Annotated in this window: 57 protein-coding genes and 2 tRNA genes (1 of these 59 running past the window's edge); 32 read left to right on the top strand and 27 right to left on the bottom strand. The window is 72.6% G+C overall.

The annotated features are described in order from the left end of the window. A protein-coding gene (locus ABZT87_RS23665) for an ABC transporter substrate-binding protein (RefSeq protein ID WP_354861527.1) crosses the window boundary here: on the bottom strand, positions 1-833 show its 5' portion. It extends 232 nt beyond the left edge of the window; only the first 833 of its 1065 coding nucleotides appear in the window; its start codon is at positions 831-833; its stop codon lies beyond the left edge, outside the window. A gap of 308 nt (positions 834-1141) precedes the next feature. Here ABZT87_RS23665 and ABZT87_RS23660 point away from each other — a divergent pair, with 308 nt between their 5' ends. Genes ABZT87_RS23660 through nudC form a run of 3 tightly spaced genes read left to right on the top strand, consistent with a single transcriptional unit; the run spans position 1142 to position 4804 of the window. Beyond that, positions 1142-2452, top strand: a complete 1311-nt coding sequence (locus ABZT87_RS23660; protein ID WP_354861529.1) for a pitrilysin family protein — start codon at positions 1142-1144, stop codon at positions 2450-2452. Continuing rightward, positions 2449-3792: a pitrilysin family protein gene (locus tag ABZT87_RS23655; RefSeq protein WP_355138119.1), complete on the top strand. Its 1344-nt coding sequence runs from the start codon at positions 2449-2451 to the stop codon at positions 3790-3792. Before ABZT87_RS23660 ends, ABZT87_RS23655 begins: the two co-directional genes overlap by 4 nt. Positions 3793-3844: 52 nt before the next feature. Continuing rightward, on the top strand, positions 3845-4804 hold the full coding sequence (gene nudC, locus ABZT87_RS23650) for an NAD(+) diphosphatase (RefSeq protein ID WP_355063705.1): 960 nt from the start codon (positions 3845-3847) through the stop codon (positions 4802-4804). Between the two features lie 124 nt (positions 4805-4928). Here nudC and ABZT87_RS23645 read toward each other — a convergent pair whose 3' ends face one another. The 3 genes from ABZT87_RS23645 to ABZT87_RS23635 all read right to left on the bottom strand — a co-directional run bounded on the left by ABZT87_RS23645 (position 4929) and on the right by ABZT87_RS23635 (position 6713). After that, complete coding sequence (locus ABZT87_RS23645; protein WP_354861533.1) at positions 4929-5204, bottom strand: hypothetical protein; 276 nt, start codon at positions 5202-5204, stop codon at positions 4929-4931. Positions 5205-5418: 214 nt separating this feature from the next. After that, positions 5419-5658 (bottom strand): DUF397 domain-containing protein, encoded by a 240-nt coding sequence (locus tag ABZT87_RS23640; protein WP_354861535.1) that lies wholly within the window; start codon positions 5656-5658, stop codon positions 5419-5421. Between the two features lie 74 nt (positions 5659-5732). Beyond that, positions 5733-6713 (bottom strand): helix-turn-helix transcriptional regulator, encoded by a 981-nt coding sequence (locus tag ABZT87_RS23635; RefSeq protein WP_354861536.1) that lies wholly within the window; start codon positions 6711-6713, stop codon positions 5733-5735. 215 nt (positions 6714-6928) lie between these two features. On the opposite strand from ABZT87_RS23635, the gene ABZT87_RS23630 reads away from it, so the two are divergent. Beyond that, positions 6929-8227, top strand: a complete 1299-nt coding sequence (locus ABZT87_RS23630) for an MFS transporter (RefSeq protein ID WP_355138117.1) — start codon at positions 6929-6931, stop codon at positions 8225-8227. 94 nt (positions 8228-8321) lie between these two features. On the opposite strand, the gene ABZT87_RS23625 is transcribed toward ABZT87_RS23630, so the two are convergent. After that, on the bottom strand, positions 8322-8564 hold the full coding sequence (locus tag ABZT87_RS23625) for a mycoredoxin (RefSeq protein WP_355063701.1): 243 nt from the start codon (positions 8562-8564) through the stop codon (positions 8322-8324). A 93-nt stretch (positions 8565-8657) separates the two neighbouring features. Between ABZT87_RS23625 and ABZT87_RS23620 the strand changes: the two genes are divergently transcribed. The 3 genes from ABZT87_RS23620 (at position 8658) to ABZT87_RS23610 (ending at position 11692) form a co-directional block, all read left to right on the top strand. Beyond that, positions 8658-10823, top strand: coding sequence for an ATP-dependent DNA helicase UvrD2 (locus tag ABZT87_RS23620; RefSeq protein WP_355138115.1), 2166 nt, complete (start codon positions 8658-8660; stop codon positions 10821-10823). Between the two features lie 122 nt (positions 10824-10945). Then, the gene (locus ABZT87_RS23615) at positions 10946-11197 is read left to right on the top strand and encodes a hypothetical protein (RefSeq protein WP_355138113.1); all 252 of its coding nucleotides are present in this window, start codon (positions 10946-10948) and stop codon (positions 11195-11197) included. Positions 11198-11326: 129 nt separating this feature from the next. Then, positions 11327-11692 carry a WhiB family transcriptional regulator gene (locus ABZT87_RS23610; protein WP_354861543.1) on the top strand — a complete coding sequence of 122 codons (366 nt, stop codon included), beginning with the start codon at positions 11327-11329 and terminating at the stop codon, positions 11690-11692. A 293-nt stretch (positions 11693-11985) separates the two neighbouring features. On the opposite strand, the gene ABZT87_RS23605 is transcribed toward ABZT87_RS23610, so the two are convergent. The 3 genes from ABZT87_RS23605 to ABZT87_RS23595 form a co-directional block, all read right to left on the bottom strand. Then, a complete protein-coding gene (locus tag ABZT87_RS23605) occupies positions 11986-13332 on the bottom strand; it encodes an AarF/ABC1/UbiB kinase family protein (RefSeq protein WP_355138111.1) in 1347 nt (448 codons plus the stop codon). Beyond that, entirely contained in the window at positions 13329-14441 is a 1113-nt protein-coding gene (locus tag ABZT87_RS23600) for a hypothetical protein (RefSeq protein WP_355138109.1), read from the bottom strand. Before ABZT87_RS23600 ends, ABZT87_RS23605 begins: the two co-directional genes overlap by 4 nt. Before the next feature lie 227 nt (positions 14442-14668). Then, positions 14669-14836, bottom strand: a complete 168-nt coding sequence (locus ABZT87_RS23595; RefSeq protein WP_007464795.1) for a DUF5679 domain-containing protein — start codon at positions 14834-14836, stop codon at positions 14669-14671. A 526-nt stretch (positions 14837-15362) separates the two neighbouring features. On the opposite strand from ABZT87_RS23595, the gene ABZT87_RS23590 reads away from it, so the two are divergent. Together ABZT87_RS23590 and ABZT87_RS23585 are read left to right on the top strand one after the other, a co-directional pair. After that, positions 15363-15893: a M48 family metallopeptidase gene (locus ABZT87_RS23590; protein WP_354862708.1), complete on the top strand. Its 531-nt coding sequence runs from the start codon at positions 15363-15365 to the stop codon at positions 15891-15893. Positions 15894-16049: 156 nt separating this feature from the next. Continuing rightward, the gene (locus ABZT87_RS23585; protein ID WP_355138107.1) at positions 16050-16658 is read left to right on the top strand and encodes a hypothetical protein; all 609 of its coding nucleotides are present in this window, start codon (positions 16050-16052) and stop codon (positions 16656-16658) included. A gap of 93 nt (positions 16659-16751) precedes the next feature. Here the strand turns inward: ABZT87_RS23585 and ABZT87_RS23580 are convergent, their stop codons facing one another. Continuing rightward, positions 16752-18053 carry a zinc-dependent metalloprotease gene (locus ABZT87_RS23580; protein WP_354862710.1) on the bottom strand — a complete coding sequence of 434 codons (1302 nt, stop codon included), beginning with the start codon at positions 18051-18053 and terminating at the stop codon, positions 16752-16754. Between the two features lie 115 nt (positions 18054-18168). Here ABZT87_RS23580 and ABZT87_RS23575 point away from each other — a divergent pair, with 115 nt between their 5' ends. From ABZT87_RS23575 to ABZT87_RS23545, 7 genes are all read left to right on the top strand, one after another. Then, positions 18169-19182, top strand: a complete 1014-nt coding sequence (locus tag ABZT87_RS23575) for a PDZ domain-containing protein (RefSeq protein WP_355138105.1) — start codon at positions 18169-18171, stop codon at positions 19180-19182. 96 nt (positions 19183-19278) lie between these two features. Then, the gene (locus ABZT87_RS23570) at positions 19279-22278 is read left to right on the top strand and encodes a UPF0182 family protein (protein ID WP_355138237.1); all 3000 of its coding nucleotides are present in this window, start codon (positions 19279-19281) and stop codon (positions 22276-22278) included. A 187-nt stretch (positions 22279-22465) separates the two neighbouring features. After that, positions 22466-22975 (top strand): SigE family RNA polymerase sigma factor, encoded by a 510-nt coding sequence (locus ABZT87_RS23565; protein WP_355138103.1) that lies wholly within the window; start codon positions 22466-22468, stop codon positions 22973-22975. 666 nt (positions 22976-23641) lie between these two features. Beyond that, complete coding sequence (locus ABZT87_RS23560; protein ID WP_355138101.1) at positions 23642-23911, top strand: hypothetical protein; 270 nt, start codon at positions 23642-23644, stop codon at positions 23909-23911. Between the two features lie 60 nt (positions 23912-23971). After that, positions 23972-24045: transfer RNA gene (locus tag ABZT87_RS23555), tRNA-Met, on the top strand. Positions 24046-24169: 124 nt separating this feature from the next. After that, positions 24170-24246 (top strand) — tRNA-Met (locus ABZT87_RS23550). A gap of 208 nt (positions 24247-24454) precedes the next feature. Next, positions 24455-24706, top strand: coding sequence for a hypothetical protein (locus tag ABZT87_RS23545; RefSeq protein ID WP_354862718.1), 252 nt, complete (start codon positions 24455-24457; stop codon positions 24704-24706). Between the two features lie 97 nt (positions 24707-24803). Here ABZT87_RS23545 and ABZT87_RS23540 read toward each other — a convergent pair whose 3' ends face one another. Beyond that, complete coding sequence (locus ABZT87_RS23540) at positions 24804-26135, bottom strand: extracellular solute-binding protein (protein WP_355138099.1); 1332 nt, start codon at positions 26133-26135, stop codon at positions 24804-24806. A 145-nt stretch (positions 26136-26280) separates the two neighbouring features. Between ABZT87_RS23540 and ABZT87_RS23535 the strand changes: the two genes are divergently transcribed. Next, positions 26281-27114, top strand: a complete 834-nt coding sequence (locus tag ABZT87_RS23535; protein ID WP_355138097.1) for a phosphoribosylaminoimidazolesuccinocarboxamide synthase — start codon at positions 26281-26283, stop codon at positions 27112-27114. A 36-nt stretch (positions 27115-27150) separates the two neighbouring features. On the opposite strand, the gene ABZT87_RS23530 is transcribed toward ABZT87_RS23535, so the two are convergent. Both ABZT87_RS23530 and ABZT87_RS23525 read right to left on the bottom strand, forming a co-directional pair. Beyond that, positions 27151-28047: a hypothetical protein gene (locus tag ABZT87_RS23530; RefSeq protein ID WP_355138095.1), complete on the bottom strand. Its 897-nt coding sequence runs from the start codon at positions 28045-28047 to the stop codon at positions 27151-27153. Between the two features lie 17 nt (positions 28048-28064). Next, positions 28065-28358, bottom strand: coding sequence for a hypothetical protein (locus tag ABZT87_RS23525; RefSeq protein ID WP_354861363.1), 294 nt, complete (start codon positions 28356-28358; stop codon positions 28065-28067). Between the two features lie 104 nt (positions 28359-28462). Between ABZT87_RS23525 and ABZT87_RS23520 the strand changes: the two genes are divergently transcribed. After that, entirely contained in the window at positions 28463-28912 is a 450-nt protein-coding gene (locus ABZT87_RS23520) for a hypothetical protein (protein WP_355138093.1), read from the top strand. A gap of 21 nt (positions 28913-28933) precedes the next feature. On the opposite strand, the gene ABZT87_RS23515 is transcribed toward ABZT87_RS23520, so the two are convergent. From ABZT87_RS23515 to ABZT87_RS23505, 3 genes are all read right to left on the bottom strand, one after another. Continuing rightward, a complete protein-coding gene (locus ABZT87_RS23515) occupies positions 28934-29383 on the bottom strand; it encodes a YbaB/EbfC family nucleoid-associated protein (RefSeq protein WP_355138091.1) in 450 nt (149 codons plus the stop codon). Between the two features lie 72 nt (positions 29384-29455). Continuing rightward, positions 29456-29878 carry a DUF3592 domain-containing protein gene (locus ABZT87_RS23510; protein ID WP_355138089.1) on the bottom strand — a complete coding sequence of 141 codons (423 nt, stop codon included), beginning with the start codon at positions 29876-29878 and terminating at the stop codon, positions 29456-29458. Then, entirely contained in the window at positions 29860-29991 is a 132-nt protein-coding gene (locus ABZT87_RS23505) for a hypothetical protein (RefSeq protein ID WP_355063682.1), read from the bottom strand. Before ABZT87_RS23505 ends, ABZT87_RS23510 begins: the two co-directional genes overlap by 19 nt. Positions 29992-30068: 77 nt before the next feature. Here ABZT87_RS23505 and ABZT87_RS23500 point away from each other — a divergent pair, with 77 nt between their 5' ends. Then, entirely contained in the window at positions 30069-31007 is a 939-nt protein-coding gene (locus ABZT87_RS23500; protein WP_355138087.1) for a ribose-phosphate pyrophosphokinase, read from the top strand. A 24-nt stretch (positions 31008-31031) separates the two neighbouring features. Here the strand turns inward: ABZT87_RS23500 and ABZT87_RS23495 are convergent, their stop codons facing one another. Then, entirely contained in the window at positions 31032-31487 is a 456-nt protein-coding gene (locus ABZT87_RS23495; RefSeq protein ID WP_355138085.1) for an ATP-binding protein, read from the bottom strand. Positions 31488-31605: 118 nt separating this feature from the next. Between ABZT87_RS23495 and ABZT87_RS23490 the strand changes: the two genes are divergently transcribed. Both ABZT87_RS23490 and ABZT87_RS23485 read left to right on the top strand, forming a co-directional pair. After that, entirely contained in the window at positions 31606-32727 is a 1122-nt protein-coding gene (locus tag ABZT87_RS23490; protein ID WP_355138083.1) for a DUF5931 domain-containing protein, read from the top strand. A gap of 14 nt (positions 32728-32741) precedes the next feature. Continuing rightward, positions 32742-33389 (top strand): response regulator transcription factor, encoded by a 648-nt coding sequence (locus ABZT87_RS23485; protein WP_355138235.1) that lies wholly within the window; start codon positions 32742-32744, stop codon positions 33387-33389. A gap of 4 nt (positions 33390-33393) precedes the next feature. On the opposite strand, the gene ABZT87_RS23480 is transcribed toward ABZT87_RS23485, so the two are convergent. The 3 genes from ABZT87_RS23480 to ABZT87_RS23470 all read right to left on the bottom strand — a co-directional run bounded on the left by ABZT87_RS23480 (position 33394) and on the right by ABZT87_RS23470 (position 35856). Then, positions 33394-33966, bottom strand: a complete 573-nt coding sequence (locus ABZT87_RS23480) for a DUF5709 domain-containing protein (protein WP_354861350.1) — start codon at positions 33964-33966, stop codon at positions 33394-33396. 88 nt (positions 33967-34054) lie between these two features. After that, positions 34055-34861, bottom strand: coding sequence for an ATP-binding protein (locus ABZT87_RS23475; RefSeq protein ID WP_355138081.1), 807 nt, complete (start codon positions 34859-34861; stop codon positions 34055-34057). After that, positions 34861-35856 (bottom strand): SDR family oxidoreductase, encoded by a 996-nt coding sequence (locus ABZT87_RS23470; protein ID WP_355138079.1) that lies wholly within the window; start codon positions 35854-35856, stop codon positions 34861-34863. The genes ABZT87_RS23475 and ABZT87_RS23470 overlap by 1 nt, the downstream gene beginning before the upstream one ends. 229 nt (positions 35857-36085) lie before the next feature. Here ABZT87_RS23470 and ABZT87_RS23465 point away from each other — a divergent pair, with 229 nt between their 5' ends. Continuing rightward, a complete protein-coding gene (locus tag ABZT87_RS23465; RefSeq protein WP_354861345.1) occupies positions 36086-37285 on the top strand; it encodes a glycosyltransferase in 1200 nt (399 codons plus the stop codon). 46 nt (positions 37286-37331) lie between these two features. Here the strand turns inward: ABZT87_RS23465 and ABZT87_RS23460 are convergent, their stop codons facing one another. The 4 genes from ABZT87_RS23460 to aroA form a co-directional block, all read right to left on the bottom strand. Further along, the gene (locus tag ABZT87_RS23460) at positions 37332-38219 is read right to left on the bottom strand and encodes a hypothetical protein (RefSeq protein WP_355138077.1); all 888 of its coding nucleotides are present in this window, start codon (positions 38217-38219) and stop codon (positions 37332-37334) included. 26 nt (positions 38220-38245) lie between these two features. Further along, positions 38246-39064, bottom strand: a complete 819-nt coding sequence (hisN, locus tag ABZT87_RS23455; protein ID WP_355138075.1) for a histidinol-phosphatase — start codon at positions 39062-39064, stop codon at positions 38246-38248. Positions 39065-39092: 28 nt separating this feature from the next. Next, positions 39093-40103: a ribosome small subunit-dependent GTPase A gene (rsgA, locus tag ABZT87_RS23450; protein ID WP_355138073.1), complete on the bottom strand. Its 1011-nt coding sequence runs from the start codon at positions 40101-40103 to the stop codon at positions 39093-39095. Between the two features lie 121 nt (positions 40104-40224). Further along, the gene (gene aroA / locus ABZT87_RS23445) at positions 40225-41526 is read right to left on the bottom strand and encodes a 3-phosphoshikimate 1-carboxyvinyltransferase (protein ID WP_355063673.1); all 1302 of its coding nucleotides are present in this window, start codon (positions 41524-41526) and stop codon (positions 40225-40227) included. Positions 41527-41628: 102 nt separating this feature from the next. Here aroA and ABZT87_RS23440 point away from each other — a divergent pair, with 102 nt between their 5' ends. The 5 genes from ABZT87_RS23440 to rsrA all read left to right on the top strand — a co-directional run bounded on the left by ABZT87_RS23440 (position 41629) and on the right by rsrA (position 44932). After that, positions 41629-42339, top strand: coding sequence for an SOS response-associated peptidase (locus tag ABZT87_RS23440; protein WP_355138071.1), 711 nt, complete (start codon positions 41629-41631; stop codon positions 42337-42339). Between the two features lie 197 nt (positions 42340-42536). Continuing rightward, positions 42537-42929: a WhiB family transcriptional regulator gene (locus tag ABZT87_RS23435; protein ID WP_007464737.1), complete on the top strand. Its 393-nt coding sequence runs from the start codon at positions 42537-42539 to the stop codon at positions 42927-42929. A gap of 52 nt (positions 42930-42981) precedes the next feature. Then, positions 42982-43599: an alpha/beta family hydrolase gene (locus ABZT87_RS23430; protein ID WP_354861334.1), complete on the top strand. Its 618-nt coding sequence runs from the start codon at positions 42982-42984 to the stop codon at positions 43597-43599. A 216-nt stretch (positions 43600-43815) separates the two neighbouring features. Continuing rightward, positions 43816-44643 carry a sigma-70 family RNA polymerase sigma factor gene (locus ABZT87_RS23425; protein ID WP_354861333.1) on the top strand — a complete coding sequence of 276 codons (828 nt, stop codon included), beginning with the start codon at positions 43816-43818 and terminating at the stop codon, positions 44641-44643. A 1-nt stretch (position 44644) separates the two neighbouring features. Beyond that, on the top strand, positions 44645-44932 hold the full coding sequence (gene rsrA, locus ABZT87_RS23420; protein WP_007464731.1) for a mycothiol system anti-sigma-R factor: 288 nt from the start codon (positions 44645-44647) through the stop codon (positions 44930-44932). A 124-nt stretch (positions 44933-45056) separates the two neighbouring features. Here the strand turns inward: rsrA and ABZT87_RS23415 are convergent, their stop codons facing one another. Next, a complete protein-coding gene (locus ABZT87_RS23415; protein WP_255787660.1) occupies positions 45057-45188 on the bottom strand; it encodes a hypothetical protein in 132 nt (43 codons plus the stop codon). Positions 45189-45354: 166 nt separating this feature from the next. Between ABZT87_RS23415 and ABZT87_RS23410 the strand changes: the two genes are divergently transcribed. Next, positions 45355-45576 (top strand): biotin/lipoyl-binding carrier protein, encoded by a 222-nt coding sequence (locus ABZT87_RS23410; protein ID WP_007464729.1) that lies wholly within the window; start codon positions 45355-45357, stop codon positions 45574-45576. Then, complete coding sequence (locus ABZT87_RS23405) at positions 45573-46082, top strand: GNAT family N-acetyltransferase (RefSeq protein WP_355138069.1); 510 nt, start codon at positions 45573-45575, stop codon at positions 46080-46082. Before ABZT87_RS23410 ends, ABZT87_RS23405 begins: the two co-directional genes overlap by 4 nt. 10 nt (positions 46083-46092) lie before the next feature. On the opposite strand, the gene ABZT87_RS23400 is transcribed toward ABZT87_RS23405, so the two are convergent. Beyond that, positions 46093-46695, bottom strand: a complete 603-nt coding sequence (locus tag ABZT87_RS23400) for a helix-turn-helix domain-containing protein (protein WP_355138067.1) — start codon at positions 46693-46695, stop codon at positions 46093-46095. 112 nt (positions 46696-46807) lie between these two features. On the opposite strand from ABZT87_RS23400, the gene ABZT87_RS23395 reads away from it, so the two are divergent. Beyond that, positions 46808-48388, top strand: a complete 1581-nt coding sequence (locus tag ABZT87_RS23395) for an MDR family MFS transporter (protein ID WP_355138065.1) — start codon at positions 46808-46810, stop codon at positions 48386-48388. A gap of 58 nt (positions 48389-48446) precedes the next feature. On the opposite strand, the gene ABZT87_RS23390 is transcribed toward ABZT87_RS23395, so the two are convergent. Continuing rightward, a complete protein-coding gene (locus ABZT87_RS23390; RefSeq protein ID WP_355138063.1) occupies positions 48447-50276 on the bottom strand; it encodes a tetratricopeptide repeat protein in 1830 nt (609 codons plus the stop codon). A 183-nt stretch (positions 50277-50459) separates the two neighbouring features. Here ABZT87_RS23390 and ABZT87_RS23385 point away from each other — a divergent pair, with 183 nt between their 5' ends. Further along, entirely contained in the window at positions 50460-51491 is a 1032-nt protein-coding gene (locus ABZT87_RS23385; RefSeq protein WP_354858527.1) for an SIS domain-containing protein, read from the top strand. 30 nt (positions 51492-51521) lie between these two features. Further along, a complete protein-coding gene (locus ABZT87_RS23380) occupies positions 51522-53114 on the top strand; it encodes a histidine kinase N-terminal domain-containing protein (protein ID WP_355063659.1) in 1593 nt (530 codons plus the stop codon). Positions 53115-53400: 286 nt separating this feature from the next. Here ABZT87_RS23380 and ABZT87_RS23375 read toward each other — a convergent pair whose 3' ends face one another. After that, positions 53401-55032, bottom strand: a complete 1632-nt coding sequence (locus ABZT87_RS23375) for a glycosyltransferase family 39 protein (protein ID WP_355138061.1) — start codon at positions 55030-55032, stop codon at positions 53401-53403. Positions 55033-55232: the final 200 nt, after the last annotated feature.

Here is a 55232-nt window from a genome sequence, read left to right as displayed (position 1 = left end):
GAGATGGCCTGCTGGGCCTCGTCCGGCTTGGTGTTGACGAACTCGTTCGCGGCCACCTGGCCGTCGACCAGCTTCTGCACCACGTCCGGGTGTGCCTTGAGGAACTTCGTGCTGACCAGCAGGTTGGTGATGACGAACTTCTTGTCCGGCCACAGGTCGCGCTCGTCGACGAGCACCTTGCCGCCAGCGTTGACCAGCCGGGAGACGAACGGCTCGGGCACCCAGGCGGCGTCGATCGCGCCGCTGTTGAAGGTCTCCACCGTCTGGGCGTTCTCCTGCGGCACGATCTTGACGTCGCCGCCACCCTCCTTGGTGGTGGTCAGCCCCTGCTGCTTGAGCCAGTAGCGGACCGCGACGTCCTGGGTGTTGCCGAGCTGCGGGGTGGCGACCTTCTTGCCCTTGAGGTCCTGCGGGCCGTTGATGCCCGGCTTGACCACCAGCGCCACGCCTCCGGAGGCGGCGCCGGAGACGACCCGGACGGCCTCGCCCTTGGACTTGGAGAACGCGTTCACGGTGGGGTTCGGGCCGATGTAGGTCGCGTCCAGCGCGCCGGAGAAGACGGCCTCGATGGCGGCCGGGCCGGCGTTGAAGGTCTTCGGTTCGAGCTTGACGTCGGCACCGAGCTTCTCGGCGAAGATGCCCTTCTCCACGCCGACGACGGCCGGCGCGTGGGTGATGTTGGGGAAGTAGCCGAGCCGCAGGGTCACCGGGCCGGAACTGTCTCCCGTGCCCTCGCTGTCGTCGCCGCACGCGGCGGTGCTGCCCAGGGTCGCCGCGCCGAGGGCGGCGAGGGTGGTCAGGGTGACCAACCGGCGCAGGGGGAGCCGTCTCATCGTCCATCCAATCCGCAGTATTCCTACTTAGTTGGTAGGAAGAGTGGGTCAGGCCGGGGTCAGCGTCAAGACCCATCCACATGCCGGGAAGGGGCGTCTCAGTTATGTCGGCATTTCCTACCGTCTTGCTAGGCCAATCGCGCGACACGGATTGTCGTACGTCGACGAGTTCGTCCGCTCCGGCTGGTCGCGCCGCGGGGAGGCCGAGCGGGTCGGCGCCGAGGTCCCGCCCCGGCTGGCCAACCCGGTGGCGGTGGCTCCGTGGAGGTCGCCGGTGGCGGGGATGCCGACGCGCTAGGGTCGATCCCGTGGCGGCGCGGAGATCCAGAATTCCAGCGACGAAGTATCCGGTCGAGCGGTTCACCCTCGACAACGGCCTGCGGGTGGTCCTGACCCCCGATCGCAGTGCCCCGGTGATCGGGGTGGCGGTCGTCTACGACGTCGGCATCCGCTCCGAGCCGGAGGGGCGTACGGGCTTCGCCCACCTCTTCGAGCACCTGATGTTCCAGGGCTCGGAGAACCTGGAGAAACTGGCCCACTTCCGGCACGTGCAGGGTGCCGGCGGCACGTTCAACGGCTCCACCCACCTGGACTACACCGACTACTTCGAGACGCTGCCGAGCAACGCGCTGGAGCGCGCGCTGTTCCTGGAGGCGGACCGGATGCGCGGGCCCCGGCTGACCGAGGAGAACCTGCGCAACCAGGTCGACGTGGTCAAGGAGGAGATCCGGGTCAACGTGCTCAGCCGGCCGTACGGCGGCTTTCCCTGGCTGACCCTGCCCCCGGTCATGTTCGACACGTTCCCGAACGCGCACGACGGCTACGGCTCGTTCGACGACCTGGAGTCGGCCACCGTCGCCGACGCCGCCGACTTCTTCCGCCGCTACTACGCCAGCGGCAACGCGGTGCTCGCCGTCAGCGGCGACATCGACGTGGCCGAGGCGACCGAGCTGGTCACCCGGCACTTCGGCGACGTCCCGGCCCGTCCCGCGCCGCGGCGGCCCGACTTCACCGAGCCCGACCTGACCGCCGAGCGGCGCAGCTCGTACACCGACGCCCTGGCGCCGTTGCCGGCGGTGGCCGGCGCGTGGCGGGTGCCCGACCCGGTCGGCGACTTCGCCAACTACCTGCCGTACGTGGTGCTGGCCGAGGTGCTCACCGACGGCGACGCGTCCCGGCTGGTCGAACGACTGGTCCAGCGTGACCGCACGGTGACCAGCCTCGGCGGCTACCTCGGCTTCATGGGCGACCCGTTCGACGTCCGCGACCCCACCGCGCTGCTGCTCCAGGCGCACCTGCCACCGGGCGGCGACGTGGACAAGGTGCTGCGCACCGTCGACGAGGAACTGGACCGGCTGGCCACCGACGGGCTGACCGACGGTGAGCTGGCCCGCACCCAGGCCCGGATGGCCACCCACCTGCTGCGCGACACCGACGCGGTGCTCGGCCGGGCGCTGCGGATGGCGGTCCTGGAACAGCAACGCGGCGAGCCGGGCCTGCTCAACGACCTGCCCCGACTGGTCGGCGACGTCACCGAGGAGCAGGTCCGGGCCGCCGCGGCCACCCTGCGCCCGGAGCGCCGCGCCGCGGTCGAGGTCATCCCCGGAGGTGCCCGATGACCACCACCGCCACCGCCGGGCCGCGTACGCTGCCCCCGCTCGGCCCCACCCGCAAGCTCAAGGTGCCCAAGCAGGCCGAGCGCACGCTGCGCAACGGGCTCACCGTGATCGCCGTACGCCGGCCGGCGGTGCCCCTGGTCGAGCTGCGGCTCTGGGTACCGTTCGGCCGCGCCCACCTCGCGCGCGGCGCGATGCTCTCGCAGACCATGCTCTCCGGCACCGAGTCGATGACCAGCGTGCAGTTGGCCGCCGAGCTGCAGAAGGTGGGCGGCGGGCTGTCCGCGGGCGTCGACCCGGACCGGCTGATGCTCTCCGGCGCCGGCCTGGTCAACGGCCTGGACCGGATGCTGGAGCTGCTGGCCGAGGTGCTGACCGGCGCCAGCTACCCCAGCGACGAGGTGGCCGCCGAGCGGGACCGGCTGATCGACCGGATCCAGGTTGCCCAGAGCCAGCCGGCGCACCTGGCCCGGGAGGCGCTGCTGAAGCGGATCTACGGGCGACACCCGTACGCCACGCAGACCCCGGAGCCGGGCCAGATCCGTGCCGTCCGACCGGCGGCCCTGCGCAGCCTGCACGCCGAGCGGGTGCACCCTGCCGGGGCGCAGCTGGTGGTGGTCGGCGACGTGCAGCCGGAGAAGGCCCTGGACGCGGCCGAGCGGGCGCTCGGTGGGTGGGCCGGCGCCGGGCGTACGGCCACCCTGCCGGCCACCCCGCCGCTGGAGCCGGGGCCGCTGCTGCTTGTCGACCGACCCGGCTCGGTGCAATCCTCGCTGCGGGTCGCGCTGCCCGCCGTGCCGCGCACCGACCCCGACCACGCGCCGCTGCAACTGGCCAACCTGATCTTCGGGGGCTACTTCTCGTCCCGCTGGGTGGAGAACATCCGCGAGGACAAGGGCTACACGTACGGCCCGCACTCGGTGATCGAGCACTCGGTGGCCGGGTCGGTTCTGGTCGCCGGCGCCGAGGTGGCCACCGAGGTCACCGGCCCGGCGCTGCTGGAGACCACGTACGAGCTGGGCCGGCTGGCGTCGCTGCCGCCGAAGCCGGAGGAGCTGGAGCAGGCCCGCCAGTACGCCCTGGGCACCCTCCAGCTCGGCATGTCCACCCAGGCCGGTCTGGCCGCGCTGACCAGCGCGTACGCCGGGAACGGGCTGCGGCTGGAGTTCCTCGCGGAGTACGCGGCCCGCCTGGCGCAGGCGACCGTCGACGACGTGGCGCGGGCTGCCGCCCACTACCTCGCGCCCGCCCGGGCGGCGGTGGTCGTGCTCGGCGACGCCGAGCGGATCACCCCCGGCCTGGCCGCGCTGACGCCGGTCCGCACCGAGCCGGTGCAGCCGTGAGGCACCGCCACGGCCCGTCGGTCCGGGTGTCCGCCAGCGGCGGAGCGCTGACGTGAGCGGGGAGACGGCGCCGCCGCTGGCGCGGTCCACGCTGGATCGCGCCGCGCATCGGCGGGGCGACGCGCAGTGGCTGACCGAGGCGTGGCTGCGCGGCCGGATCCTGCTGCTCGACTCGACCAACGACGGGCGGACGCTCGCCCGTACCGACGTGTCGCCTCCCGCGCTGGTGCTGTTCGGCGCGGCCGACGTGCCGGCCGGCGCCGAGTCGACGGCGATGTTCCTCGGTGTCGAGCCGGACGGGGTGCCGGTCTTCGCGCTCGACACGCCGCTGCCGACGGTGCCGGGCACCCGGGCGGTCAACCTGCGGGAGGTGGGCCACCTGCTCGGCGATCGGGAGGCCGGCATCTTCACCACGGCGCTCGCGCTGCTCAACTGGCACACCCGGCACGGCTACTCGACGGCGACCGGCGCGCCGACGGTGATGGACGAGGCCGGCTGGTCCCGGGTGGATCGCAACGGTGCGCGGATCTGGCCGCGTACCGACCCGGCGATGATCGTGCTGGTGCACGACGGCGTCGACGGTCCCGAGGGGCGCTGCCTGCTCGGCAACAACGCCGGCTGGCCGGGCACGCCGGGTGGTCGGCGCTACTCCTGCCTGGCCGGATACGTCGAGCCGGGGGAGTCCGCGGAGGCCGCCGTGCTGCGCGAGGTCCGCGAGGAGGTGGGCATCTCCGTCGAGCGGATCAGGTACGTCGGCAGCCAGGCCTGGCCGTTCCCGGGCTCGCTGATGCTGGGCTTCCTGGCCACCGCCGACCCGGCGGATCCGGTGCAGGTCGACCCGTCCGAGATCGCGTACGCCAGGTGGTTCAGCCGCGAGGAGATCGGGGCCGCGTGTGCGGGAAGGGCCGTGGACGTGGGGGACGGGGCTCGGCTGATCCTGCCGCCGCCGTCGTCGATCGCGTTGTTCCTCATCCATCGCTGGCTGGACGGCTGGGTGGACGCCGACCACTGAGCACGGTCCCGGCCCGTGGCCGCCGTTGCCGCGGCGGTCACGGGCCGGGAACACGGGCCGTCGTGGTCGGTGGGAGCGATGGACGCGGCGGGGGAGCCGAGCCGACCACGACGGACGTCTCGGGTCAGGTGCCGGTGCGGCCGGGTCTGCGCCGGAAGACGGGCAGCGGCTCGCCGAGTGGCAGGACCTTGACCCGTTGCTTGCCGGCTCGCACCGCGCCGACCGTCGACAGGGCCCGGGCCAGCAGCAGCGCGGCGTCCCGGTCCTCGGCGTGCACGGTCTGCCGGCGCGGTTCCGGCGTGGTCGTCTCGTCGCGGAGGCCATGGCCGTCCGCCCAGGCGGCGGCGATGTCCCCGTCGGCGACGGTGCGGATGTCGGTGCGAACGATCAGGAACCGCATAAGGGTCTCCGGATGAACCGCGACGAATGAGCCAGTGTGGAAGTTCCACGTTCTCGTGGGTCATGTTACGCCCCGTGTTCATCCCAGCAAGTGAAACGCGCCTATTGTTTCCGAGCCTCGTCCGATCGGCGGATGCCTGGTCAGCGGGGTTGCCGCCGAACAAGGCGACGGGGCCGCCGGCACCATGCCAACGGCCCCGCCCCGGTCAGGAGGATCAGTTCAGGTCGAACTGGCCCGTCTTCGCCCCGGCGATGAAGCCGAGCCACCCGGCCCGGTTGAACAGCAGCACCGGGCCGCCCCGGTCCTTGCTGTCGCGCAGCGCGACAGCCGACGGGCCGGTGCCCAGGGGGGCGACCTCCACGCAGTTGGAGGTCTGGCTGCGGGTGCTGGTACGCCACGGGGCGTCCGCCAACGAGCTGGCGGAGACGGACGGCGTGTTGTGGATGTCGTTCATGGCTCTGCTCCTGATGTGAACCGATCCGATGGGACGAGTGGTGCCGCACGCCCCGACGGAGGGTCCCCCGTGGATCACCGATCCGTCAGTCGCCCCGAGGCCCGGCGGCGTTGGGTCGGCGCCGTTGCCGGCCCGAACGCCACTGTGGATGGGGGCGTCGCCCCGGTCAGCCGTCCCGTCGCCTCGATCAGCCAGGAGAGGGTGTCCGAGGCGTCTAGTGCCGCCGTGCATAGCCACTCGAACACCACTTTATAGCGATTTAGCGTGATTGCCTCGGTCGACATGACGTCGGTGAACCCCCCTTCGATGGCCAATGTCTCCGGATCGAGCGGATCGGCGAACCGATAGAGGGAGAAGGCGGTCGGCGGAAGGTACCAATCGCCGATCTGGGTGTCCCGCAGAAGCAGGTGCAAAGTCACGTTGGGCAGCAGGGCAAGCTCGCACAGCTGGTGCAGCTGCTCGTGCAGCACCTCGGGCGGGCCGGCCCGGCGGCCGAGGGCCGCCTCCTCCAGCACTGCGGTGTAGCTCGGCGCGTGCGGCTCGCGGGTCAGCAGCAACTGGCGGGCCAACCGGGCCTGCACCTCGGTCTCCGGCTCGTCGGTCGGCTCCGGTTCGCCGGCGCCCTCGCTCACCTGGCGGGCCGAGACTATCCGGACCTTCGCGTACCCGGCGGTCTGCAGCAGACCCGGCACCAGAACCGGGTTGTACTCGGAGATCTCCGCGCAGCCCGCCTCCAGCTCGGCCCAACTGCGCTGCTGCTGCGTCATCACCGGAAAGTTCTTCAACCAGCCGCGCATGTCGCCGGCCTCACCGGCGATCGCGAGCAACTCCTCGCGCGACGCGGTGTCGGCCCCGTAGAGGTCGAGCAGAACGCCGACATCCTGCGGGTCCGGTCGGCTGCGGCCGTTCTCCATGCGGGACAGTTTGGACGCGGACGCCCAACCGATCCGTTCGATAACCTGGTCACCGGTGAGGCCCGCGGCTTCGCGCAGGCTGCGCAGTTCGATGCCCAACCGTCGGCGACGCATGATCGGGCTGGGTGCGGCAGGAGGCACAGTGTCCTCTTTCCCGTCGACCGCCGCAGACGCGACGGTAACTGTATGAAATTCGCCCCCCACGGTCAGTATGGACGGCGCGACCGGCGTCGGAGGTTCCGGCGGGGGCGTGTCTTGTCGAAAAATGGACCACGGATACGCCGGACGACGACGGACCCCGGGTCCCAGCCCCGTCGACCGCCCAGCCGGGCACGCCATCCCGCCGGAGGGACCCCATGCGCACCGTCCTGCGCCGACCCGACTTCCGCCTGCTGTTCGGCGGCCTGCTGGCCAGCATGACCGCCGAGTCGATCCTGCTGCTCGCGCTCGCCATCTGGGTCAAGGACCTGACCGGCTCCAACGGGCTCGCCGGCGGCATCATCTTCGCCGTCATCGCCCCGATGACGTTGGCGCCGCTGGTCGGTTGGTTCGTCGACCGGTACCCGCGCCGGCCCTTCTTCGTGACCGCGAACGTGGTCACCGCGCTGCTGCTCGCTCCGTTGTTCACCGTCCGCGACGCGGGCGACGTCTGGCTCGTCTACCTGGTGGCGGCCCTCTACGGCCTGTCGTCCATCACGCTCGGCGCGGCGCTCAGCGGGTTGATCCGGCAGTTGGTGCCGGTGGAGCTGCTCGCCGAGGCGAACGGCGTGCTGCAGACCGTACGCCAGGGGCTGCGGCTGGTCGGCCCGCTGGCCGGCGCGGCGCTCTACGCGGCGCTCGGCGGGTGGGCGCTGGCCGGGATCGGCATGGTCGGCTTCGTGACCGCGGCCGCGGTGGTGACCGCGGTGCCGAGCCCGGCGCTCACGCCGCCGACCGTGCGGCTGCGGTGGCCCGCCGAGCTGGGCGCCGGCCTGCGGCATCTGACCGGTGAGCCGGCGCTGCGCCGGGCCCTGCTCGGCTACGGGCTCGGATCGCTGGTGATGGGTTTCAGCGAATCGCTGATCTTCGCCTACGTCGACCAGGGGTTGGATCGGGACGCCGCCTTCGTGGGCGTGCTGGTCATGGTGCAGGGCGTCGGCGGGCTGTTCGGCGGGCTCTGCTCACCGGCGCTGGTCCGCCGACTCGGTGAGATCGGCACGCTGGCCGCCGGGGTGACCTTCTTCTCCCCGGCCGCGCTCGCGCTCGCCTACCCCGATCTGCGGCTCGGGATCGTGGCGGTGCTGCTGGCCGGCGTCTCGCTGCCGTTGACGATGGTGGGCCTGCACACGCTGATCCAGCGACGTACGCCGCCCGGGCTGGTCGGACGGGTCGCGGCGGCCACCCAGGCGCTGGTCAGCGGCCCGCAGGCGCTCTCCATCGGCGCCGGTGCCCTGCTGGTCGGCGTCCTGGACTACCGGGCCCTGTTCCTGCTGGTCGGGGTGGCCACGCTGGCCGCCGGCGTCTACCTGTGGCGGGGCCGGCACCTGAGCGCGCCGGCCGGCGGCCGTGGGCCCACACCGCCGACCCGCCCGACCCTCCCCTCCCCGCGCCGCCCGGTCGACGCCGACATCGACGCGCCGGTGGCCACCGGACCCCGGCGACCGCCCCGACGGTGACGGATGTCGGACACGACGAACGGTGACGGATGTCGGACACGACGAACGGCCGCCCGGATCCGGGCGGCCGTTCGTCGAGAGGTGACCCGGCCGGTCAGGCGCTGAGGGTCGCCAGGTGCTGCTTGACCTGCGTGATCGAGGGGTTGGTCAGGGCGCTGCCGTCGGCGAAGCGCAGCGTCGGCACCGTCTGGTTGCCGCCGTTGACGCTCATCACGAACTCCGCGGCCTCCGGATCCCGCTCGATGTCGACCACCTCGTACCCGATGCCCTCCCGGTCGAGCTGCGACTTCAGCCGGTGGCAGTAGCCGCACCAGGGGGTGGAATACATCGTCAGCATGGTCGGATCCTCCAACTCCTCTGACCGCCGGCTTGCGGATCAAGCCGAGGCTGTCCGCTACAACGTCCGGAGGAGCTGAGATGATTCCTGGTTGTGGTGGTTCACTCAGCGTCGGAAGGCGTACTTGCCGGGCTGGACCCGGAGCAGCGCTCCGCGGTGACCGCACCCGCCGGCCCGGTCTGCATCCTCGCCGGCGCCGGCACCGGCAAGACCCGCGCGATCACCTCCCGGATCGCCCACCGGGCGCTCTCCGGGGAGATCTCCCCCCGGCACGTGCTCGCCGTCACCTTCACCGCCCGGGCCGCCGCCGAGATGCGACACCGTCTCACTCTGCTCGGGGCGCACGGTGTCCAGGCGCGGACATTCCACTCCGCCGCGCTGCGGCAGGTGCGCTACTTCGCTCCCCGCCTGCTGGCCGGCCGGGCCATGCCCGAGCTGCTGGACAGCAAGGTGCGGCTGGTCACCCTCGCCGCCGCCCGGGTCGGCCTGCGTACCGACCGGGCCGCCGCGCGGGACCTGGCCGGCGAGATCGAGTGGGCCAAGTCGTCGCTGGTGGAGCCGGGGGACTACGTGGTGTCGGCGGCCCGGGCACTGCGGGACACACCGCACGAACCGGCGAAGGTGGCCGAGGTGTTCACCGCGTACGAGCAGCTCAAGCGCTCCAACGGGGTGATCGACTTCGAGGACATGCTGCGCGCCGCGGTGTGGGGCATCGAGGAGCACCGGGACGTCGCCGAGCAGGTCCGCAGCCAGTACCGGCACTTCGTGGTCGACGAGTACCAGGACGTCAACCCGCTCCAGCAGCGGTTGCTGGACGCCTGGCTGGGCGGCCGGGACGACCTGACCGTGGTCGGCGACGCCAGCCAGACGATCTACTCGTTCACCGGGGCGACCTCGTCGTACCTGGTCGACTTTCCGCGCCGGCACCGCAACGCCACAGTGGTCCGGCTGGTTCGCGACTACCGTTCCACCCCGCAGGTCGTCGGGCTGGCCAACGCGGTGATCTCCCAGGCCCGCGGCGCCGAGGCGCGGCTGCGGCTGGAGTTGAGCGGGCAGCGCCCCCCGGGACCGGAACCCGACCTGCGGATCTTCACCGACGAGCCGGCCGAGGCGAACGCGGTGGCCGCGCGCTGCCGGTCACTGATCGACGCGGGCACCCCGGCGAAGGAGATAGCCGTGCTGTTCCGCGTCAACGCGCAGTCCGAGGCGTACGAGAAGGCGCTCACCGAGGCCGCCGTGCCGTACGTGGTGCAGGGCGCGGAGCGGTTCTTCGAGCGGACCGAGGTGCGCCAGGCGATGGTCGCCCTGCGGTCGGCCACCCGCTCGATCCCCGGGGAGACCCCGTTGCCGACCGCCGTGGTCGAGGCGCTCACCGCGGTCGGCTGGGCCCCGGACGCGCCCCCGGCCGGTGGCGCCGCCCGCGAGCGCTGGGAGGCCCTGTCCGCGCTGGTCCAGCTCGCCGAGGAGTACGCGGCCACCCCCGAGGTGGTGCCGATCGGCGAGGCGGCGTCGGTGGAGCGCCCGGTCACCCTCACCGACTTCACCGAGGAACTGGCCCGCCGGGCCGCCCAGCAGCACGTGCCGACGGTGGACGGGGTCACGCTGGCGTCGCTGCACTCGGCCAAGGGGCTGGAGTGGGACGCGGTCTTCCTGGTCGGCCTCGCCGAGGGCACCCTGCCCACCACGTACGCCAAGACCGTCGAGCAGGTCGAGGAGGAGCGCCGGCTGCTCTACGTCGGCATCACCCGCGCGCGGCAGTGGCTCTGGCTGTCGTACGCCGCCGCGCGCTCGTCGGGCGGCCGTGCCCGGCGGCCGTCGCGGTTCCTGCCCCAGCTGGACCGCTCCGGCGGCACCGAGCGGGCGGGCGTCTCCACCGGTCCGGCGCGCCGCCCCGAACGGCGCCGGACGCAGATCGTGTCCTGTCGGATTTGCGGCGCGACCCTGCTCGCCGGCCCCGACCGCAAACTGGGTCGGTGCCCCACCTGTCCCTCCGACATCGACGATGAGCTGCACGAACGCCTGCGCGAGTGGCGCCAGCGGGTGGCCGGCGCGCAGAAGGTCCCGGCGTACGTGGTGTTCACCGACGCCACGTTGACCGCGCTGGCCGAGCGGCGGCCCGGCCGGCCGGAAGAGTTGATCGCCATCGCCGGCATCGGCCCCCGCAAACTGGGCCTCTACGGGGAGTCGGTGCTGGCGCTCGTGCAGGGCGCGGGGGTGGACGACGTCTGCCCGGAGAAAACTTTCGAAATCTCGTCGTAAATTCGTTTGCCCTCGCCCCCGGGCGAGGAATAGCCTCAGAACACACCACGCGAGCGGCGCCATTCCGGCTGCTCACGGGGGTTGGTCCAGTCGATTCGAGGAACGTGAGGGAGGTGGCCACCGTGGAGATCTTCACCTATGAGCGTCTGACGGCGATGCCGTCTGTCCCCGCTCCGCTGTCGGCTGTCCGGGTGGCCCTTGCGGCCGCACGACCGTCGGTTCCGCAGGTGCACCAGGTTCAGGCCGAGCTGAACTTGACCGTTGCGCCGATCGCCGGAGTCGAGGGGACCAGTGGCTTCACGGGCATGGGCATCGATGGCGCCAAGAAGCGCACGGATGTCCGCGGCGTTCCACCTCGAGGTAGACCGGTCTGATCCTCAGACACCGGCTCACCTCGAGGCCGCGGAACCCGCTACCGGGATCCGCGGCCTCAGTTTTTTGCCCCGCCGAAGTACGTCGGAATGCGATCCACGAGATCGAAGTGAGAGAGAGGTGACCGGGAGATGAGTCTGGCGTTGGCCCCCCTCGATGTGAGCGTCGAGCTGGAGGCGAACCTGCCCTGCCGGAAGTTCGACCCCGACCTGTGGTTCTCCGACTCGCCTGCCGAGCTCGAGCTGGCCAAGTCGCTCTGCGGGGACTGCCCGCTGCGCGTCGAGTGCCTGGCCGGGGCGGTGGAGCGAGCGGAGCCGTGGGGCGTCTGGGGCGGCGAGATCTTCGAGCGTGGCGCGGTCGTCCCGCGCAAGCGGCCCCGTGGCCGTCCGCGCAAGGAGGACGTCGCTCGTGACGCGGAGCTCCGGGTCGAGGCCGAGGCGCGCCTGGCAGCCACTGGGCTGTCCGAGGTGCGTGGCGCGGTCCGGCTGGCAGCCTGACATGTTCCCGACCCGTACCAACTACGCCGGTGGCACACCGGCAGTGAGTGAGAAAACGATGTTGAACGTTCCGAGTGGAGCCTTCGAGATGCAACTACTCCACGAAGCGTTGACCAGGGCTCGAATGCCCCGGCCTCAGGCCGGTCGTACCACCACGAGCACTGAGGCAACCCGATCCGCCCGTACCGTCGCCATGAACGGCCGCAACCAGTCGGCGCGCGACCTGGGCGTTCTCTAGTACCACCCCACGCAGAAGGGCGGGTGCCGACCGGCACCCGCCCTTCCTCACATCCTCAGGCGACCGGCGCGAAGCCCGGCAGCCAGCGCTCCAGGATGCTGCGGTACGGCGCCTTCGCCTCCAACTGGCAGAGCACCCCGATCGAGCCGAGCGTCACCCGGTGGATGAGCAGGTACGACGGGGGCAGGTTGAGCTTCCTGCTCAGCTGGTAGGTGGGGGAGCGAGGGCTGGCCAGCCGGGCCGCCTCGGCCCGTAGCCAGGCCCGGGTGAAGCGGAACCCGTCGGCCGCGATGGGCTCCAGCATCGGGCGGAGGAAGTCGAGGACACCCTCGGCGTCGATCTCGTCGGTGGAACCGATGAACCCCTCGTTCCGCAGTCCCGCCACCACCCCGTCCGCGTCGCCGCGCAGGGCCCGCCCGGCGATGCGGCCGATCGGCTCCGGCGTGCCCTCGGGCATCCGGGCCACCGCACCGAAGTCGATCACCCCGAGCCGGCCGTCAGCCAGCAGCCGGAAGTTTCCCGGGTGCGGGTCGGCGTGCAGAAGACCGGCCCGCTGGGGCGCGGAGAGGTGCAACGTGGCCATGAGCCGGCCGGCCTCGTCCCGCTGCTCCTCGGTGCCGTCGAAGATGATGTCTGCCAGCGGGGTGCCGGTCACCCATTCGGTGACCAGCACCCGGGGCGACGCGGAGACCACCTCCGGGATGAAGATCTCCGGATCGTCGGCGTACGCGGCGGCGAAGGTGCGCTGCGACTCGGCCTCGAGCTCGTAGTCCAGCTCCTCGGTGATCCGCTCACGCAGCTCGACGAGGAGCGGCTTGACGTCGAGGCCGGGCTGGATCGCCCGGAACATCCCGCCCAGCCGGGAGAGCTGCTTGAGGTCGGTGAGGAGCGCGTCACCGGCCCCCGGGTACTGGATCTTGACCGCCACGTCGCGGCTGTTCGGCTCGCCGGACGGGCCGTAACCCGGCTCGCGCCAGCGTGCCCGGTGCACCTGCCCGATGCTGGCCGCCGCCGCCGGGGTGTCGTTGAACTCGACGAACCGGTCGCGCCAGTCGGGGCCGAGCTGCTCGGCGAGCACCTTGTGCACGCTCGCGGCCGGCAGCGGCGGCGCGGCCTCCTGAAGTTTGGTCAGGGCCTGCCGATACGGCGCGGCGATCTCCTCCGGCAGGGCCGCCTCGAAGACCGACAACGCCTGGCCGAACTTCATCGCCCCGCCCTTGAGCTGGCCCAACACGCTGAACAACTGCTCGGCGGTGCGCTGCTGGATCTCCGCGGAGATCACGTCGGAGGCGAGCCCGGTGACACGCTTACCCATGCCGAGGACGGTCCGGCCGGCGAAGCCGAGCGGCAGAGCGGCGAGCTTGGCGGTCCGGGACACGGCCCGGCGCGGGATGTCGGTCACTTCGCCATTGTTACCGACCGGAGGGCTCCGCTGCTGCTGTGCGGCCGGGCTGGTGCGTACACCCGGCTCGGCGAACACCCGCACGCCGGGTGCGGCGGCCAACCTCGGCGGCGGAACCGGCCCGCTCCGGTGATCTCCATGGCGCCGCCCAGTGTCTCGGGGTGGCCGCCGTCGAGGTGCGCCAGGGCCTCCGCCACCGCGTACCCGATGGCCGCGAGCAGGGTGCCGGTCGCGCCGGCGGCCACCGGCTCGGCCGTGGCGAGCTGGGCGGCGAGCCCCGGCCAGGCCGGGTCGCGGTCGGCGCGATGCAGCTCGACGCAGCGCAGACAGGGCCCGGCGGGTGGACGGACCAACGGCCCGATGACCGGTACGCCTTCGCGCAGGGTCACCAGCAGGTGCGGCTGACGGCGCTGGGCGAGACCGGCGGCGAGCAGCGCGGGCGGACGGTCCGTGCCGAGCTGGATCAGCAGATCCACCCGGACGGCCCGGACCGGGTGGGTGCCGGTGCCCGGCGCGACACGGTCGACCGCCGCCCGGATCGCCGGGGCCAGCGGCCGGCCCAGCTCGGTGGCGGGGATGCCCGTCCCGACCAGGTCGATCGGCCGCACCGGGCCGGTGACGTGCGGAATCACCTGTCCGACGCCGGCCTGGGCCAGCGCCACCGCCAGCGGCCCGCCGAGCGCACCGGCACCGGTGAGCAGCACCCGGGCCGCCCGCCGGCGACGCAGAACCTGGGCGGGAGTGCCGGGCAGCCGAGCCGCGACCAGGGCCAACGCTCCGGCCTCGGCGGCGAGCCGGGCCCGGACCGGCCCGGCCAGGTCGCGGGGGAGCAGGCTGTGCGCCGGCACCAGCAGACCCGCCGCGCGCAGGGCGTCCAGCAGCGTACGCGCGTCGTCGGTGGAGACCTGGGCCGCGAGCGCCTGGGTCAGCACGTCCCGTTCGCTGCGGGTGCCGTCCAGCAGATCGAGCAGGGCAGCGGTACGCGGGTTGGCCAGCTCCACCAGCACGGCGGGCCCCGGGCCGACACCGATCTGGAGGGTGTGCCGATCCCGCCAGAGCCGGCTGAGGCCGGGAAGGAGCGTGGGGCGGGGCAGCGCGGTACGACTCATGGTGACGAATCGTGACCGCTTCCCTGCGCTCGGTCGATCGTTGTCCACAGGTGGCCGGGGCTGTATCCAGCCTTGTCCACAGGATCTGGCGGGTTATCCACAGGCCACTGGGCGTTGTTGTCGGTCACCCGACAGCCTGGCCGACGTCCGCGGCGGCCCTTCTTAAGGACCGCGACGGGGGGCGGGACGGCCACTACGGCCGTCCCGCCCCCCGTCGATCCGTACGGTCAGACCTTGGCCTTGCCGAGAATCCGGTTCACTGTTGTGCCGCAAACCGGACACTTGCCCTTGGCCATGTTCATTCCGGTCTTCGAGACCTCGACGTGCCCCTCGAAGTCCCGCTTCTCCTTGCACTTCACGCAGTAACCGTTGTAGGTCTGGGCCTGGTCGGCCACGGTAGCCCTCCTCGTCTCGTCCGCCGGTCAATACGGTCCCGGCGGGGTGCCCGGCGGCGGGCCACACGGGGCGCCGGCGCTGGGTCTCACTCCACGGCCACCCTCGTGACCGCTGGTCCGCGGACCCTACCCAGGTCTGGGCAGTTCCATGTCAGCTGTGCATCGGCCTGTGAGCAAGTCGACGTCGAGAGTGTGCATGGCGAATTAGGTCGGATAAGTCAGTTTGGCGGGGACACGCCGACCAAACCCTCACAGCCACCCGTGCGAGTGCCCCCGCGGCAGCGCCGAGCACGGTGATCACCTACGGTGGAGGGAGCCCGCGCGCTGCCGCGCCGTCGACGTACACGGTGGGTGACGAGACGTCCCGGCGACGTCCCGGCGACGACCGGCCCAAGAAATTTTCGGGACGTGGGGCGACCAAACACCATTTTTTGGGCGCGTGTCGTGCGGTTGACTCTTGCGGACTCCTGGTCAGTACGCATTAGCTTTCCTTCGTGACACGTAGCCGAGGCTGCGCGGGCCAGTGATGGCGGGGACGCGTAAGCCGGTCGTCGAGGTGCGGCGCAGCCAGCGTCGGCGACGCACGGTGTCTGCGTACCGTGACGGTGAGCGGGTGGTCGTCCTCATCCCGGACCAGTTCTCCCGGGCCGAGGAGAGCGAGTGGGTCGACCGTATGTTGGCGCGACTCGCCGCCCGCGAGGGCCGGCTCGCCCGCTCGGACGACGAACTGGTCGCCCGGGCCAACCGGCTGATCGACCAATACCTCGGCGGGTACGGCGCGAAGGCGGTGCCCGCCAGTGTCCGCTGGGTCACCAACCAGAACGGCCGCTGGGGCTCCTGCACGCCCGCCGACCGCAGCATCCGCATCTCGCACCGCGTCCAGGACATGCCCGACTGGGTGATCGACTACGTGCTGCTGCACGAGCTGACGCACCTCATCGTGCCCAGCCACAACGCCCGCTTCTGGGCGCTGGTCGGCCGCTACCCCAAGTCGGAGCGCGCCCGCGGCTACCTTGAGGGCGTCGCCGCCGCGTCCTGTGCCCCCGTCCCCACCTGATCGCACCCTGCCCGTGCCCTTGATCGGCACCAGGTCGGCGAGGTGGGGGCATCTCCACGACAGGACAGCGCAACATCGCCGACCTGGTGCCGATCATCAGCCGTGCGGGCTGGCCGCGCCGGGCGAGGGGGCGGGCCGGGGCGTTAGGGTCGGGTCATGGCGCGGCGGGTGGTGGTGGTGATGCTCGGGCCGGTGCGCTGGTCGCCGCCCGGGATCGACCGGGCGCAGTGGCGGGCGGCGCTCGCCGAGGACGTCGTCGACCTGGTCGCCACCCTCAACGAGGTGGACGTCGCCGTCGCGGTGACCCCGGCCGACCGTCCACTGGCGGACGCGCTGGTCTGGCCCGGTACCGCCGTCCACGAGGTGGCCGAGCCGACGCCGAACGCAGTGTTCGCCGCGTTGGACGGCTACGACCAGGCGGCCGTGCTCTGCGCTGACGTGCCCGACCTGCCCGCGCTGACCGTCGGCAAGCTGCTGCGCCCGCTCACCACCCGGTCGGTCGCCGTGGCGCCGGTGGAGGGGGGTGGGCCGGGTCTGCTCGGAGTGGCCGTACGACTGCCCGTGCCGGAGTGGTTGCCCCCGCTCGACCTGGACACGGCGACGCCGGCGGACGCCCGAGCCGGTGCTCCCGCGCCCGGGGACGTCGCCGTCACGGCCGGCTGGCGCCGCCAGCGCGGACCGGCCGACCTCGCCACCCTGGACCCGGCCTTCGAGGGTTGGGAGGCCACCCGCGCGCTGCTGTCGGGCTCGGGTCGCCCCGCCTGACCAGGCAATCCTGCGTCCCGCCGCAACGGTGACGCGGCGCGGACGCGTGCCGGGTGCCCGCCGCCGAGTGGCGCGGGCACCCGGGCTCGCGCGTCAGGCCTTGGTGTCGCCGTCGGTGTTGGTGTCGCCCTCGGTGTCGTCGGACTGGCCCGGGGCCTTCTCCTCCACCCCACCAGGCGCGGTGAAGTCGAAGCTGTCCAGCTCGCTCAGGTCCGTGTCGTTCATCGCGAAGGCCACCGGGTCGGCGAAGTCGTCGTCCGACGGGAGCAGGTCCGGGTGGCCCCAGACGGCGTCCCGGCCTTCGATGCCGCGGTGCTGGGTGAGTGCCGCCCACAGGGCCGCCGCCTCGCGCAGCCGGCGCGGGCGCAGCTCCAGGCCGACGAGCGCGGCGAAGGTCTGCTCGGCGGGGCCGCCGGCGGCCCGGCGGCGGCGGAACGCCTCGCCCAACCGGACGACGTTGGGCAGGCGGTCACTGGCCGCGCTGTCCACGACGTGGCACACCCAGCCCTCGACCAGGGCCAGCGCGGTCTCCAACCGGGCCAGCGAGGCCTTCTGCGCCGGGCTGTCCTCCGGGGTGAAGATGCCTTCCAGGGCGATCGCCTGCATCGACTCCGGGTCGGTCGGGTCGACCCGGCCCATCGCCTCCTCGATCGCCTCGCGGTTGACCCGGATGCCCGAGGCGTACATCTCCACGGCGCTGAGCACGTGCCCGCGCAACCACGGGACGTGCTGGAACAGCCGCTGGTGGGCGGCCTCGCGCAGCGCCACGTAGAGGCGGACCTCGTCCTCGGGCAGCTCCAGGCCCTCGCCGTACGCGCGGATGTTGGCCGGGATCAGCGCGGCCGTGCCAGCCGGGCCGAGCGGCAGCCCGATGTCACCGGCGGAGAGCACCTCCGCGGCGAGCGAGCCGAGGGCCTGCCCCAGCTGACCGCCGAAGAGCGCGCCACCGAGGGTGGCCACCATCGACTGCATCGGGCCGAGCTGGGCGCGCGCCTCCGGCGGCACCAGGTCGCCCATCGCGCCGACCATGCGGCTGGCCACCGGGTCGCAGAGCTTGCGCCACACGTCGAGCGTCTTGAAGATCCACTCATTGCGGTTCCAGGCGACCGGGGACTGGATGCCCGACGGCCAGGACGAGGCCGGCTCCAACCACAGGTCGGCCAGGCGCAACGCCTCCTCTACCGCGTTGCGCTCGTACGGCGACACCGCCGGGTCGCCGGCGGCGGCGAGCTGGCTGGCCGCCACCTGCCGGGCCAGGTCCCAGTTGACCGGCCCGCTGCCCGGCGCGGAGAGCAGGTGCTGCAACTGCGACATGAACTGCTGCATCTGCGCGGGATCGTTGGGGTCTGGTGGTTGCCCACCCGGGAGCGCGAAACCGAACGGAATATCAGGCACGATGTCTACGGTACGCGGGCCGCGCCCCAGGTAGCCGCCGCTGGCGTTGCGCTGAGGGCGAAGTCGCGCGGCGCATCCGTCGGGTGGGCCCGGAGCAATCGGTACGCTCTGGCGCATGAGACGTCGTGGCCTGACGGTCCTGCTCGGTGCCCTGTTCACCGCCCTGCTGAGCATCGGGGTGCTCCGGGTGCCGATCCCGTACGTGGTGCTCGGCCCGGGCCCGACGGTCAACACCCTCGGCACGGCCGACGGTAAGGAGGTCATCCAGGTCACCGGCCGGGAGACCTCCACCTCCGCCGGCCAGCTCCGGCTGACGACCGTGGGGGTGCAGCCCACGGTGCGGCTCCGCTCGGCGATCGCCGGCTGGTTCTCCCACGACGAGGCCGTGGTGCCGCGCGAGCTGGTCTACCCGCCGGGGGAGTCGACGGAGCAGGTCGAGCAGCGCAATGCCGAGGACTTCAAGGTGTCGCAGACCAGCGCCGAGACCGCCGCGCTGCGTGAGCTGGGCTTCCCCGTGCAGGTGGTGATCAAGACGGTGGCCGCGGACGGCCCGTCCGCCGGCGCGCTCCGGGTCGGCGACGTTGTCACCTCGGTCGACGGTCAGCCGGTGCCGGTGGCCGCCAAGGTCACCGAGCTGATCCGGGCCAAGCCGCCGGGCACGGCCCTCACCATCGGCTACACCCGCGACGGCACGCCGGCCACCGCGACGGTGACCAGCCGGGAGCAGGACGGCCGCCCCCGGATCGGCGTCGAGATCGACCAGCAGCAGCCGCATCCGTTCACGCTCGGCATCGACCTGGGGGACATCGGTGGCCCGAGCGCCGGCCTGATGTTCGCGCTGGGCATCGTGGACAAGCTGACGCCGGCCGACCTCACCGGCGGAAAGGTCATCGCGGGCACCGGCACCATCGACGACGAGGGCACGGTCGGCCCGATCGGCGGGATCGCCCAGAAGCTGGTGGGCGCGAAGCGTGCGGGGGCCAAGGTCTTCCTGGTGCCGGCGGACAACTGCGCCGAGGCGGTCCGCAATCCGCAGCCCGACCTGCCGTTGCTGAAGGTGGGCTCGCTGGACGAGGCGCTTACCGCTCTGGAGACGTTGCGCGCGGGTGGTCAGCCGACCCGCTGCTGACCGGTGTGACCGTGCCCCGACACGTTCAGAAACACCCCGTACTCTGGGTGCCTGATCGGAGCCGATCACATCGAGCGTGCGGAGCCAACCGTGGTAATGCGTAGCAGCAGCCCCCTGCCGAGGATGAGCCGGCGCGGCCGCGTCACCATCGCTGTCCTGGTCGGGGTGTTCGTGCTCTTCACCCTGCTCGGCTGGGGTGTCCAGGCCTGGACGGACTGGCTCTGGTTCGACGAGGTCCGCTACACCGAGGTCTTCACCGGTGTGCTGGTCACCCGGCTGATGCTGTTCCTCGTCATCGGGCTCGGCATGGCGCTGGTCGTCGGCGGCAACCTGTGGCTGGCCCACCGGCTGCGTCCGCGGCTGCGGCCGCACTCGGTGGAGCAGGCCACCCTGGAGCGTTACCGGATGGTGCTCAGCCCGCGCCTCGGCACCTGGATCGCGCTGACCGCCGCCGTGGTCGGGCTCTTCGCCGGCCTGTCCGCGCAGAGCCGGTGGAACCAGTGGCTGCTCTTTCGCAACGGTGGTGACTTCGGGGTCAAGGACCCGGAGTTCGGGGTGGACATCGGCTTCTACGTCTTCCAGCTGCCGTTCTGGCGCTACCTGCTCGGTGTCGGCTTCACCGCCGTGGTGCTGGCCCTGATCGGCGCGCTGGCGGTGCACTACCTCTTCGGCGGGGTCCGCCTGCAGGGCATCGGCGACCGGATGAGCAACGCGGCCCGCGCTCACCTGAGCACCCTGGTCGCGGTGTTCGTGCTGCTCAAGGCCCTGGCGTACGTGCTGGACCGCCGGGCGATGCTGCTGGAGTACAACGAGGGCGCCAAGTTGTACGGCGCCGGCTACGCCGACGTCAACGCGTTGCTGCCGGCGAAGGAGATCCTGGCGTACATCTCGATCGTCGTGGCGATCGCGATCATCGTGTTCTCCAACGCCTGGATGCGGAACCTGGTGTGGCCAGGCATCTCGCTCGCTCTGCTCGGCGTCTCCGCTGTGGCGATCGGTGGCATCTACCCCTGGGCGGTGCAGACCTTCGAGGTGAAGCCGAGCGCCAAGGACAAGGAAGCGCCGTACATCCAGCGCAGCATCGACGCGACGCGGGCGGCGTTCGGGCTGGGCGCCACCGACACCACCCCGTACGCGGCGAGCAACCTCACCCCACCGGCGAACCTGGCCACCGACACGTCCGTCGTGTCGAACGTGCGCCTGCTCGACCCGCAGCTGGTCAGCGAGACGTACACCCAGCTCCAGCAGGTGCGGGGCTTCTACGACTTCGGCCCCAAGCTGGACATCGACCGGTACGGGGTGAACGGCAAGACCTCCGACTACGTCGTCGGCGTCCGGGAGATCAACTACGGCGAGCTGACCGACCAGCAGAACACCTGGATCAACCGGCACACCGTCTACACCCACGGGTACGGCCTGGTGGCCGCCCCGGCGAACCAGGTGGTGTGCGGCGGACAGCCGTTCTTCGTCTCGGGCTTCCTCGGCGAGCGGACCCAGGAGGCGTGCTCCTCGCAGACCGAGCAGATCCCGGCCAAGCAGCCCCGTATCTACTACGGCGAGCGGATGGCGCCCGATGACTACGCGATCGTCGGCCAGTCCGACCCGAACAAGAAGGCCGAGTTCGACAGGCCCGTCGGCGAGGGTGGCGGCGAGTCCTACACCTACACCGGCGAGGGCGGCGTCAAGATCGGCTCGTTCACCCGGCGGCTGCTGTACGCCATCAAGGAGCAGGAGTCGAACTTCCTGCTCTCCGAGGCGGTCAACAAGGACTCCAAGCTGCTGTACGTGCGCAACCCGCGGGACCGGGTGGAGAAGGTCGCGCCGTTCCTCACCCTGGACGGCGACCCGTACCCGGCGGTGGTCGACGGCCGGGTGCAGTGGATCGTCGACGGCTACACGACGGCGGCGACCTACCCGTACGCCGAGCGGGTCAACCTCCAGGTCGAGACGACCGACGAGCTGACCAACCGGGGCACCTTCCAGCTGGCCCGGGAGAACGTCAACTACATGCGCAACTCGGTGAAGGCCACCGTCGACGCGTACGACGGCACCGTGACCCTCTACGAGTACGACGACACCGACCCGGTGCTCAAGGCGTGGAACAAGGCGTTCGGCGGGGACCTGATCAAGCCGAAGGCGGACATCCCGGTCGAGCTGACGGAGCACCTGCGCTACCCGGCCGACATGTTCAAGGTGCAGCGCAACCTGCTCACCAAGTTCCACGTGACCAACCCGGGTGACTTCTACTCCGCGCAGGACTTCTGGCAGGTGCCGAACGTGCCGGACGCGCCGGACAGCGGCCAGAAGCAGCCGCCGTACTACCTGTTCACCCAGTTCCCGGGCCAGGAGGGTCCGCGGTTCCAGCTCACCTCGGCGGTCACCCCGAACGGCCGGCAGAACCTGGCCGCGCTGATCTCCGGGTCGTACGTCGACGGGAAGCCCCGGCTGGAGGTGCTGGAGCTGCCGGACCAGACCCGGATCTCCGGGCCGGTGCAGGTGCACCAGCAGATGACCAACAACGCGAACATCCGCCAGCAGCTCAACCTGCTCTCCAGCAACCAGGCGCAGGTGCAGTACGGCAACCTGCTCTCGCTGCCCTTCGCCGACGGCATGCTCTACGTCGAGCCGGTCTACGTGAAGAGCAACCAGCAGGACGCGTACCCGCTGCTGCAGAAGGTGCTGCTCTCCTACGGGGACGGCGGCTCGTTCGTGGCGCTCGCCGACAACATCAACGACGGCATCAAACAGTTGGTCGAGCAGGGTAAGAAGGCCGGGCAGGGCATCTCGCCGCCGCCGACCACGGGTGGTAACCCGACCAACCCGTCGCCGAGCGCGACGCCGACGCCGGGCAGCACGACTCCGCCGGCGGCCGGCGAGCTGGCCACCGCCGCGGACCGGGTGCAGGCCGCCATCACCGAGGTCCGCGCCGCGCAGACCTCCGGCGACTTCGAGCGGTACGGTCGCGCGCTCAAGGCGTTGGACGAGGCGCTCACCGCGTTCCAGCAGGCGCAGCAGGGCGCCAACCCGACCGGCGCGCCGAGCGGCGGTGCGCCGCCGGCGCCGACCGCCACCCCGAGCGCCGGCACGGGCGGCTGACCGGCCGCCCGAGGAGCACCACGGAGCCCTCGTCGTCGGACCTGTCCGGTCCTGGCGGCGGGGGCTCCGTCGCGTCCGTACGTTATGCCGGCCTGTCGCCTCTCCGACACGCTTTGTCCCGCTGAACCGCAACCACGACCGCCTCCCGCCGTCCTTGATGCAACGGGGCGCGGACAAGGGGGCAGGCGTGAGGGACGCACAGAGCTTCGACGAGTTCTACCGCAGCACCGCCCGGCGGATGATGCGGTACGGCTACGCGGTGACCGGTGACCACACCGAGGCGCAGGACCTTGTCCAGGAGGCGTTCGCGCGGGCCTGGCGGCAGTGGGGGCGACTGTCCGAGCATCCGGCGCCCGAGGCGTGGCTGCGGTTGGTGGTGTCCCGGCTGGCGAACGACCGCTGGCGGCGCCTGCACCGCTCGCGGGCGATGGTGAGCCGCAGCGGGCCGCCACCGACCGCGCCCCCACCGAGCGAGAACGGGGTGCTGCTCGTTCACGCGCTTCGCCAACTGCCGGCGACGCAGCGACAGGCGCTGGCGCTGCACTACCTCTTCGACATGCCGGTCGAGGAGATCGCCCGGGAGGCCGACGTGCCGCTCGGCACCGTCAAGTCCTGGTTGTCCCGCGGTCGGTCCCGGCTGGCCGTACTGCTGCCCGACGTCCACATCGAGGAGCTGGAGGCGAACGATGTCAGCTGAACTCTCCGACCTGTACCGGTCGCTCACCGTCGTGGCCGACGGTGTCGAGGTGGCCCACCCCGAGCTGGTCCGTCGGCACGCCGACCGGCGGGCCCGGGTCCGGGTGGCCGGCAGTGCGCTGGCGGTGGCGGTGCTGCTCGGCGGGGTGGCCGTCGGGGGGCGGCTGGCGTTCTCCGCCGACGGGTCCGCGCCGCTGCCACCACCGGCCGGCACGCCGGCCTCCCCGCTGCCGACCGGGTCGGCTCTTCCACCCTCCCCGTCGCCGTCCGCGCCGCCGTCGGCATCCCCGGCGCCCTCGTCCCCGACGCCGTCGCGCGCCACGCCGAGCGGTACGCCCTCGGCCGAGCCCACCGGCGCGGCGACCGCCCACCCACCGACCTCGATCCCGGACCGCGCCTTCTTCGTCCTGGCGGCCGCCAACCGGACGGGCCTGGAATCGACCGCGCCGGGCCCGGTCCTGCCGGCGCTGTGCGGGACCCGGTATCCCAGCGAGTCGGCCGTGGTGCAGCGCCGCGCCCGGTCGATGGCCTACAAGCGACCGGAGACCCCGCAGGGGAACTGCCGGACGGCAGTTACCGGCACAGCATCGCGATCTACCGTTCCGGCCGCGCCGACGACGCGCTGCGGGAGCTGCGTCAGGCCGTCCGCGCCTGCCCGGAGCAGCGGATGCCCGACGACACCAGGACCTGGCGGCAGCGACTGCTGGACCCGGGGGTGTACGGCGACGAGTCGGTGCTGTTCGAGCTGCGGGCCCCGTACCCGCAGGGCATGGGCGATCCGGGCGCGTACGAGGTGCGACTGGTCCGGGCGGTCCGGGTCGACGACGTGGTGACGGTGCTCTGGGAGCAGGGTTGGGAGTACACCGCCGCCGAGCGCGCGCAGGTCGACGCCGACAGCCGGCGGGCGGTGGCGGCGATCGAGAAATGGCTCGGCTGACGGCGGTATCGGAGTCGTTTTGCGGTGCCCGGGGTCGGTGCGCTACGGTTAACGAGCCGACGCGGGGTGGAGCAGCTCGGTAGCTCGCTGGGCTCATAACCCAGAGGTCGCAGGTTCAAATCCTGTCCCCGCTACGACTGAAAGCCCGTCTCCGGATCTCCGGGGACGGGCTTTCGCCATCTCCGGGACCCGTGTCCCGAGCCGCCGAGGCCCCCGCTGATCATCGTCGGGGCGGATGGGTTAGGGTTAACCAGTCGACGCGGGGTGGAGCAGCTCGGTAGCTCGCTGGGCTCATAACCCAGAGGTCGCAGGTTCAAATCCTGTCCCCGCTACCACGGAAAGTGCACACGGAACCCGGCCCCAGATGATGGGGCCGGGTTTCTGTTTCCCGGCCGGGTGCGGTGCGCGTGGGGGTCGGCCTGTGGGCGCTGCCGACAAGGGGCAGGGTGCAGAAGGGCGGCGGGTCTGCTCCGGCCGCCCGAACGGCTTGAATTCGGCGTGGACCGACGTGCTGAGGTTGCGTCCTTCGGCGAGGATGGGCGCATGTCTTCATTCGGGAAGTGGTGGGGCCGGCTCAGCGCGGTCCTCGGTGCGGTCGTCCTGGCGGTCTTCGTGCCGGTCGCGGCCTGGGCGTCCACGGGGACCGGCGAGTTGGTGGTGGAGGCCGCCCGGCGGCGCTCCCGTGGCGGCGGCTTCGGTTTCCTCGGTCTGCTCTGCTGCCTCGTGGTGGTGGCGATCATCGTGTTCCTGGTGCTGCGTCTGACGCGCAGCCGACGCGGTGGCCCCCCGCGCTGACCGTGGCCCATCCGGCCGGCCGCCGACGACCACCGGTCGACGGCGGCCGGCCGGGGCGGACGGCGGGCGTGGCTGGCGGCGGTGGGCCGCCGGTGGGTCAGGCCGCCAGGGCGGCGTTGGCCTGGGCGAGGAAACGTGAGGTCGCCGCCCGCGTGCCGGCACGCCGGGCGCGGAGGCTCTCCGCTGCGGTGACCAGCAGGGAACGCACCTTGGGATGGCCCTTCGGCGGTGGCGCGGGGGCCGGCCCCAGCTGGTCGGCGATGCTGGCACCGAACGCGGCGGCGCGCTGCTGAGCCGGGTCGGTGATGCTGCCCTCGGTGTAGCGGCGGACGGCGAGGCTGGCGTTGAGGCCCCGCTCGTGGCCGAGGACGGTGCCCGCCTCCCCGTTCGTGGTCAGGAAGTTGATCACGTCAGCCACCGTGTCCGCGTGGCGGGTGCCCCGGAACCCCGCCCAGTACATCGACGCCCGCGCCCACTGGGCGCCCGGGGGGCCGGGGAAGCCCACCACACCCAGCTCGGAATCGGTGAGTCGTTGCAGCTCCGGCAGCTGGTGGGACCAGGCGAAGGACGCGGCGGTCAACCCGGTGACCACCAACTGCCGGGCCGGCTCCCCGCTGTCGGCCTGGTCGACGAGGGCCGCGCCCGGCGTGGCCCGCCCGGTGCGGGCGCGCTGCCACAGCTCGAACCAGGCGATCAGCTCCTCGGCGCCAAAGCCGAGCTGCCGCCCGCGGTAGAACTCGCCGCCCTGGGACCGTAGCCAGAGCCAGAGGGCGCGGTAGTCGCCGGACGCGTCCATCGTGCCGGCCACCTGGCCGTCGCTCGCCTCGGTGACCTGCTGCGCCCAGGCGAGGTAGTCCACCCAGGACATCCCGCCGCGCGGCTCGGGCACCCGCAGCTCGCGCAGCAGGTCACGGTTGAAGACCACGGCCGCGAGAGTCTGCCCGGCGGCCACCGCCATCGTCCGCCCGTCCACGGTGCCGTAGCGGATCAGACCCTCCGGCAGGCCACGCAGGTCCAACCGGTGATCGGCGGTCGCTTCGGTGAGGTCGAGGGCGATCTGGCGTTCGGTGTACTCGGTCAGCATGGCGTCGTCGAGCTGGATCAGGTCCGGGACGTTGCCGCCGGCCGCCTGGGTGGCCAGCCGCTCGTAGTAACCGTCGGCGCCCTGCCAGGTGATCCGGAAGCTGACCCGCGGGTTGCGCTGCGAATACAGCCGAAGGACCTTTTCCGTCAACTCGGCCCGCTTCGTCCCGCCCCACCAGAAGACCGACAGCTCGATCGGCCCGTCCTGGGTCGAGGTGTCGGCGCCATCGCTGCATCCGGCCAGCCCACCGGTGGTCAGTAGGGGAGCGCCGAGCAGCGCGGCGAGCACTCGACGTCGGCCCGGGTCGGCGCCGAAACGGGCGATCGGGGGACGGACAACGGGCACGGGGTCTCCTGGCACGTACGGACGGGTCGGACCATTCACGCAGGCGGCGCAGGAGGGTGTCAACGTCCGTCCGGTCACCCGGCAGCCCGAGGGCGGTGTGGGTGCCGGAACGGGCCCGGCGTCGCCGCGTGGTGTACTAGGGCGCGTGGAACTTCTGCACTCGGGCAAGGTCCGGGACGTGTACGCCGACGGCGACGACCTGATCCTGGTCGCCTCGGACCGCATCTCGATCTACGACGTGGCCCTCCCGACACCGATCCCGGACAAGGGTCGACTGCTCACCGCCCTCTCGCTGTGGTGGTTCGAGCAGCTCGCCGACCTGGTGCCGAACCACGTCATCTCGGCCACCGACGTGCCCGCCGAGTTCGCCGGGCGGGCCATCCGCTGCCAGCGGCTGGACATGGTCCCGGTCGAGTGCGTCGCCCGGGGTTACCTCACCGGCGGCGGCCTGCGGGAGTACGAGGGCACCGGCGCGGTCTCCGGCGTACCGCTGCCGCGCGGGCTCGGCGAGGCGTCGATCCTGCCCGAGCCGATCTTCACGCCGTCGAGCAAGGCGCCGGCCGGCGAGCACGACGAGCCGATCACGTACACCGACGTGGTGGACAAGGTGGGCGAGGCGACCGCCGAGCGGCTGCGACAGATCACCATCGACGTCTACCGGCGTGGCGCCGAGCTGGCCGCCGACCGGGGCATCCTGGTCGCCGACACCAAGATCGAGCTGGGCTGGGCGCCGGACGGCACCCTGGTGCTCGCCGACGAGCTGCTCACCTCCGACTCGTCGCGGTTCTGGCCGGCCGAGTCGTACCAGCCGGGCCGGGTGCAGTTCTCCTACGACAAGCAGTACGTGCGGGACTGGGCCACGGGCAGTGGTTGGAACAAGCTGCCTCCGGCGCCGGACGTGCCCGCCGAGGTCGTCGAGGCGACCCGCGCCCGCTACGTCGAGGTCTACGAGAAGCTCACCGGCAACCGCTGGGAGTGAACGCGGCGTCGGGGGACGGGTGTCGTCCCGGCTCGCTCAGTGGTTCCAGGCGTCGCCCCCGAACAGCCGCGCCCACAGGTTGTCCACGACGCCCGAGGTGCCCCAGACGGTGTCCCCGTCGCCGTCCGAACCGGCCGGCGCGACCTGGGTCCCACCGCCGTAGATGAGGTAGCCCGGCCCGGTCGGGGAACCCACGGCGTGCCGGGCGCCGCTGTGGATGCCGTAGCCGACGAAGTCGCGCTCCCACTTCGACAGGAACCCGGCGGCCACGTTGTCGAGCCCGTCGACGGTGGCCTGGACCAGATCCTTGAGCACCTCGGTGTCGCCGGTGCCGAGCTGGGTGCCGACGTCGAACGAGGCGGCGCCCGCGATGGCCGCCGCTCCGCCGGTGGCGATCGCCTCGGCCATCGCCTCGATCCCCTTCAGGAAGCTGAGCGCCGAGGCGGCGAACGAGGTCGCCGTCGCCTCGGCGGACGCCGCGGCGGGCGCTCCGACGACGGTCGCCGAGGCCGCCGCGATGAAGGTGGCGAAGACCGCCAGGATGGTGGACACCACCGCGTACGCCACGACGAGGCAGAGCAGGGCGGCGCCGACGCAGAGCATGGTGACGCCCACGGTGATCGCCAGCACCTGGGTGCCGACGACCTGCGCGCCGTAGGCGTTGATGTGCACCCCGAACGCGTCGCGGTCCTGACCGCTCCACTGGGCCGACGTCAGGGTCGCGACGGCGTCGTCGAGGTTGTCGTGGGCGGTGCCGAGTTGGTCGTACATGGCGAGCCAGTCGCCGCCCTTGCGCATGATCGTCTCTGGGTCGCACTGGTTGAAGTAGACGATCTGGGCGATGGGCCAGGCGGCGGGGATGACCGCGGCGGCCAGGCTGATCTCCACCAGCGCGATCTTCGCGGCTGCCGCGGGGTAGGTCGGGTCTGCCATGTCGGTCTCCGGCGTCTTCAGCGGGGGACGATGGTGCTGGCGGTCTCCGCGGCCTCCCAGTTGTCCGCGGTGCGGACCAACCGGGACCGGACCTCGGTGAGGTGCTCGCGCTTGGTGCGCAGTTGCTCCTCGACGAACTCGACGGCGCCGACGTAGGCGACCGCGAGTTGCGGCACCACCGAGGTGAAGTTGCTGTGTTCGATGGCGCGGGCGGACGTCAGCAGCTCGGCGCAGGCGTCCAGGGGCGGCCCGACCTGACGTTCGATCGTGTCGCCGAGCGCACGGATCGCCGGCGGATCAACCTCGATCATCGACTCTCCCCGTGTACGTGATCGATGTTCATGGTGCCGGAGCGCGGACAGCCTAACAGGATCATGGATGGGCGGGGATGCCCGTCGCTGGTAGCCTGCGACCCATGGCATCCGGACGGTCCGCGTCGACGCCCCCCGATGACTACGTGACCCGGATGGCCCGCCGGCCGCGCTGGCAGCGGGTCCTGGTGCCGATCCTCATGGTCCTGGTCCTCCTGGTGTTGCCCGTCGGCCTCGGCCGCAATCTGATCGGCGCCGAGCGGGTGAGCATCCAGGTCGAGTCGTGCGACCTCGGCGGTCCGAAGGCGACCGAGCGGTGCCGCGGCACCTGGAGCATGTCCGACGGCCGGGTGGTCACCGGCCCGGTGGGCGGCGGCTCCCCGCGCGCGGGGGAGCAGGTCGACGGCTGGGCCAACGGCGAGCGGGCCACCGTCAACCTGATGAGTTGGCTCATCGCCCCGCTGATGGTGGGCTCGGTCCTGTTGGCGGTGATGGTGGCGCTCGCCGTCGTGTTCGTGCGGGCGGCCGCGAAGCGGGCGCGGCAGGGCCGCTGACCCGCTCCGGGCCGGCTCGGGTCAGACCCCCAGTTGACGCCGCAGGCGTTCCAACATCTCCGTGCTCTCCCGGATCGGCCCGCTGACCATGTCGTTGAGCTGCGCCAGCTTGGCCTGCGCCGCCGCCGGGTCGTGCAGGACCGCCGCGGGCCCGGCCGGACCACCGAACTCGCGCATCACCTCGGCGGTGGCCCGCTGGAGGTCGGCCCGTGCCGCCCGAAGGAGGCCGGAGATCAGCTCCGCCAGCTCGGCTGCGGGCATCCGCAGCGCCCGCGGATCGATGTGCAGCTCCTGGGCGGGATCCTCGGCGGTGCAGGTGACCCGCACCAACCCGTTCTCGCTCTCCGCGTGACCGGTCAGGCCGGTCAACCGGCCGCGCAGCTCCTCGCCGCGGCCCAACTGCTCCCGCATCCGCGCCGCCAGCTGCGCCATCACGTCCGGAGTTGGTGTGGTGCCGATCGGCCCGGTCATCGTGCCCCTCCCGCTGTCGTCTGCCTGCGCGGCCGACGGTACCCACCGCAGCCAACCACTGTGGAGGGCGGATCAGCTCAGGACCGAGAAGACCACGATGCCGACGGCCAGCACGGTCGCGCTCACGCCGAACAGCGAGACGAACGGCACGACCACTGAAGACGTTCCCCCCAGAGCCGGCGACTCGACCAGGATCCGGGTCGGACGGGAGGGCTCGTGCACCACGGTGACCGGCCCGGGCGCCGTCGACAGCGGGGTCTGCCGCCAACGCCCCGGCGTCGCGGTGACCACGGAACGGTCGACGGTCTGGTACCGAACGACGGGGTAGTAGGTGCGCGGGCCGTGGCCGAAGGTGACCGGACGGAGCTCCACCACCTCGCCCGGCACCCGGACGCCCCGCCGCAGCAGGCCGAGGTCCCGCCAGAAACGGACGACCGCGTACGCCATGCCGGCCAGACCGAGGCTCGCCATGATCGTCAGGACCAGGTACGGCATCTCGTCATCCTCTCGGATCGCGCAGCGAGCCCGGCCGCGTCGGTGGAGTCGAAGACGATGCACCGCGAGGAGGTGGTGCCCTGGTCGATGGCGGCGACGTACTCGGGGGTCACGGCAGCACCGTACCCAAACCGGCGGCGCGGAGCGACCGCCGTCACGTTGGCCTCCGCTTCGCCTACGATGTGCGAACGTGCGCGACATCGCCGTTTTCAGTGGAACCGCCCATCCCGACCTGGCTGCCGAGATCTGCGCCCACCTGGGGGTGCCGCTGCATCCGGTGCGCGTCTCCCGGTTCGCCAACGACTGCCTGGAAGTGCAGTTGCAGGCCAACTGCCGGGAGCGGGACGTCTTCCTGATCCAGCCGCTGGTGCCCCCGGTGCAGGAGAACCTCGTCGAGCTGTTGCTGATGATCGACGCGGCGCGGGGCGCGTCCGCCGGCCGGATCACTGTGGTGCTGCCGCACTACGCGTACGCCCGCTCGGACAAGAAGGACGCGCCGCGGATCTCGATCGGCGCCCGGCTCGTCGCCGACCTGCTCACCTCGGCGGGGGCGGACCGGGTGCTCGCGATGACCCTGCACTCGCCTCAGGTGCACGGCTTCTTCAGCGTCCCGGTGGATCATCTGCACGCGCTGCGCGAGTTGGCCACCCACTTCCGGCGCTACGACCTCAGCAACACCGTGGTGGTCTCGCCCGACCTGGGCAACGCCAAGGAGGCCGCCGCCTTCGCCCGGCAGCTCGGCACGCCGGTGGCGGCCGGTGCGAAGCAGCGGTTCAGCGACGACCTGGTCAAGATCAGCGCGGTGATCGGCGAGGTCGCCGATCGGGACGTCATCGTGCTGGACGACGAGATCGCCAAGGGCAGCACGGTGGTCGAGCTGATGGAGCACCTGCGCGGCCTGAAGGTGCGCTCGATCCGGCTGGCCTGCACGCACGGCCTGTTCTCCGGCGACGCGCTGCGGCGGCTCAGCGAGCAGGACGGCGTGTTGGAGATCGTCTGCACCAACACGGTCCCCATCCCGGCCGAGAAGCGGGTCGGGAAACTCCAGGTCCTCTCGGTGGCTCCCGCCCTGGCCGAGGCCATGCGCCGGATCCACAACGGGGAATCGGTCTCGGCCCTCTTCGGCTGAGCCCGCCCGCGCCCCGGCCCGGTCTCAGCGCTGGGTGCGGTCGGTGGCGGCGAGGGTGGCGGTGATGCGGACGGTGGTCCCGGCGGCGCTGGTGGCGATCTCCATGGCGTCGGTCAGCTCCCGGGCCAGCCAGAGACCCCACCCGCCGGCGGTGTCCGGGGCGGGACGGCTCCGGTCGCCCAGCCACTGCGGGGTGATCCCCTGCCCGTGGTCCGCCACCTCGCAGAACAGCGCGCCGGGCTCCCGCCAGAGCCGCAGCCACCCGCGCCCACCGCCGTGCCGCACCGCGTTGGTGATCAACTCGTTGACCGCCAGCACGAAGTCGTCCAGCCGTTGGCCGTCGAGGCCGGAGGCGTGCGCGCAAGAGGTGACCGAGTGTCGAATCTCGGTCACCTGGGCCTGCTCGAAGGCCTCGGCGATCAGGAGGGAGGGTTCGATGGGCACAACCGTACGCGGTGCGTGCGGATCTGCATTCGTCATGGCCCGTCCCGACAGCGGATCTCGGAGTATTTCGCGGCTTTTCAACCGTACGTCAGGGTTACGTGAGGCGCACTCCGTGACCCCGCGCCGTCGGCCCGGCTGTGGCATCCTGACCGCCATGCCGTCGCCGCCGGGTGGTTTCGAGGTGCCGCTCTGGCGGGCGCTCACGGTGTTCCGGGTGGCCTCCCTCGGGTATGTCTGCGCGCTCGCCGTGCGCGACGCCGACCGGTACGACCACCCGTTCGCCGTCGGCGCCCTGATCCTGGCGATGATCCTCTGGACCGGGGCGACCGCCGTCGGGTACGCCCGGTCCGCCTGGCGCCGTTGGCCGCTGCTGCTGGCCGACCTCGGGGTGGTGGTCGCGATCGTGCTGTCCACCCCCTGGGTGATCGGACGGGAGGCGCTTGCCCACGGCGTACCCACCCTGGGGGTTGCCTGGATGGCCGGCCCGGTGCTGGCCTGGGCCGTCTCCGGCGGCCGGCGGCGGGGCACGGTGGCCGCGCTGCTGGTCGCCGGCGCGGACGTGGCAACGCAGGAACGGATCAGCCAGTCCTCCTTCACCGGGGTGATCCTGCTGCTGCTCGCCGGGGTGGTGGTCGGCCATGTCGCCCGGCTCGCCGCGGCCGCCGAGGAACGCCTGCAACACGCGGTGGAGCTGGAGGCGGCCACCCGGGAGCGGGAACGACTGGCACGCGACATCCACGACTCGGTGCTCCAGGTGCTGGCGCTGGTGCAGCGGCGCGGCGCGCACCTGCCCGGCGAGGCCGGCGAACTGGCCCGGCTCGCCGGCGAGCAGGAGGCCGCCCTGCGGGCACTGATCGCGGGCACCACACCAGCCGCCGCCGGGGCGGAAGCCGTGGACCTGCGGAGCCTGCTCGGCCGGTACGCCTCGGCGGCGGTGTCGCTCTCGGCCCCCGCCACGCCGGTGACCCTGCCCCGGCAGGTGGCCGGCGAGTTGGCGGCGGCGGCCGGCGCGGCCCTGGACAACGTGGGCCGCCACGCCGGCGGGCGGGCCTGGGTGTTGATCGAGGATGAGGGGGAGACCGTGACCGTGTCGATCCGCGACGAGGGGCCGGGCATCCCGGACGGCAGACTGGTCGAGGCCGCCGCGCAGGGGCGGCTCGGCGTGGCCCAGTCGATCCGCGGTCGGGTGACCGACCTCGGGGGTACGGTCCGGATCATGTCGACCCCCGAGGCGGGCACCGAGATCGAGCTGATCGTGCCGAGGGTGCAGCGGTGACGGCGGTGCGGGTGATGGTGGTCGACGACCATCCGATGTGGCGTGAGGGCGTGGCCCGCGATCTGGCCGAGGCTGGCTTCCTGGTGGTGGCGACCAGCGGCGAGGGGCGGCAGGCGATCCGGGTCGCCGCTGCCGCGCGACCCGACGTGGTGGTCCTCGACCTGCAACTACCGGACATCTCCGGGGTCGAGGTGGTCGTCGGGCTGCGCGCCGCGCTGCCCGAGGTCCGGGTGCTGATGCTCAGCGCCAGCGGCGAGGAGCAGAGCGTGCTCGACGCGGTCAAGGCGGGCGCCACCGGCTACCTGGTGAAGTCGACGGCGCCCGCCGCGTTCCTCGACGCGGTCCGCCGCACCGCCGCCGGTGACCCGGTCTTCACGCCCGGCCTGGCGGGGTTGGTGCTGGGGGAGTACCGGCGGATGGCCGCCGGGCCGGGACAGGGCACGAGCGGGGACGCGGAGCCGGGAATGCCCCGCCTCACCGACCGGGAGACGGAGGTGCTGCGCCTGGTGGCCAAGGGAATGTCGTACAAGCAGATCGCGCAGCGGCTCGGCCTGTCCCACCGCACCGTGCAGAACCACGTGCAGAACACGCTGGGCAAGCTGCAGCTGCACAACCGGGTCGAGTTGACCCGTTACGCGATCGAGCGTGGCCTGGACGACTGATCGCTCAGACCGAGCGCGGCGGCTCGGTCTCGTGGATGGCCAGCTCCTCCGCGGTCGCCCCGCCACCCGCCGAACCGGCGTCGTACGCCACGGAGTCGGTCTCCTGGTCGGTGTGCGCCCCCTCGTCCGGTTCCACGAGCCGGCCCACGGTGGCGTCGGCGACCGTGCCGAGCTGGCCGTGGTCGTAGAGGGAGACCGGCGAGTTGGGATCCGAGGTGGGCCCCGGGTCCATCACGTCGGCGTCCAGCTGGGCCTCCGCCGCGGCGGCCTCGTTCTCCGCCTCGAAGGCGATCTTCGGGTCGACCGGGCCGGCCAGGGGGTCGTCCACCGGGCGCTCGTAGACCTCTCGGTCGAGCTTGTAGTCCAACGACTCCCCGTCCAGTTGCTCCTCGGCGGTCGTCCCGAAGCGGTCCACCGCCACCGGCGTCCGGTCGCCGGGCAGCTGGGCCGGCTCCGGGCCGTCCGCCTCGCGCCCGGTGAGCACGTCGTCGTTGGCGCTCGAGTCGTCATCGGCGGTGTCGGGCAGCCCCTCCGCCTCGGTGTCGGACACGGGGGTCGGGTACTCGTTGTCGCGCATGTCTGATCACTACCCGCTGCCCTCCCGCCGTAACCGGAGCACCGTCGGTCATGCGGCGGCGAACCGGACACCGGGTGCGGGAAGCCCGTCAGCCGTGCGCCGCCTCGTCGTCCGGGTGCAGCACGCACCAGACGACCTTGCCGTCCGGCACCATGCTGGTGCCCCACCGGCGGGCCACGGTGTCGATCAGCAGCAGACCCCGGCCACCCACCCGGTTCGGCGGGGACAGACCGGCGAACGTGGGCCGGCGCGACGAGTGGTCCCGAACCGCCAGGCGCAGGGTGTGGTCCTGCGGCGCCAACCGGACGTTCATCGGGGTTCGGGCGTGCGTGACCACGTTGTTGACCATCTCGGTGACCGCGATCTGCGCCGGCTCGGTCAGGGCCGGCATGCCCCAGCGCGCACAACCGGTGGCGACCAGCTCGCGGGCCTGCCGGGCGGACTCCGCGGTCGGCGGCAGATCGGCGGTCAGCACCGCCGCCAGCGGCGCCGCGGCGACCGCGGCCAGCGCGGCGTCGAGGGTGGGCCAGGCCGGCACACCCGCCAGGACGGCGTCGGGGCGACCAGGTCCGGAGACCGCCGGGTCGCACAGCAGCAGGTCCGCGGCCGGCCAGTCGGCGACCTCCCGGAGGACCTCGGCGAAGACGCTCCGTCCGGCCGGGTCGGTGACCCGCAGCCCGGTCACGTCGGCGACCACCGGGCCGGGCCGGTCGCTGAGCCGTGCGAGCAACGCGTCGTGGACCCGGCCGGCCTCGGCGGTGTCGAGCACCCCGCTCAACCGGATGACCGGGGACGACTCGTCGACCTCCACCCGACAGCGCTCCTCCACCGGGATGGTCGCCTCGGGGCGTGGCCCGCGGACGAACGGCGCGTCCGGTCGATCGACCCCAGCCATCAGTGATCCGACCGGGAGCGGCGGTTGATGGCCATCGTGCCGACGGCGGTGCCGGCCGCGGCGAGACCGAACGCGGCGGTCATCCGCACCAGCTGACGCCGCCGACCGTGCCAGCCACCACCGCGGCTGGCCTGCCCGTCGGCGTGGAACACGTTTCCGGTGCTGTCCAGCCGCGCACCCGGACCGAACTGGGTGCGGTGGACGTACCAGCCGAGAGTGCGCTCGACCAGCGCCGGCGCCAACCGCCACTGCAGGCCGAGCAGCCGCGCGGCGCCACCGGCGTACGCCTCGCGACGCGGCCGGCGCAGCAACCGCACGATCGTCTCGGCGACCACCTCCGGCGGGTAGATCGGCGGGGGTGGCACCAGCTCGCGACCGCTGTGGTTGGCCGCGTGCCGGAAGAAGGGGGTGTCGATGGTGGCCGGCAGCACGGTGCAGACGGAGATCTGCCCCCGACCGGTGACCCGTAGCTCCTGCCGGACGGTGTCGGTCAGCCCGCGGATGCCGTGCTTGGCGGCGTTGTACGCCGACTGGTACGGCATCGCCACCTCGGCCAGCACCGACGCGTTGTTGACCAGCACGCCGCCGCCGGCCGCGCCGAGGTACGGCAACGCGGCCTTGATGCCGTGCACCGTGCCCAGCAGGTTGACCTCCAGCACGCGCCGGAACTCGGCGACGGGGATCTCGTCGAACAGGCCCACCGCGCTCACCGCGGCGTTGTTCACCCAGGCGTCGATGCGGCCGAATTCGCCCACCGCGCGGTCGGCCAGCCGCTGCACCGACTCCAGGTCGGTCACGTCGGTCGGGACGGCCACCGCCCGGCCGCCCAGCTCCCGGCAGCGCTGCGCGACCTGTCGCAGCGCGGGCTCGCTGCGGGCGGCGAGCACCACGGCGGCGCCCCGGCGAGCCAGCGCGTACGCGGTGGCGGTGCCGATCCCGCTGGACGCGCCGGTGATCACCACGGTCGAATCGTCGAGGGTGCGGGTCAGCGGCATTCTCCAGCGGTACCCCCGGGCGGCCCCGGTCATACCAGCAGCCGCCCGACGATCATCGGCGATCCGTCCGATACGCCGTCGAATCGGGACTCATGTGGTTGCCGTGGCGCAAGTGTCGGCGGCACTCGCGGTGACTGTTCCCGATCTGCCAGGTTTCGGCTCGGGGCTCCGAGGTTAATGGGACGCTCTGACCGGGACCGCCGAGGAAAAGATCGCAGGGAGGTGACCCATGCGCGTCGGCCTCGTCTGCGCGCACACCAGCTCGTACCGGCACGCCGACGGCCCGCCGGTCGGCACCCAACAACACATCGCGCGGGTCGCCGCCGAGCTGGCTGGCAGAGGCCACGATGTCCGCATCTACGAGCGCCGGGACGACCCGGACCTGCCGGCGACTGTGGACGTCGGCGGCTACCGGGTGCACCGGGTGCCTGTCGGCCCGGCGACCGCCCTGCCCACCGCCGGTCTGATCCCGCACGTCACCGAGTTCGGGCGCTGGCTGACCGACGAGTGGGGCGGCGCCTGGCGCCCCGAGGTGGTGCACGGGCACTACTGGATCGGTGGCCTGGCCGCCGCGCACGCCGTCCGGGAGACCGACATCCCGGTCGTGCAGACCTTTCATTCGCTCGGTGTGGAGCAGCTGCGCCACCTGGGCGGCGAGTACGACGGCCCGGGGGAGCGGATCCCGCTGGAGCGGGCGCTGACCCGGGCGGTGGACATCGCCGTCGCCCAGTGCAACGACGAGGTGGACGAGCTGACCCGGATGGGTCTGCAACGTACCTCCGTGGCGATGGTGCCGGCCGGGGTGGACACCGCGCAGTTCCACCCCGACGGCGAGGCGGCCCCGCGCGAACAGCGGGCCCGGATCCTCTCCGTCGGCGGACTGTCCCCGGGGCACGGCCAGGACGACCTGATCCGGGCGATGCGGCTGGTCGGCGACGCCGAACTGGTGATCGCCGGTGGCCCACCGGCCGGCCAGCTGGCCAACCACGCGGAGGCGCGTCGCCTCCGCGAGCTGGCCGAACGGGCCGGGGTGGCCGAGCAGGTGCGCCTGGTCGGGGCGGTGCCGCACGACCAGATGGCCACCTGGTACCGGTCGGCCGACGTGGTGGCCTGCACGCCGCACTACTCCTCGGCGGGACGTGTCTCCCTGGAGGCCATGGCCTGCGGGGTGCCGGTGGTCGGTTACGCGATGGGCGGCCTGGCGGACGCGGTGGTCGACGAGGTCACCGGCCGTCTGGTGCCCCCCGGCGACGTGCGGACGCTCGGGGTCTCCCTGCGCCGGCTGCTCGCCGACAACGCCGGTCGGTTCGCCTACGGTCACGCCGCCGTGGACCGGGTCCGCAGCAGCTACACGTGGGAGCGGACCGCCGGGGCGCTGGAACGCCTCTACGAGCGGGTGGTGAGCCGCCGCAAGCCCGTCGAAGCCTGAGCCGAGAAACCCACGCCGCTCCCTTCGGTGCGGCGTGGGTTTTCGGTCAGACGGGCCGGCCGGCGCCGACCATGGCCCGGTCGTGGCGGTGCGCCACCGACCGGTGCTGCTGCGGCTGCGCGTAGCGGGTCAGGCCGATCACGGCGGTCAGGGTGACCAGGAAACCGGTGGCGGCCAGCCACTCCCGACCCGGCCAGATCTTGTCGTTGAGCAGCAGCAGGCCGACGATCGCCGCCGGCACCGCTCCGGCGGCGTCCATGGCGGCGACCGCAGCGGTCGTCGAACCGCGCTGCATGGCCAGGCCGAGCAGCAGTTGGCCGACGATCGAGTGGGCGATCAGCAGGTAGAACAGCGGGTTGGCGAGGAACGCCTCGGCCGACGGCGCGGAGGCCAGCGGCCGGGCCGCGACGGCCGCCGAGGAGAACGCCAGCCCGGCCAGCGAGCCCAGGGCCACCGACCCGGGCGCCCCGTGCAGTCGGACGGCGAAGAAACCGAGCACCGCGATGACCCCGAGCGCCACCAGCAGGGCCACCGAGCCGGCGGTGCCGAGCTGCTTCGACGGCGCCGGCCGCGCGGCCAGCACCAGCGCGGTGATCCCGGCGAAGAGCAGCGCCAGCAGGGCCACCTCCGCCACCGGCATCCGCCACTTCAGCACCAGCACGCCGATGATGGCGGTCACCCCGAGCCCGGCCGCCACGCTCGCCTGCACCAGGAACAGGGGCAGGTCCCGCCGGGCCAGGAAGGCGAGCACGAACCCGCCGATCTGGCAGCCCAGCCCCACCAGATACGTCCGGTGCCCGGCCAGTCGCAGCAGCAGACCCGGATCGAAGGTGTGGTGGACGGTGGTGCGCGCCGCGGCCACCGACTGGAGCAGGTTGGCGAAGCCGTACGCGACGATCATCGCCGCGAGGAAGCACCAGCCGGAGGAGACCACCTGGCGAGGATAGAGGTTGCCGGGGGTCAGCGCTCGGCTGGTCGATCCAGCCGGGCGAGGATGTCGGCGTGCAGCACACCGTTGGTGGCCACCACGCTGCTCTCGGTGCCCGGCTCGCCGGTCGGGGACGGTCGACCGCTCAGATCCGTGACCGTCCCACCCGCCTCCGTGATGATCGGCACCAGCGCCGCCACGTCCCACAGCGACAACTCCGGCTCGGCCATCACGTCCAGTGCGCCCTCGGCCAACAGCATGTAGCCGTAGAAGTCGCCGTACGCCCGGCTGCGCCAACTGGCCCGCAGCAGGTCGAGCATCGCGTCGAGTCGCCCGGCGTCCTCCCACCCGGTCAGCGACGAGTAGCAGACGCTCGCGTCGGCGACCCGGCGCACCGCCGAGACCCCGATCCGGTCGCCCGCGGCCGGGCCCCGCCCGGCGTACGCGCCCGCGCCGGCGCTCGCCCACCAGCGTCGATCCAACGCCGGGGCCGACACCACGCCGACGGCCGGTCGGTCGCCGTCGTACAGCGCGATCAGGCTGGCCCAGATCGGCACGCCACGGACGAAGTTCTTGGTGCCGTCGATCGGGTCGACGATCCACCGCCGGCCGTTCGGATCGGTGGCCGGCTCGGCGCCGTACTCCTCGCCGAGCAGCCCGTCGGCGGGCCGGTGCTCGGCCAGCAGCGCGCGGATCTCCCGTTCCACGGCCGTGTCCGCGTCGGAGACCGGGGTCAGGTCGGGCTTCGTCTCCACCCGCAGGTCGAGCGCCCGGAACCGGGTCATGGCGATGGCGTCGGCCCGGTCGGCGAGCAGGTGGGCGAGGGCGAGGTCGTCGGCGTACCCGGTCATGCCGGCAACCTAGCCGACGCCTCGCGGGTCACTCGTCGGGCCCGCGCCGGTCACCCTCGCCGGGCCCGCGCTGGTCGCTGTCGCCGCGCGCGTCGCCCTCGCCGGCCCGCGAGGCGAGCAACCGGCGGTACGACGCCAGCCGGCGCGGGTCGGCCTTGCCGGCGGCCACCCAGGCGTCCAGCGCGCAGTCGGTCTCGTCGGCGGTGTGCTGACAGTTGGGCGGGCAGTCGACGGTGCCCTCGACCAGGTCCGGGAAGCCGTGCAGCAGGCTGTCGGCGGAGACGTGCGCCAACCCGAAGCTGCGGATACCGGGGGTGTCGATGATCCAGCCCGGGTCGGTGTCGACGCCCGGCACCGGTGGCAGTCGCAGCGCCACGGCGCTGGTCGAGGTGTGCCGCCCCCGGCCGATCGCGCTGACCACGCCGACCGCGCGCAGCGCCTCCGGGACGAGGCGGTTGACAAGCGTCGACTTGCCCACCCCGGAGTGCCCGACCAGTACCGACACCTTGCCGCTCAGCAGCGCACGGAGCGCGGCGAGGTCGGAGTCGGGGCGGTTGAGCACGTACGGCAGCTCCAGCTCGGTGTAGTAGCCCAGCACCTCCTCCGGCCCGGCCAGGTCGGCCTTCGTGAGGCAGAGCAGCGGCTCGACGTCCGCGTCGTACGCGGCCACCAGGCAGCGGTCGATGAACCCGGTGCGCGGCGGCGGGTCGGCCAACGCGCTGACGATCACCAACTGGTCGGCGTTCGCCACCACCACCCGTTCCAGCCGACCCTCGGCGGTGGTCTCGTCGTCGTCGGCGGTGCGGCGCAGCACCGAGCGGCGTTCGGCGATCCGGACGATCCGGGCGAGAGCACCCTCCGCGCCGGAGGTGTCGCCGACCAGGCTGACGCGGTCACCCACGACCACCGACTTGCGGCCCAGCTCCCGGGCCCGCATCGCGGTCACCGTGGGCAGCTCGGCCCCCACCACGCCGCGTTCGGCCCCGGCCAGCACGCACTGGTAGCGCCCCCGGTCGACGGCGATGACGAAGCCGTCCACCGCGTCGGCGTGCTGCGGGCGGGTGCGCGTACGCGGGCGCGACGACTTTCCGGGTCGGACGCGTACGTCGTCCTCGTCGTACTCCCGCCGTTTGGTCGCCAGGACCTGTCCCCTTCTCGCGTCAGTTCTTGCCGGTCACCATCGCTGACCATAGTGCCGGGAACTCGGGCATGGTCTTGGAGGTACACCCCACGTCGTCCACCTCGATGCCCGGAACGGCGAGCCCGGCCACCGCGGCGGCGTGGGCCATCCGGTGGTCGTGGTAGGTGCGGAACATCCCGCCGCGCAGCGGGCGAGGCCGGATCTCCAGCCCGTCCGGTGTCTCGGTGATGTCCGCCCCGAGGGCGGCGAACTCCCGCGCCAGCGCGGCCAGCCGGTCGGTCTCGTGGCCGCGGATGTGCCCGACACCGGTGAAGACCGACGGCGAGTCGGCAAGCATGGCCAGCGCGGTCAGCGCGGGGGTCAGCTCGCTGACGTCGGACAGATCGGCGGTCAGGCCGTGCACCACCCCGGTGCCGCGCACGGTCAGCCCGTTGGTGGAGAGGGTGACCTCGCCGCCCATCCGCTGCAGCAGCGAGCGGAGTTGCTCGACCGGCTGGGCGCTGCTGTGCGGCCAACCCTGCAGGGTCACCTCACCACCGGTGACCAGGGCGGCGGCGAAGAACGGCACCGCGCCGGAGAGGTCCGGCTCGATCTCCCAGCCACGCCCGGTGAGCGGGCCGGGCTCGACGGTCCAGACGTCGGGGGTGGTGTCGTCGACGGCGGCGCCGGCGGCCCGCAACATCTGCACGGTCATCCGCAGGTGCGGCGCGGAGGGCACCGGCGCACCGACGTGGCGCACCACGAGGCCCCGGTCGAAGCGCGGGGCGGCCAGCAGCAGACCGGAGACCAGCTGGCTGGACGCGGACGCGTCGATCACCACCTCGCCGCCGGTGACCCCACCGGTGCCGAGCACGGTCAGCGGGAGGCTGCCCGTCCCGGTGGCGTCGATCCGGACGCCCAGCGAGCGCAGCGCGTCGACCAGCGGGCCGAGCGGGCGGGTGCGGGCGTGCGGGTCGCCGTCGAAGGTGACCTGCCCGTCGGTCAGCCCCGCCACCGGCGGCAGGAACCGCATCACGGTGCCGGCCAGCCCCACGTCCACGTGGGCGGGGCCGACCAGCGGGTGCGGCCGGACCAGCCAACGCTCGTCGTCGTTGATCGACACGTAGGTGCCCATCGCGCGCAGGCCGGCGGCCATCAGCTCGGTGTCACGGGCGCGCAGCGGCTCGGCCAGGGTCGACGGCCCGGCGGCCACGGCGCTGAGCACCAGGGCGCGGGCGGTCATCGACTTGGAGCCGGGCAGGCGCAGTGTCGCCGACACCGGGTCGGACGCGGTCGGTGCGCTCCACGGCTGCGGCGGCCGGGTCGCGGTCAGATTCCCCACGGTTACATTCTGCCGTGTCGGCCGGTGAGTGACGCCGACCGGCGGTCGTACTCCCGGTTGGCGGGACAGCAGGCCGGGCCCCCGGCGGGTTAGCGTGAGCCCATGTGCGGCAGGTACGCGACGACCCGTGGCTCCGGCGAGTTGAGCGCGCTGTTCGAGTCGTCCGACGACACCGACGGCGCAATCCGGCCGGATCACAACGTCGCGCCCACCGATCGCGTGCCGCTGGTCCGGCTCACCCCGGAAGGGCATCGCAGCCTCTGTGTCGCCCGCTGGGGGTTTCTGCCGCACTGGTCCCGTTCCGCCGCCGGCGCGGCCCGCATGATCAACGCGCGGGCCGAGACGGTGGCCACCAGTCGGGCGTACGCCGGCGCGTTCACCCGCCGCCGCTGCCTGGTCCCGGCCGACGGCTGGTACGAGTGGGTCCGCCAGCCCGACGGCGGCCGGCAGGCGTACTTCATGACCCCGGCCGACGGCTCGGTGCTCGCCCTGGCCGGCATCTGGTCGGTCTGGGAGTCCGGCGCCGAGAGTCGGCTCACCTTCAGCGTGCTGACCACCGCGGCGCTCGGCGAGCTGGCCGAGGTGCACGACCGGATGCCGGTGCTGCTGCCGCCCGATCAGTGGTCGTCCTGGCTGGGGCCGTGCGACGAGCCCGAACGCCTGCTCGCGCCCGCGTCGCCCAATCGGCTGGCCGGGTTGGAGATCCGCCCGGTCGGGCCGGCGGTGGGTGACGTCCGCAACGACGGCCCGGAGTTGACCGCCCGAGTGTCCGTTCCGCCGCTGCCGGCCCCATCGGAGCTGACCCTGTTCTGAAGATGACAGGCATCGTCGGGCACCGATTTGCCAGGGTTCTGCTCGATTCGTCGCCTGGCCGTTCAGCCATGTTCTCCGTAGCCCCTTGTCCCGGTGTCCGGAAGTGCGATACAACACAGCGCCGGTAGTGGCTGTCGATTCGCACGGGGCGGACGACATCCACCGATCTTGCCGGTCCCACGGGGGAGGTGGGTGGAATGACACGGGCGCGTATGCCCCGTCCGCACGAGGTGGCTGCGGCACGGAGAGATCCGCGGCTGCTGCGGGCCTTGCGAGAACGCCGACAGGACGACGCGTGGCGCACCAGAGGGACGTGCCAGAGCGTCGATCCGGAGACGTTCTTTCCGGCGCCGAACGAACCGGCGGACGCCGCCGTCGCGCTGTGCCGCAGTTGTGACGTGCAGGGTTCCTGCCTGGCGTGGGCGCTGGAGGTCGGCGACTGCCACGGCGTGTGGGGCGCGACCACACCCCGCGAACGGCGGGCGATGCTGGTCGCCTGGCGCGGCGAGGTCGAGCCCGATCCGGACGCGGCCGACGACGCCGGCCCTCCGGTACGCGACCGCCTGCTCACCCTGGTGCCGCTGAGCTGACCGCCGGGGCGAACCATCCCGGTGATCGGCGAGGGCGGCGCAGAATGGGTCGGTGCTGCCCAGCGAAGAGATCAACACGCCCCGCGGTCCGGCGCGGATCGACACCGACCTGCCGGCCCGGTCGGCGACCGCCCTGCTGGTGCTCGGGCACGGGGCGGGCGGCAGCGTGGACGCGCCCGACCTGCTCGCGGTACGGGACACGGCGGTCGCGGCCGGCCTGACGGTGATCCGGGTGACCCAGCCCTACCGGGTCGCCGGCCGTCGCGCGCCGGCCCCCGCCGGGCACCTCGACGAGGCGTGGACGGCAGTGCTCGCCGCGCTGCGCGCTCGCCACGACGAGGTGCCCACGTTGCTGGTCGGAGGTCGTTCCAGCGGCGCGCGGGTGGCCTGCCGGACGGCCCGCGCGGTGGGTGCCGCCGGCGTCGTCGCGCTGGCCTTCCCGCTGCACCCGCCCGGCCGGCCGGAACGCTCCCGGGCCGCCGAACTGGCCACCGGCCTGCCGACGCTGGTGGTCAACGGCGACCGGGACCCGTTCGGGGTGCCGGCGTCGGGGCCGGGCGTGCAGGTCGTGACCCGGCCGGGTGAGACGCACGACCTACGGCGGGATCCGGCCGGCACCGCGGACGTGGTGCGGGACTGGCTGCGCCGGCACCGCTGGACGGCCGACTGAACCGCCCGACCGTTTCCGCCGCCGGGCGCGGGTCGTTGCATCCGTTGGTGCCGCCGGCCCGATTCGGACGGACGGCGCCAGTCCTCCCAGGCCCTTCCTGGTCCCAGCGCCGGTGCCACCGGGGCCGGGACCAGGAACGGGAGAGCCGGGCGGAATGCCCCACCGGTCATCTCGCGTTACTAACCCCGGACGACTTTTCTGCGAGGGGGGTGACCGGTGCCGACCGAGACACGAAGCCTGGAACGGGACGAGCGGGACGCCCGGCAGCTACAGCGGCTGCTGGATGGTCCGGACTGGCCCGTGACAGCGGGACCGGGCGGGGTGGGTGCGGTGAGCACGGGCACACCAGCCGGAAGTGAATCTGTGGGCAGGTCCGTGCGCGTATCCTCGGCGGGAAAGCATCCGACGCGAGGGGATGTGCGGTTGACCACCGAGAAGACGGACGAGCGCAGGGCCCGGTTCGAGCGGGACGCGATGCCATTCGTCGATCAGCTCTACGCTGCTGGGCTGCGCATGACGCGCAACCCGGCGGATGCCGAAGACCTGGTCCAGGAGACCTACCTGAAGGCGTACGCGGCCTTCCACCAGTTCGAGCAGGGCACGAACCTGAAGGCCTGGCTCTACCGGATCCTGACCAACACCTACATCAACTCCTACCGCAAGCGGCAGCGCCAACCGATCCAGGCGCCCACGGAGGAGATCACCGACTGGCAGCTCGCCGAGGCCGAGTCGCACACCTCCAGCGGGCTGCGCTCGGCCGAGACCGAGGCTCTGGACCGGCTGCCGGACAGCGACGTGAAGGAGGCCCTCCAGCAGTTGCCGGAGGAGTTCCGCCTGGCCGTCTACCTGACCGACGTGGAGGGCTTCTCCTACAAGGAGGTCGCCGACATCATGGGCACGCCGATCGGCACCGTGATGTCGCGTCTGCACCGCGGCCGTCGTAATCTGCGCAAGCTGCTCGAGCAGTACGCCGCGGAGCGGGGCTTCAGCCCCGCCCGGTCCGCGAAGGGCTCTGCCGCTGCCGCTGCCGGCCGGGAGGTGTGACGTGAGCTGTGGAAAGCCGCACGAGACGGACTGCCGCGAGGTGCTCGCGGAGGTCTACCTCTACCTGGATCTCGAGTGCGCCGACGAGCGGCGCTCGCTGATCCGGCACCACCTCGACGAGTGCGGGCCGTGCCTGCGCGAGTACGGGCTCGAACAGGAGGTGCGGGCACTGGTCGCCCGTTGCTGCGGCAACGAGACCGCACCCGATCAGCTGCGCGAGCGGCTGCGGGTCAAGCTCACCGAGCTGGTGGTCTTCGAGACCAGCGATTCCCGTGAGCTGGCCGACTGAGCGTCGGCGTACCGAAACGGCGAAACACCGGTGGCCCGGGTCGATCTTCGACCCGGGCCACCGGCGTACCCGGCCTGCGCCGGGTCGGACTGACCGGTGACGGGCGCATCGCCCGTCGGCGCGTTCAGGAGTTGGGACGCTTGCCGTGGTTGGCGGCGCTCTTCTTGCGGGCCTTCTTCTTGCGGGACTTCTTCGCCATGCTGACCTCCTCGTGATGGGTCGGATCCGTGCTGCGCGCGGCCTCGCGCCGGTGCACCCACCGGCCGCCCGGCGTCGGGTCCGACCCGCTGATGGTAGTGCGCTCGGCACCCGGTGCCTTCCCCCGGGGCCGCCCCGGCCGGCGGGCCGCACCGCTCCGCTCCCGCGTCCCACCCTCGCGTGATTGGATACGTCGGCAGGCACATCGCGAAAAAGGGAGGGCCGTGGACATGGCCGAGGAGATCCGCGCCGAGATGGTGGCGAACGTCTGGAAGGTCGTCGCGTCGGCGGGCGACACCGTGTCCGAGGGCGACACTCTGGTGATCCTCGAGTCGATGAAGATGGAGATCCCGGTCGTCGCCGAGGCCGATGGCGTGGTCCAGCAGCTCGCCGTGCACGAGGGCGACGTCGTGCAGGACGGCGACCTGATCGCGGTGATCGGTTGAGCGGGCTGCTGGTCCGGCTCGCCGACAGCGCCGACTTCCCGGCGGTCGCCCGGCTGACAGTGGCCGCGTACGAGGCGGACGGTCAGCTCAAGGGCGAGCACGGGTACGGGGCGGTGCTGGCCGACGTCTCGACCCGGGCCGCCAGCGGCGAGGTGCTGGTCGCGGTGGACGAGGCGACCGGCGCGGTGCTCGGCTCGGTCACCTTCGTGCTGCCGGGCACTCCGTTCGCCGAGCTGTCCGGGCCGGGCGAGGCGGAGTTCCGCATGCTGGCGGTCGACCCGGCCGCCCAGGGTCGGGGTGTGGGCGCGGCGCTGGCCCAGGCGTGCGTCGACCGGGCGGCCGAGCTGGGCTGTACGGCGGTCGTGATCTGCGTCCGCGCGGGGATGGCCGTTTCGGCCCACCGGCTCTACGAGCGCCTCGGGTTCGTCCGCATGCCGGAGAAGGACTGGTCGCCGGTGGAGGGCGTGGCCCTGCTGGGCCTGCGGCTGGAGCTGCCCCGCACCTGAGGCCGGCTCGTCAGCCCCGACCGCTGGTCGACGCCACCTCCTCGTCGGGCTCCGCGCCGATCGCGGCCAGCAACTCGTCGGCCACCTCCAGCGCCAGCCGGCGGCGTTCGGCGTCGGTGATGCCCGGTGCCCGCACGGCGAACCAGCTGGTGTGCACGGCGAACAGGGACAGGGTGGCGCGCAGTTGGGCGGCGGGGGAGTCGTCGCCCCGGCAGAGGGCGCTGGCGAGCCGCATCATCCGGCCACGCATCTGCTGGCCGGAGGAGAGGCTCTTGAGCACTGTCTGGTTCTGCTCGAAGAAGCGCATCACCGACGGCATGTCGCCGCCGAACATCGTGTCGGCGTAGCGGGAGATGAGGGCGCGGCGGGTGGCCAGGGTCGCCGGCTGTGAGTCGGCCCAGGCGGTCAGCGCGTCCATCTGATCCAGCCGATCCTCCACGAAGCTGGCGACGATGTCGTCCTTGCTCTTGAAGTGGTAGTAGAGCGCCGCCTTGGTGACGTTGAGGCGTTCGGCGATCTCCCGCAGCGAGGTCTTCTCGTAGCCCTGCTCGGTGAAGAGCTCCAACGCGACGGCCTTGATCCGCTCTCGGGTGCCGCCTGTGCTCTCCCTCACCTACGCCCCCCAATTCACTTGACCGTCAGTTGGTACCCAACTTACCGTGCGGCTAGTAAGGTGACTAGCCGGGCGGCAAGTAAGTAAGGCAATCTTTGGGGGGAGCTTACCCATGACACAGGCAACCCAGGCCGGCGCACGACCCAACGTACGGGTCGTGCTGTTCGGGCTGATGATCGCGATGATGCTCGCGATGCTCGACAACATGATCGTGAGCACCGCGCTGCCGCGGATCACCTTCGAGTTCGGCGGTGCCGGCCACTTCACGTGGATCGTCACGGCGTACATCCTCGGCACGACTGTCTCCACGCCGATCTGGGGCAAGCTCGGCGACCTCTACGGTCGCAAGACGGTCTTCCTGACCTCGGTGGTCATCTTCCTGATCGGATCGGCGCTCTGCGGCATGGCCGGCTCGGCGATGTTCGGCGGTGTCGACAAGGGCATGATGGAGCTGATCGCCTTCCGCGCCGTGCAGGGCCTGGGCGCCGGCGGCCTGATGGTCGGCGTGATGGCGATCATCGGCGATCTGGTGCCGCCGCGTGAGCGCGGGCGCTACCAGGGCATGATCGCTGGCATCATGGCCATCGCCATGGTGGCCGGCCCGCTGGTCGGCGGCTTCATCACCGACAACCTCTCCTGGCGCTGGGCGTTCTACGTGAACCTGCCGCTGGGCGGCGTCGCGCTGCTCGTGCTGATCACCACGATGCACCTGCCGAAGTACCGCACCGAGCACCGGATCGACTGGCTCGGCGCCGGCCTGCTCTCGGTCGGCATCACCGCGATCGTGCTGCTCACCACCTGGGGCGGCAACGAGTACGACTGGGTCTCGCCGCAGATCGTCGGCCTGGCCGTGCTGGCGCTGGTCGCGCTGGTGGCGTTCGGCCTCGTGGAGCGCCGGGTTCCGGAGCCGATCCTGCCGCTGGCGCTGTTCGCCAACCGCAACTTCGCGCTGATCTCGGTGATCGGCTTCCTGCTCGGCTTCGCGATGTTCGGCGCGATGAACTTCCTGCCGCTCTACCAGCAGACCGTGCAGGGGGCCTCGGCCACCAACAGCGGCCTGCTGTTGCTGCCGTTGATGTTCGGCATGCTGGTGGTCTCGCTGGTCATCGGCCGGGCGATCACCAAGAACGGTAGGTACCGGGCGTACCCGATCATCGGCGGCGTGGTGATGACCGGGGGCATGGCGCTGCTCTCCATGCTCGCCCTCGACACCAGCAAGCTGCAGTCCTCGCTCTACATGGTCGTGCTGGGCGTCGGCATGGGCTTCCTCATGCAGACCTCCATGCTGATCGCGCAGAACAGCGTGGAGCAGAAGGACCTGGGCGCGGCGAGCGGCGCGGCCACCTTCTTCCGGTCGATCGGCGGCTCGTTCGGTGTCTCGCTCTTCGGCGCGATCTTCGCCAACCAGCTCGCCGGCTCCGCCGCCGGCAAGGCGTTCAGCGGCGGCGGCGAGGGCGGGATGGACCTGGAGAAGCTCAAGCAGTTGCCCGCCCAGGCGCGTGAGCTGGTCCTCACCGGTCTCTCGGACGCCATCTCGCACGTGTTCCTCTGGGCCGTGCTGTTCACCATCGTGATCCCGGTGCTCGCCTGGTTCATCAAGGAGATCCCGCTGCGCACCGCCAACGAGGCGCCGCCGCAGGCCACCCCGGAGGAGGAGGCCGAGGTCGCCCTCGGCAAGGCCCCGGTCGCCTGAGCCCACCCGGCACCCGCGCGCCGCGTCGTCCCCCGGTGGGGAGGGCGCGGCGCGCGGGTCAGGAGCGGCGGGTCAGCCGTTGCCAGAGGCGGCGCAGCGGGTTGCGGGGGCGGGGGATTCGGGGGGCCAGCTCGCCGAGCATCCGGGTGGCCAGTGCCGCGGTGTCCGGGTCCAGGGCGGGGGCGGCCAGCGCGAGGTGGGCCAGCGAGACCGCGATCGGCACCGGCCGGGCCTGGGCCACCGCCGCCGCGTCGGCCAACCGCTCCGCCACCACGCGGGCCACGTCCGGCCGCACCGCCGGGTCCACCCAGGCGGCGGTGATCAGGGCGAACAGCGCCGCCTCGGTGACCCAGTCCTCCACACCCCAGACCAGGTCCACCAGCACCCGGCGTCGGGTCGAGTCCGCCCAGGGCTCGTCGGTGCGCTGGTGCAGCAGCCCCAGACAGGCCCAGACCTGCACCCCGCGGACCCAGATCGACGGATCCTGGGCGGCCAGCAGTCGTCCCAGCCCGCTCGCCGGTGCCGCGGGCGGGTGCACCAGAAGCCCGAGCAGGTCGTCGACGTCCAGGCCGGCCAGGCCCACCGCCGCGTCGTAGGCCGCCGGCGGGTGCGGCCACGCCGGGTGGGCCACCTGTCCGATCCGTTCGACCGCCGCCGCCGAGGGCGCCGGCAGTGCCGGCGTCGGCACGTTCTCCGCGAAATGCCACAGCCGCTGCGCGGACGGGCGTCGGGGCTCGCGCGGGTCCGGCTCCGCGGCGCCGGCGACCTCGATCCGCAGTCCGGGCGCCACCGCCGTCGCCGTCCGTAGGGCGCTCGGTGGGGCTGCCGCCGCGAGGCGTACGGCGCCGCCGATGCCGTTGTCGTCGTCGGCGACCGCCCGACGGAGCGCGTCGACCAGGGGGCCGCCGGCCGGCGTCAGTTGCCCGAGCCAGGGCCGTCCCCGGCAGCACTGGGCCAGATCGCCGTGCTCGTGGCTGTCGTCCGGGTGGTCACGGATGAAGTCGGCGAGCGCGACCAGGTGGGACAGGTCGCCGTCGCGCAGGTGCCGCAGCCGGTGGGCGGTGTGCACCGCGCAGTCGAACGACGGGTCCCGGGCCAGCGCCCGCTCGGTCCACTCCAACGCCTCGTCGAGTCGGCCGCTCTCGGCCAGGGTGCCGGCGATGTCGGCGTAGATGGCCAGGTCGTCGGGGTCCAGGTCGACGGCCCGGCCGAGGGCCGCGAGGGCGTCGCGGGTCCGACCCGCGCTGCGGTACGCGTACCCGAGCCAGACCTCGCCCATCTTCGACGGCTGGCACCGTACTCCTCGGCTGGCCCAGCGGATCGCCAGCGCGACCTCGCCGAGCCGTCGGGCCAGCGCGGACGCCGCGCCCAGCAGGAGACCGTGCTCGGGGTGCACGGTGGCGGCGTTGCGGGCCAGCGTGAGGTACGGCGTGAGGGCGTTCCGCCCGGCCCTCGGCACCGGGTCGGTCAGCGCCGCGCACACCTGCATGAGGACGCGGGCGATGTGTTCCGGTTCCAGCCGTTCGGCCAGCTCGGAGGCGGTCACCCACGGCACGCCCGCCCACTGGGTGCCGGGGGTGTGACCGGTCGCCGCCGCCAGCAGCTCCAGACCCTCGGCGGGGCGACCGGCGGCGGCCAGCAGGTGGGCGCGGGCGACGACCGCGCCCACGAAGGTGTGGTGGTTGATCGGGAAGAGGTCGAGCCCTCCTCCGTCGGCCGCAGCGAGGCGGGCCAGCGTCTCGTGCACCTCAGGCAGGGTGGGTGCCCGCGCCAGCGCGCCGGCCAGGTGGCCGGCGGCGTGGTGGAGGTCACCCTCGTCCAGTGCCAGCCGGGCCAGGGCCAGCTCCTCCGTCGCGGAGAGCGCGGGCTCGTCCCTTCCCTCTGGCACGGTGTCCTCTCGTCGCAGCTACAGACAGCGGGGCCAGCGTAGTTGATATTGAGATGATCAAGTGATCAACTGCGCACTGCTGCTCGAACAATTGCTGCTGTCAACTCTAACGTGCAAGACTGAGCAGGAAACGCGCGGCAATCGCGCAAGAGGGGAGCGTTCGTGACACGTGCAGGGTCCGGAATGGCGGCCGACATCGACGAGCAGCCCGCCGGCTACGCGCGCCTGCTCGACAGCGCCAACGCCGCGGCGATCGCCCGGGTGGCGGCTGTCGTGGCCGAGCGTCGACCGCGACACGTGGTCTTCACCGCCCGGGGCACGTCCGACCACGCGGCCCTCTACGGCGCGTACCTGACCGAGATCCGGCTCGGCCTGCCCGCCGGGCTCGCCTCGCCGAGCGTGGTCACCCTGTTCGGCGCCCGCCCCGACCTGTCCGACGCGCTCGTCGTCGGGGTCAGCCAGAGCGGTGGCTCACCCGACCTCGCCGAGGTGCTGCGCGCCGCGCGGGCCTCCGGCGCGCTCACCCTCGCGGTGACCAACGCCCCCGGCTCCCCGCTGGCCGAGACGGCCGAGTTGAGCATCGACATCGCCGCCGGGCACGAGCGGGCGGTGGCGGCGACGAAGACGTACACCGCCGAACTGCTCGCCCTGCTCATGCTGGTCGAGGGGATCCGGGCCGGCGAAGGCGTGCTCCCGGCGGCCGAGCGGGAGGCGCTCGCCGCGCTGCCCGACCTGGCCACCAGGACGCTCGCCGACGACACCCCGGCCCAGCTCGCGCCGCGCTACCGCTTCGCCCGCCAACTGGTCACCACCGGCCGTGGGTACGCCTACCCGACCGCCCGCGAGGCCGCGCTGAAGCTGATGGAGACCTCGTACCTGCCGGCGCTCGCCTTCTCCGGCGCCGACCTGCTGCACGGCCCGCTCGCGATGACCGACCCGGAGGTCCCGGTGCTCGCCGTCGTCGGCTCCGGTCCGGGTGGCCGGTCGATGGGCGAGGTGCTGCCCCGCCTCGGCGAGCGCCGCGCCGACGTGGTGGTCGTCGGCTCCGCCGACGTGCCGGGCGCCACCCGGCTCGCCGTCCCCGAGGTCGACGAGCGGTACGCGCCACTGCTGGACATCCTGCCGTTGCAGCGGCTGGCGCTGGCGTTGGCCCTGACCCGTGGCGAGGACCCGGACGCGCCGCGCGGCCTGAAGAAGGTCACCGCGACGATGTGAGGCGCCGCGCGGCGTGGCACCCTGGTCACCGTGTCCACGCTGCGCGACCTCGCCGAGGAGCACACCCATCTCCGTCCGGCCGACATCGACCACCTGCACCGGATCGCCGGCGACTGGCAGCTGCTCTCCGATCTGTCCTTCGCCGACCTGCTGCTCTGGGTGCCGGTCGACGCCGAGGGCACGTTCCTCTGTGTCGCCCAGGTCCGCCCGACGACCGCGCCCACCGCGTACCAGGACGACCAGGTGGGCCGGATCATCGGCGGCTCGGAGGTGGCCCACCTGGGGGTCGCCTACTCCCAGGGGCGGATCTGGCGGGAGGGCGACCCGGTCTGGTACGGCGACGTGCCGGCCCGACACGAGGCGATCCCGGTCCGGCTACGCACCGCCGACGGCGAGGCCGGCGAGGTCATCGCGGTGGTCGGCCGCGACACCAACCTCTCCACCGCGCGTACGCCCAGCCAGCTGGAACTCAACTATCTGACCACGGCCGACGACCTCGCCCAGATGATCGCGGACGGCACCTTCCCGCCACCGCGGCACCCGGGCGAGACCACCTCCGCCCCCCGCGTCGGCGACGGCCTGGTCCGGCTGGACGCCGGTGGCAAGGTCACCTACGCGAGCCCGAACGCGCAGTCCGCGTACCGCCGGTTGGGCTACGCCTCCCACCTGGTGGGGGAGGATCTGGCCGCGCTGCACCGCCGGCTGGCGGGCGACCCGCTGGACGGCACCGAGGCGGCGAACGGCATCCTGGCGGCGTTGCGCGGCGAGGCGCCGCCCCGGCGGGAGATCGACGCACGCGGGGCCACGATGCTCACCCGGGCCCTGCCGCTGATGCCGGCCGGGGTGCCGATCGGCGCGCTGGTGCTGGTCCGGGACATCACCGAGGTCCGTCGTCGGGACCGGGCACTGATCACCAAGGACGCCACCATCCGGGAGATCCATCACCGGGTGAAGAACAACCTCCAGACGGTGGCCGCGCTGCTGCGGTTGCAGGCCCGCCGGGTGGCCATGCCGGAGGCCCGGGTCGCTCTGGAGGAGTCCGTCCGCCGGGTCGCCTCGATCGCTCTCGTGCACGAGACGCTCTCGATGTCCAGCGATGAGGCGGTCGAGTTCGACGGCATCGTCGACCGGGTCGCCAGCGCGGCGACCGAGGTCGCGGCGACCGAGGTGAGCGTCGGCATGCGCCGCAAGGGCAGCTTCGGCGTACTGCCCGCGGAGATCGCCACGTCGCTGGTGATGGTCCTCAACGAACTGCTGCTCAACGCCGTCGAACACGGCTTCCCCCCAGCCGACGAGACGGACGACGCACCCGTGCCGCCGACCTCGGGCGTGGTGCCGGCCGTCGTCGCCGAGGTTGATCCGTCGGCGCGACCGGAGGTGGTGGTCTCGGCGCACCGGTTCCGCAAGATGCTGCACGTCTCGGTGACCGACAACGGGCGCGGGCTGCCACCCGAGTTCGACGCCGAGCGCGGCAGCCGACTCGGTCTCCAGATCGTGCGGGCCCTGGTCACCGGCGAGCTGCGCGGCACCATCGAGCTGCGCGCGGGCGCCAAGGGCGGCACCGAGGCGCTGCTCGTCGTCCCGCTGGCCCGCAACGCCCCGGAAGGCCGCTCACAAGCCTGACCCCCCGCCCGGTTACGCCTCCGTCGGCCGCTGGGGCTCTGGCGTTGGTGACGCGTTCGCGGTCCGGCGTTGGTGGCGCGTTTACCGTCCCGGCTTGCCGGCGCGGCGCGGCCGGGCAGTCATGTCGTTTGGAGCCATATACCTGTGAGTCATAAATATGACTCACAGGTATATCGCCTACTGAGGTGTGACGGGCGACGGCTGGCGGGGTGTCCAGGCTGTCGCGCCGAGCCCCCCGACCCTGGGCGGCATCGGCCCGAGGCGACGACCGGGCTGGGCCGGTGGGTCAGCGATCGAGGCGGCTGGTCAGCAGCGCGACGGTCAGGCCGGCACGCTGCCAGACCTGCGTGACGGTGAAGTCGGTGCGCAGCGCGTCGCCCTTGGCGCCGGGCACGGCGGCCAGCGGCTCGGCGTGCCGGCCGGAGACGACGAGCCACACTCGTGTCGTACCGGCCAGGCACTGTGCCGGTTGCGGGCACTCGGCGGCCCACAGGTCGCCCCGGCGGACCTCGTCCTCGGTGACCAGCACATCCCGTGGGGGGTCGCCGAGGTGGTACTCGATGCCGAGGTCGAGGAAGAGCCAACTGTGCCGGGGCGAGTAGACCACCGCGTCCCCCGGGCGTTGGCCGTCGGCGATCACCTGAGCCGCGCCCGCGTAGTCCACCGGCGCGCTGCGCGGCCACTCGTGGGTCCGGCGCAGCGCGGCCTGGTCGGGTAGGCCGAGCAGCGCGGCCAGGACCACCACGACGAGAGCGGCCGGTGGGGCCACGGCGGCCAGCGCCGCGCCCGCCAGCAGACACGCGAACGGCACCACGAAGACCAGGTACCGAGGAACCCACAGGGGTACGACCGTGCCGACGGCGAAGAGCAGCAGCACGGGCAGCAGCATCGCGCTCATCGGCAGCAGGGCGCGCCGCCCGAGCCGGGCAGCGCCCAGAGCGGCGACCCCGACCAGCAGACCGCCCACCACGCTGCTCTGGGCCACGCCGCCGGGCAGCGCGCTCAGGTCGTCCAGCCGGGCCGGATCGACCCAGCTCAACTGCTGGGAGCGCTGGGCGCGGGCGCGCAGCAGCAGCGGGGTCACCACCAGCGCGGCCGGCACCAGGGCGATCACCCACCGCCAAATCCGCCCGTCCCGGCCGCCGGGCCGGCCGGCCGGCGCATTGTCGTGGGTCGGCGCGCTGTCGTGGACCGGCGCGCTGTCGTGGGTCGGCGCGCTGTCGTGGGCCGGGGTGGTGTGGTGGACCGGCGCGGTGTGGTGGGTCGGCGTCGTCCCGGCGACCGGCGAGGCGACGCCGGCGGCGGCCGGGCCACGCCACCAGGTGATGACGACGACCAGCGCGTGCGCGGCGAGCAGGGTGAGCGCGATCAGATGGATGAGCCCGAGCGCGGCGACGGCGACGGCGTAACCGGCCCAACGGGCCCAGCTCGGTCGGCGCAGCGCGGTCACCAGCAGCAGGGTGGCGAGCACCGCGAGCATGGTGGCCAGCGCGTACGGGCGGGCCTCCTGGCCGTAGCGGGAGGTGCCGGGAAGCACCGCGAACAGCAACCCCGCGAAGAGGCCGGCACGCCGGTCGACGAGTCGCGCGCTGAGCACGGCGAGCAACCCGGCAGCCACGGTCATCGCCAGCACGGCCGGCGCGCGGAGCGCGACCGTCGAGTCGCCGAAGACTCTGGTCCAGCCGTGCATCAGCAGGTAGTACGGCCCGGTGGCGGCGTCGATGGTGCCGGCCAGGCGGGCCAGGTCGCGGGGCGAGCGGGTGGCCGCGCTCCAGGTCGCCAGCTCGTCGCGCCAGAGCTGGGCGGAGCCCAGCCCGGTCACCGTCACCGCCAGGGTGAGCAGCGCCGGGGGGAGCCAGACCGGCAGGCGACGCAGGTGTTCCCACGCCGCCCCGGTCGACTCGGACAATCCGCCCACGGTCCGAGCCTGCCACGGCCAGGCCGGCCCGTGATGTGGGATCCAGCACGCGGACATTGGCCGGCCCCCATGGGGTGTGGCAGCATGGGCCCATGACCGCCGCAGTCGTCCGCCGCTTCGTGGCTCGTCGCCACGTTGATTACGGCCGCGTGCGCAGCGCGATCTGTCCGGCCTACTGACGACGCCCGACCAATCCGTCT

It is taken from the genome of Micromonospora sp. NPDC005237, assembly GCF_040607775.1.
In the GTDB taxonomy this organism is placed as follows: Bacteria; Actinomycetota; Actinomycetes; order Mycobacteriales; family Micromonosporaceae; genus Micromonospora.
The sequence above is the reverse complement of the archived record's forward strand: the minus strand, read 5'-3'. Positions and strand labels throughout refer to the sequence as shown.

Coding starts and splice junctions, on each gene's coding strand:
- ABZT87_RS23585 (WP_355138107.1), top strand. CDS start 16,050: ATGGCGCGGCGGGTGGTGGTGGTGATGCTCGGGCCGGTGCGCTGGTCG.
- ABZT87_RS23440 (WP_355138071.1), top strand. CDS start 41,629: ATGTGCGGCAGGTACGCGACGACCCGTGGCTCCGGCGAGTTGAGCGCG.
- ABZT87_RS23520 (WP_355138093.1), top strand. CDS start 28,463: ATGGCATCCGGACGGTCCGCGTCGACGCCCCCCGATGACTACGTGACC.
- ABZT87_RS23480 (WP_354861350.1), bottom strand. CDS start 33,966: ATGCGCGACAACGAGTACCCGACCCCCGTGTCCGACACCGAGGCGGAG.
- ABZT87_RS23485 (WP_355138235.1), top strand. CDS start 32,742: ATGGTGGTCGACGACCATCCGATGTGGCGTGAGGGCGTGGCCCGCGAT.
- ABZT87_RS23575 (WP_355138105.1), top strand. CDS start 18,169: ATGAGACGTCGTGGCCTGACGGTCCTGCTCGGTGCCCTGTTCACCGCC.
- ABZT87_RS23655 (WP_355138119.1), top strand. CDS start 2,449: ATGACCACCACCGCCACCGCCGGGCCGCGTACGCTGCCCCCGCTCGGC.
- ABZT87_RS23385 (WP_354858527.1), top strand. CDS start 50,460: ATGGCGGCCGACATCGACGAGCAGCCCGCCGGCTACGCGCGCCTGCTC.
- ABZT87_RS23610 (WP_354861543.1), top strand. CDS start 11,327: ATGAGTCTGGCGTTGGCCCCCCTCGATGTGAGCGTCGAGCTGGAGGCG.
- ABZT87_RS23395 (WP_355138065.1), top strand. CDS start 46,808: ATGACACAGGCAACCCAGGCCGGCGCACGACCCAACGTACGGGTCGTG.
- ABZT87_RS23510 (WP_355138089.1), bottom strand. CDS start 29,878: ATGCCGTACCTGGTCCTGACGATCATGGCGAGCCTCGGTCTGGCCGGC.
- ABZT87_RS23470 (WP_355138079.1), bottom strand. CDS start 35,856: ATGCCGCTGACCCGCACCCTCGACGATTCGACCGTGGTGATCACCGGC.
- ABZT87_RS23640 (WP_354861535.1), bottom strand. CDS start 5,658: ATGAACGACATCCACAACACGCCGTCCGTCTCCGCCAGCTCGTTGGCG.
- ABZT87_RS23590 (WP_354862708.1), top strand. CDS start 15,363: ATGGCGGGGACGCGTAAGCCGGTCGTCGAGGTGCGGCGCAGCCAGCGT.
- ABZT87_RS23515 (WP_355138091.1), bottom strand. CDS start 29,383: ATGACCGGGCCGATCGGCACCACACCAACTCCGGACGTGATGGCGCAG.
- ABZT87_RS23435 (WP_007464737.1), top strand. CDS start 42,537: ATGACACGGGCGCGTATGCCCCGTCCGCACGAGGTGGCTGCGGCACGG.
- ABZT87_RS23545 (WP_354862718.1), top strand. CDS start 24,455: ATGTCTTCATTCGGGAAGTGGTGGGGCCGGCTCAGCGCGGTCCTCGGT.
- ABZT87_RS23530 (WP_355138095.1), bottom strand. CDS start 28,047: ATGGCAGACCCGACCTACCCCGCGGCAGCCGCGAAGATCGCGCTGGTG.
- ABZT87_RS23630 (WP_355138117.1), top strand. CDS start 6,929: ATGCGCACCGTCCTGCGCCGACCCGACTTCCGCCTGCTGTTCGGCGGC.
- hisN (WP_355138075.1), bottom strand. CDS start 39,064: ATGACCGGGTACGCCGACGACCTCGCCCTCGCCCACCTGCTCGCCGAC.
- ABZT87_RS23495 (WP_355138085.1), bottom strand. CDS start 31,487: ATGACGAATGCAGATCCGCACGCACCGCGTACGGTTGTGCCCATCGAA.
- ABZT87_RS23475 (WP_355138081.1), bottom strand. CDS start 34,861: ATGGCTGGGGTCGATCGACCGGACGCGCCGTTCGTCCGCGGGCCACGC.
- ABZT87_RS23600 (WP_355138109.1), bottom strand. CDS start 14,441: ATGAGTCGTACCGCGCTGCCCCGCCCCACGCTCCTTCCCGGCCTCAGC.
- ABZT87_RS23465 (WP_354861345.1), top strand. CDS start 36,086: ATGCGCGTCGGCCTCGTCTGCGCGCACACCAGCTCGTACCGGCACGCC.
- ABZT87_RS23570 (WP_355138237.1), top strand. CDS start 19,279: ATGCGTAGCAGCAGCCCCCTGCCGAGGATGAGCCGGCGCGGCCGCGTC.
- ABZT87_RS23490 (WP_355138083.1), top strand. CDS start 31,606: ATGCCGTCGCCGCCGGGTGGTTTCGAGGTGCCGCTCTGGCGGGCGCTC.
- ABZT87_RS23560 (WP_355138101.1), top strand. CDS start 23,642: ATGCCCGACGACACCAGGACCTGGCGGCAGCGACTGCTGGACCCGGGG.
- ABZT87_RS23525 (WP_354861363.1), bottom strand. CDS start 28,358: ATGATCGAGGTTGATCCGCCGGCGATCCGTGCGCTCGGCGACACGATC.
- ABZT87_RS23645 (WP_354861533.1), bottom strand. CDS start 5,204: ATGCGGTTCCTGATCGTTCGCACCGACATCCGCACCGTCGCCGACGGG.
- ABZT87_RS23625 (WP_355063701.1), bottom strand. CDS start 8,564: ATGCTGACGATGTATTCCACCCCCTGGTGCGGCTACTGCCACCGGCTG.